At 30.1% G+C, this 57,671-nt stretch carries 47 protein-coding genes (1 of these 47 running past the window's edge); 20 read left to right on the top strand and 27 right to left on the bottom strand.

Features of this window, described 5'->3' with window-relative positions:
• Nucleotides 1-2,626 carry the 5' portion of a S8 family serine peptidase gene (locus tag AQ1685_RS00235; protein ID WP_095068732.1) on the bottom strand. 842 nt of this gene lie to the left of the window's left edge, so 2,626 of the gene's 3,468 nt are visible here — the first part of the coding sequence; its start codon is at nucleotides 2,624-2,626; the stop codon falls past the left edge of the window.
• Between the two features lie 188 nt (nucleotides 2,627-2,814).
• Here AQ1685_RS00235 and AQ1685_RS00230 point away from each other — a divergent pair, with 188 nt between their 5' ends.
• The 6 genes from AQ1685_RS00230 to AQ1685_RS00205 are packed head-to-tail and all read left to right on the top strand — an operon-like array spanning nucleotide 2,815 to nucleotide 9,541.
• A complete protein-coding gene (locus AQ1685_RS00230) occupies nucleotides 2,815-4,473 on the top strand; it encodes an ABC transporter ATP-binding protein (protein ID WP_095068731.1) in 1,659 nt (552 codons plus the stop codon).
• Nucleotides 4,474-4,532: 59 nt separating this feature from the next.
• Nucleotides 4,533-5,549, top strand: a complete 1,017-nt coding sequence (locus AQ1685_RS00225) for a sugar phosphate nucleotidyltransferase (protein ID WP_095068730.1) — start codon at nucleotides 4,533-4,535, stop codon at nucleotides 5,547-5,549.
• Between the two features lie 37 nt (nucleotides 5,550-5,586).
• Nucleotides 5,587-6,501 carry a tetratricopeptide repeat protein gene (locus AQ1685_RS00220; protein ID WP_157730031.1) on the top strand — a complete coding sequence of 305 codons (915 nt, stop codon included), beginning with the start codon at nucleotides 5,587-5,589 and terminating at the stop codon, nucleotides 6,499-6,501.
• A gap of 3 nt (nucleotides 6,502-6,504) precedes the next feature.
• The gene (locus tag AQ1685_RS00215) at nucleotides 6,505-7,278 is read left to right on the top strand and encodes a DUF4292 domain-containing protein (protein WP_095068728.1); all 774 of its coding nucleotides are present in this window, start codon (nucleotides 6,505-6,507) and stop codon (nucleotides 7,276-7,278) included.
• On the top strand, nucleotides 7,278-8,480 hold the full coding sequence (locus AQ1685_RS00210) for a murein hydrolase activator EnvC family protein (RefSeq protein ID WP_231970225.1): 1,203 nt from the start codon (nucleotides 7,278-7,280) through the stop codon (nucleotides 8,478-8,480). Before AQ1685_RS00215 ends, AQ1685_RS00210 begins: the two co-directional genes overlap by 1 nt.
• A 5-nt stretch (nucleotides 8,481-8,485) precedes the next feature.
• Nucleotides 8,486-9,541: an AI-2E family transporter gene (locus AQ1685_RS00205; RefSeq protein ID WP_157730030.1), complete on the top strand. Its 1,056-nt coding sequence runs from the start codon at nucleotides 8,486-8,488 to the stop codon at nucleotides 9,539-9,541.
• Here AQ1685_RS00205 and AQ1685_RS00200 read toward each other — a convergent pair.
• Both AQ1685_RS00200 and AQ1685_RS00195 read right to left on the bottom strand, forming a co-directional pair.
• Nucleotides 9,522-10,031 (bottom strand): acyl-CoA thioesterase, encoded by a 510-nt coding sequence (locus AQ1685_RS00200; RefSeq protein WP_095068725.1) that lies wholly within the window; start codon nucleotides 10,029-10,031, stop codon nucleotides 9,522-9,524. The two genes, AQ1685_RS00205 and AQ1685_RS00200, sit on opposite strands and share 20 nt — an antisense overlap.
• 70 nt (nucleotides 10,032-10,101) lie before the next feature.
• Complete coding sequence (locus tag AQ1685_RS00195; RefSeq protein WP_231970224.1) at nucleotides 10,102-11,016, bottom strand: HU domain-containing protein; 915 nt, start codon at nucleotides 11,014-11,016, stop codon at nucleotides 10,102-10,104.
• A gap of 106 nt (nucleotides 11,017-11,122) precedes the next feature.
• On the opposite strand from AQ1685_RS00195, the gene dprA reads away from it, so the two are divergent.
• On the top strand, nucleotides 11,123-12,220 hold the full coding sequence (dprA, locus tag AQ1685_RS00190) for a DNA-processing protein DprA (protein ID WP_095068723.1): 1,098 nt from the start codon (nucleotides 11,123-11,125) through the stop codon (nucleotides 12,218-12,220).
• A gap of 31 nt (nucleotides 12,221-12,251) precedes the next feature.
• Here the strand turns inward: dprA and AQ1685_RS00185 are convergent, their stop codons facing one another.
• A complete protein-coding gene (locus tag AQ1685_RS00185) occupies nucleotides 12,252-12,815 on the bottom strand; it encodes an adenylate kinase family protein (protein ID WP_095068722.1) in 564 nt (187 codons plus the stop codon).
• A 50-nt stretch (nucleotides 12,816-12,865) separates the two neighbouring features.
• On the bottom strand, nucleotides 12,866-13,933 hold the full coding sequence (locus AQ1685_RS00180; RefSeq protein WP_095068721.1) for an energy transducer TonB: 1,068 nt from the start codon (nucleotides 13,931-13,933) through the stop codon (nucleotides 12,866-12,868).
• An 84-nt stretch (nucleotides 13,934-14,017) separates the two neighbouring features.
• On the opposite strand from AQ1685_RS00180, the gene AQ1685_RS00175 reads away from it, so the two are divergent.
• Nucleotides 14,018-15,079, top strand: a complete 1,062-nt coding sequence (locus tag AQ1685_RS00175) for a hypothetical protein (protein ID WP_095068720.1) — start codon at nucleotides 14,018-14,020, stop codon at nucleotides 15,077-15,079.
• Nucleotides 15,080-15,086: 7 nt separating this feature from the next.
• Entirely contained in the window at nucleotides 15,087-15,674 is a 588-nt protein-coding gene (locus tag AQ1685_RS00170; protein WP_095068719.1) for an acyl carrier protein, read from the top strand.
• A 1-nt stretch (nucleotide 15,675) separates the two neighbouring features.
• Here AQ1685_RS00170 and AQ1685_RS00165 read toward each other — a convergent pair whose 3' ends face one another.
• From AQ1685_RS00165 to AQ1685_RS00120, 10 genes are all read right to left on the bottom strand, one after another.
• Nucleotides 15,676-16,536: a DMT family transporter gene (locus AQ1685_RS00165; protein ID WP_095068718.1), complete on the bottom strand. Its 861-nt coding sequence runs from the start codon at nucleotides 16,534-16,536 to the stop codon at nucleotides 15,676-15,678.
• A complete protein-coding gene (locus AQ1685_RS00160) occupies nucleotides 16,529-17,263 on the bottom strand; it encodes a protein phosphatase 2C domain-containing protein (RefSeq protein WP_095068717.1) in 735 nt (244 codons plus the stop codon). Before AQ1685_RS00160 ends, AQ1685_RS00165 begins: the two co-directional genes overlap by 8 nt.
• 32 nt (nucleotides 17,264-17,295) lie before the next feature.
• Complete coding sequence (locus AQ1685_RS00155) at nucleotides 17,296-18,651, bottom strand: TlpA family protein disulfide reductase (protein WP_157730029.1); 1,356 nt, start codon at nucleotides 18,649-18,651, stop codon at nucleotides 17,296-17,298.
• Nucleotides 18,652-18,737: 86 nt separating this feature from the next.
• Nucleotides 18,738-20,069 (bottom strand): TlpA family protein disulfide reductase, encoded by a 1,332-nt coding sequence (locus AQ1685_RS00150; RefSeq protein WP_095068715.1) that lies wholly within the window; start codon nucleotides 20,067-20,069, stop codon nucleotides 18,738-18,740.
• Nucleotides 20,070-20,225: 156 nt separating this feature from the next.
• Nucleotides 20,226-23,627: a transcription-repair coupling factor gene (gene mfd, locus AQ1685_RS00145; RefSeq protein WP_095068714.1), complete on the bottom strand. Its 3,402-nt coding sequence runs from the start codon at nucleotides 23,625-23,627 to the stop codon at nucleotides 20,226-20,228.
• A 203-nt stretch (nucleotides 23,628-23,830) separates the two neighbouring features.
• Nucleotides 23,831-24,823, bottom strand: a complete 993-nt coding sequence (locus tag AQ1685_RS00140; RefSeq protein WP_095068713.1) for a hypothetical protein — start codon at nucleotides 24,821-24,823, stop codon at nucleotides 23,831-23,833.
• A 952-nt stretch (nucleotides 24,824-25,775) separates the two neighbouring features.
• Entirely contained in the window at nucleotides 25,776-26,372 is a 597-nt protein-coding gene (locus tag AQ1685_RS00135; RefSeq protein ID WP_095068712.1) for a methyltransferase domain-containing protein, read from the bottom strand.
• A gap of 32 nt (nucleotides 26,373-26,404) precedes the next feature.
• Nucleotides 26,405-27,013, bottom strand: a complete 609-nt coding sequence (locus AQ1685_RS00130; protein ID WP_095068711.1) for a hypothetical protein — start codon at nucleotides 27,011-27,013, stop codon at nucleotides 26,405-26,407.
• Nucleotides 27,014-27,264: 251 nt separating this feature from the next.
• Complete coding sequence (locus tag AQ1685_RS00125) at nucleotides 27,265-27,828, bottom strand: hypothetical protein (RefSeq protein ID WP_095068710.1); 564 nt, start codon at nucleotides 27,826-27,828, stop codon at nucleotides 27,265-27,267.
• 197 nt (nucleotides 27,829-28,025) lie between these two features.
• Nucleotides 28,026-29,021, bottom strand: coding sequence for an alpha/beta hydrolase (locus AQ1685_RS00120; protein ID WP_095068709.1), 996 nt, complete (start codon nucleotides 29,019-29,021; stop codon nucleotides 28,026-28,028).
• Nucleotides 29,022-29,189: 168 nt separating this feature from the next.
• Between AQ1685_RS00120 and AQ1685_RS00115 the strand changes: the two genes are divergently transcribed.
• Nucleotides 29,190-29,624 (top strand): tellurite resistance TerB family protein, encoded by a 435-nt coding sequence (locus AQ1685_RS00115; RefSeq protein WP_095068708.1) that lies wholly within the window; start codon nucleotides 29,190-29,192, stop codon nucleotides 29,622-29,624.
• Here AQ1685_RS00115 and AQ1685_RS00110 read toward each other — a convergent pair.
• The 3 genes from AQ1685_RS00110 to AQ1685_RS00100 all read right to left on the bottom strand — a co-directional run bounded on the left by AQ1685_RS00110 (nucleotide 29,621) and on the right by AQ1685_RS00100 (nucleotide 36,479).
• On the bottom strand, nucleotides 29,621-31,492 hold the full coding sequence (locus AQ1685_RS00110) for a tetratricopeptide repeat protein (protein WP_095068707.1): 1,872 nt from the start codon (nucleotides 31,490-31,492) through the stop codon (nucleotides 29,621-29,623). The genes AQ1685_RS00115 and AQ1685_RS00110 overlap by 4 nt on opposite strands.
• Nucleotides 31,493-31,652: 160 nt before the next feature.
• The gene (locus tag AQ1685_RS00105; protein WP_095068706.1) at nucleotides 31,653-35,186 is read right to left on the bottom strand and encodes a T9SS type A sorting domain-containing protein; all 3,534 of its coding nucleotides are present in this window, start codon (nucleotides 35,184-35,186) and stop codon (nucleotides 31,653-31,655) included.
• Nucleotides 35,187-35,207: 21 nt separating this feature from the next.
• A complete protein-coding gene (locus AQ1685_RS00100; protein WP_157730028.1) occupies nucleotides 35,208-36,479 on the bottom strand; it encodes a hypothetical protein in 1,272 nt (423 codons plus the stop codon).
• Nucleotides 36,480-36,792: 313 nt separating this feature from the next.
• Here AQ1685_RS00100 and AQ1685_RS00095 point away from each other — a divergent pair, with 313 nt between their 5' ends.
• Nucleotides 36,793-37,392 carry a hypothetical protein gene (locus AQ1685_RS00095; protein WP_157730027.1) on the top strand — a complete coding sequence of 200 codons (600 nt, stop codon included), beginning with the start codon at nucleotides 36,793-36,795 and terminating at the stop codon, nucleotides 37,390-37,392.
• 10 nt (nucleotides 37,393-37,402) lie between these two features.
• A complete protein-coding gene (locus tag AQ1685_RS00090; protein WP_197697489.1) occupies nucleotides 37,403-37,756 on the top strand; it encodes a hypothetical protein in 354 nt (117 codons plus the stop codon).
• On the opposite strand, the gene AQ1685_RS00085 is transcribed toward AQ1685_RS00090, so the two are convergent.
• The 5 genes from AQ1685_RS00085 to AQ1685_RS00065 all read right to left on the bottom strand — a co-directional run bounded on the left by AQ1685_RS00085 (nucleotide 37,757) and on the right by AQ1685_RS00065 (nucleotide 42,994).
• The gene (locus tag AQ1685_RS00085; protein ID WP_095068703.1) at nucleotides 37,757-38,509 is read right to left on the bottom strand and encodes a DUF481 domain-containing protein; all 753 of its coding nucleotides are present in this window, start codon (nucleotides 38,507-38,509) and stop codon (nucleotides 37,757-37,759) included.
• 9 nt (nucleotides 38,510-38,518) lie between these two features.
• Nucleotides 38,519-39,475 carry an MBL fold metallo-hydrolase gene (locus AQ1685_RS00080; RefSeq protein WP_095068702.1) on the bottom strand — a complete coding sequence of 319 codons (957 nt, stop codon included), beginning with the start codon at nucleotides 39,473-39,475 and terminating at the stop codon, nucleotides 38,519-38,521.
• 110 nt (nucleotides 39,476-39,585) lie between these two features.
• The gene (gene gltX / locus AQ1685_RS00075) at nucleotides 39,586-41,109 is read right to left on the bottom strand and encodes a glutamate--tRNA ligase (protein ID WP_095068701.1); all 1,524 of its coding nucleotides are present in this window, start codon (nucleotides 41,107-41,109) and stop codon (nucleotides 39,586-39,588) included.
• Between the two features lie 109 nt (nucleotides 41,110-41,218).
• Nucleotides 41,219-42,052 carry a transporter family protein gene (locus tag AQ1685_RS00070; protein WP_095068700.1) on the bottom strand — a complete coding sequence of 278 codons (834 nt, stop codon included), beginning with the start codon at nucleotides 42,050-42,052 and terminating at the stop codon, nucleotides 41,219-41,221.
• 102 nt (nucleotides 42,053-42,154) lie between these two features.
• Nucleotides 42,155-42,994 (bottom strand): alpha/beta hydrolase, encoded by an 840-nt coding sequence (locus AQ1685_RS00065; protein ID WP_095068699.1) that lies wholly within the window; start codon nucleotides 42,992-42,994, stop codon nucleotides 42,155-42,157.
• Between the two features lie 227 nt (nucleotides 42,995-43,221).
• On the opposite strand from AQ1685_RS00065, the gene AQ1685_RS00060 reads away from it, so the two are divergent.
• The 4 genes from AQ1685_RS00060 (at nucleotide 43,222) to AQ1685_RS00045 (ending at nucleotide 49,892) form a co-directional block, all read left to right on the top strand.
• Nucleotides 43,222-46,548 carry a DUF4175 family protein gene (locus tag AQ1685_RS00060; protein WP_095068698.1) on the top strand — a complete coding sequence of 1,109 codons (3,327 nt, stop codon included), beginning with the start codon at nucleotides 43,222-43,224 and terminating at the stop codon, nucleotides 46,546-46,548.
• Between the two features lie 3 nt (nucleotides 46,549-46,551).
• Nucleotides 46,552-46,965, top strand: coding sequence for an rRNA maturation RNase YbeY (gene ybeY, locus AQ1685_RS00055; RefSeq protein WP_095068697.1), 414 nt, complete (start codon nucleotides 46,552-46,554; stop codon nucleotides 46,963-46,965).
• Nucleotides 46,966-47,026: 61 nt separating this feature from the next.
• Nucleotides 47,027-48,904 carry a tRNA uridine-5-carboxymethylaminomethyl(34) synthesis enzyme MnmG gene (gene mnmG / locus AQ1685_RS00050; protein WP_095068696.1) on the top strand — a complete coding sequence of 626 codons (1,878 nt, stop codon included), beginning with the start codon at nucleotides 47,027-47,029 and terminating at the stop codon, nucleotides 48,902-48,904.
• A gap of 139 nt (nucleotides 48,905-49,043) precedes the next feature.
• Nucleotides 49,044-49,892 carry a class I SAM-dependent methyltransferase gene (locus tag AQ1685_RS00045; protein WP_095074967.1) on the top strand — a complete coding sequence of 283 codons (849 nt, stop codon included), beginning with the start codon at nucleotides 49,044-49,046 and terminating at the stop codon, nucleotides 49,890-49,892.
• 138 nt (nucleotides 49,893-50,030) lie between these two features.
• On the opposite strand, the gene AQ1685_RS00040 is transcribed toward AQ1685_RS00045, so the two are convergent.
• On the bottom strand, nucleotides 50,031-50,429 hold the full coding sequence (locus AQ1685_RS00040) for a DoxX family protein (protein ID WP_095068695.1): 399 nt from the start codon (nucleotides 50,427-50,429) through the stop codon (nucleotides 50,031-50,033).
• 117 nt (nucleotides 50,430-50,546) lie between these two features.
• On the opposite strand from AQ1685_RS00040, the gene AQ1685_RS00035 reads away from it, so the two are divergent.
• The 4 genes from AQ1685_RS00035 to AQ1685_RS00020 all read left to right on the top strand — a co-directional run bounded on the left by AQ1685_RS00035 (nucleotide 50,547) and on the right by AQ1685_RS00020 (nucleotide 54,428).
• A complete protein-coding gene (locus AQ1685_RS00035) occupies nucleotides 50,547-51,494 on the top strand; it encodes an SPFH domain-containing protein (protein WP_095068694.1) in 948 nt (315 codons plus the stop codon).
• 152 nt (nucleotides 51,495-51,646) lie between these two features.
• Nucleotides 51,647-52,717 carry a serine hydrolase domain-containing protein gene (locus AQ1685_RS00030; RefSeq protein WP_157730026.1) on the top strand — a complete coding sequence of 357 codons (1,071 nt, stop codon included), beginning with the start codon at nucleotides 51,647-51,649 and terminating at the stop codon, nucleotides 52,715-52,717.
• Nucleotides 52,714-53,751 carry a sensor histidine kinase gene (locus tag AQ1685_RS00025; RefSeq protein ID WP_095068692.1) on the top strand — a complete coding sequence of 346 codons (1,038 nt, stop codon included), beginning with the start codon at nucleotides 52,714-52,716 and terminating at the stop codon, nucleotides 53,749-53,751. The genes AQ1685_RS00030 and AQ1685_RS00025 overlap by 4 nt, the downstream gene beginning before the upstream one ends.
• Nucleotides 53,748-54,428: a LytR/AlgR family response regulator transcription factor gene (locus AQ1685_RS00020; protein ID WP_095068691.1), complete on the top strand. Its 681-nt coding sequence runs from the start codon at nucleotides 53,748-53,750 to the stop codon at nucleotides 54,426-54,428. The genes AQ1685_RS00025 and AQ1685_RS00020 overlap by 4 nt, the downstream gene beginning before the upstream one ends.
• A gap of 45 nt (nucleotides 54,429-54,473) precedes the next feature.
• Here the strand turns inward: AQ1685_RS00020 and AQ1685_RS00015 are convergent, their stop codons facing one another.
• From AQ1685_RS00015 to rnr, 3 genes are all read right to left on the bottom strand, one after another.
• Nucleotides 54,474-54,656, bottom strand: coding sequence for a twin-arginine translocase TatA/TatE family subunit (locus tag AQ1685_RS00015; protein ID WP_095068690.1), 183 nt, complete (start codon nucleotides 54,654-54,656; stop codon nucleotides 54,474-54,476).
• 35 nt (nucleotides 54,657-54,691) lie between these two features.
• Entirely contained in the window at nucleotides 54,692-55,369 is a 678-nt protein-coding gene (locus AQ1685_RS00010; protein ID WP_095068689.1) for a head GIN domain-containing protein, read from the bottom strand.
• Nucleotides 55,370-55,439: 70 nt separating this feature from the next.
• Nucleotides 55,440-57,638: a ribonuclease R gene (gene rnr / locus AQ1685_RS00005; protein WP_095074966.1), complete on the bottom strand. Its 2,199-nt coding sequence runs from the start codon at nucleotides 57,636-57,638 to the stop codon at nucleotides 55,440-55,442.
• Nucleotides 57,639-57,671: the final 33 nt, after the last annotated feature.

Here is a 57,671-nt window from a genome sequence, read left to right as displayed (position 1 = left end):
TTAAGTTTGCTGAAGTTCCTGTAACTGTTCCTAAACTTGTAGAACCTTGGAAAACTTCATAACCTGTAACACCTACATTATCTGTAGAAGCCGACCAGCTTATAGTAGCTGTAGTTTGTGTAACGCTAGGAGCTTGAACGTTAGAAGGAGCTGAAGGTGCTTGTGTATCAGATCCTGCGTCTGTAGCAGTTAATCCTAAGTCATCAATAGCAACATCACTTCTCCATCCATTTCCTGTTCTACCTACTATTCTTAATTTAATTGTTGAACCTAAGTAACTAGCTAAATCTACAGAAACACTATTCCATTGATTTCCTTGGTTACCAGATTGCGTCCAAATATCAGTCCAAGAAGCACCATCGTTTGACGAAGCCTGAACTGTTAAACTTCCTATATCTGTTCCATACATATGGTTTTGGAAAGTAAACTCTGCTGCAGATTTACCTGATAAATCAAAACATCCACTTTCTAAAATTGCAGTAGCATTATTTCCTATTTGACCAGCACTTCCATTAGTAGAAGCTTCTAAGAACATATAGAAAGAACCATCAGCACCAGAACTTGGTCCAGTAGTATTAGATGGAGTTCCTCCGCTGTCTCTTAACCAGTTTCCATCATCTCCTCCAACTTGAGTCCAACCATCATTACTTTCAAAGCTTTCACTATAAGGTAAAGATTGACATGCAGCTGGTGCATTTGTTGTAAATGTAGTTGATGAACTATATGATGAATTTGTTCCATCAGGACATTTGCTACGAACTTGTACTTGATATTGAGTAGCTGAAGATAACCCTGATAAATCTAAAGAAGTTCCTGAAACCGCAGTTGTTGTCCAAGAAGAAGTTCCTGAAACTCTATATCTAACATCGTAAGTTGTCCCTGCAACAGCAGACCAATTTACTGTAGCTCCTGATTGAGAAACTCCATTTACATTTACTCCTGTAGGAGTAGTTGCATTACAAACTGCAGGAGTTCCAGTAACACCTGTTACAATTAAAGAAAAAGCTTGACTACCACCAGTTAAACTTCCTTTGTGTGTTACAGTAATCGTATAAGTTCCTGAAGCGTTTGCTACGTCTACTCTTTCGAATGGATCTACATTATTATCTCTTTTAGCACTAGATGTTGGTCCGGTTAACTCATATGGTAAAAACTCAGAACTTCCTTTAGAAACTCTAATATCTAAATCATTTACTAATACAGGTGTAGTAGAATTCACTGTAGTTACAGCAGTACCTGGTCTATCAGTCCAAGAAATTGAAGCCAATAAAGGACTAGTTCCGTCTGAATCTACAGTAATTGTATATGTTTGACCAGAAGTTAACGTTAATTCTTCAATCTTAGAAGCTGCTCCATTAGCAGTAATTGTTTCAGCAGCTCTTTTAGCATTTAAAAGTCCCCATCCGAAAACAGCATCTGGACCAGAAGCTCCAGCATCATCAGCAGTGTGAAGAGCTAAACCTTTTAAAGTTGCAGCTCTCATAAAATTACCATTAACATTATTATAATGCTGTTGTAATAATATCATTGAACCAGCTACGTTTGGAGAAGCCATAGACGTACCTGTAATAGAATTATAAGCAGTATTACTATTATGGTAAGTAGAATATACTCCTGTACCGTTACCAGTAATATCTGGCTTAATACGGAAATCATCTGTAGGACCTTCACTACTTGAACTATTTATAGATACTGAAATTAAATTTCCACTTGCATCTACATTTGCATCTTGAGCATTTGCCACTACTAAATTGTTCTTTGAAGTTGAGTGACCTGTTAATTTATCCCAACCAGAACCTCCTGTTGGATTTGAATTTGCTGTGTTATCGTTTCCGTCATTACCTGCAGCAACTACCATTAAATAATTTGGTGCATTAAACATAATTTGATCCCAAGCACGAGATTCATCTATGTAACCACCAAAGAAATATTGAGGTAATTGAACTTGACCAGTATTAGGATTTCTTGCTGCAAAACCGTATGAATGGTTAGAAACTAACATTCCATTTGCAGCAGCATTTGTTGCTTCTGATTGATCATTGTCCCAGAAATATCCAACAGCTTTAGCGTGAGGAGCCATACCTTTTGCATCTGCCTGTACACCAGAAGCAATAATTGTTCCTGTTACGTGAGCTGCATGAAAATTTAAATTTGTACTTCCATCACCGATAGAAAAACGGTTATTTCCTCCTGCTCCATCATATTCTTGGTGAGAAGCTCTAGCAATACCACCATCCCAAACGTGAGCAGTCATACCTTGTCCCATTAGGTTTAAGCCTAAAGAACCTCCATTATTTAAGTGATTTGTTCTAGTAGATCTAGCTGCATCTACATTAAAAGTAGTAAGGTAAACAGGTACATCGTCTACAATTCTTTGTAGTTGTAAAAATCTACCATCTTTAGTTGTGAAAGAAGTTTTCCAACCTTTTTGTTTCGCTATTCTAACAGCTTCCTTTCTTTGAGAGTTTTCTCTTGTTTCAATAGATTTCTCTATTGTTTGAAGTTTAGACAGATCGTACTGGCTTCTAATTTCATTAATTTGCTTTTCGTTTTGTGCATTAGATTGTAATCCAAAAGACAACAATCCAGCGAAAAGCAATAACTTTGGTAAGTAATTGTTTTTCATTTTTTGAAGGGTTATAAAGTATAAGGAATTTGAGTTAAAAAGACTTAACCAAAACCTTAAAATTTTGTTAATAGTGGGCCAAATATAATTTTTTTTTATTTTAATCCAAAAAAAACAAGGTTAATTATTTAAAATAGATAGAGTTATACCCAAAATTTTGACAATACAATATTTTTAAAAGCTTTTTTATGGTAATATTTAAGGATTTTTCAATTTCATTCAAAGGAATTAAAGTAATTAACAATCTTAACTTTAAAATTAAATCTAATTCTATTTTAGGAATTGTTGGTGAAAGTGGAAGTGGAAAATCGTTAACTTCTTTAGCATTAATTGGATTACTACCTAAAACTGCAAAAGTTTCAGGTAAAATTAACTTTTTAGATACTGAATTATTCTCATTATCTGAAAAAGAATTTCAAAAATACCGAGGAAAAGAAATTTCTATGATTTTTCAAGAACCTATGAGTTCTTTAAATCCCACAATAACATGTGGTAAACAAGTTGCAGAGATTTTATCAATACACACAAAATTATCTAAACAAGAAATAAGAGAAGAAGTTACTTCTTTATTCGAAAAAGTAAAATTACCAAGACCAAAACATATTTACGACAGCTTTCCGCATGAAATAAGTGGTGGTCAAAAACAAAGAGTAATGATTGCTATGGCAATTGCATGTAAACCTAAATTACTAATTGCTGATGAACCTACAACCGCTTTAGACGTTACTGTTCAAAAAGAAATTATCTTACTTTTAAAAAACTTACAACTAGAAACTCAAATGAGTATTCTTTTTATTTCACATGACTTGAATTTAGTTTCTGAGATTGCAGATGATGTTCTTGTTATGTATAAAGGAGAGATTGTAGAATATGGAAATACTACTTCAGTATTCAAAAACCCGAAAGAAAATTACACTAAAGCATTAATCAACTCTAAACCCAAAGAAAATGTACGTTTAAAAAAGTTGCCAACGGTAAAAGACTTTATCAACGAAACAGTGGAAAACAGTGTTTTTTCAAAGGAAGAAAGAAAAGTATATCATGAAAAAATTTACAGTACTACTCCTTTTTTAGAAGTTAAAAATCTTAAAAAAGAATTCATTTCAAAATCATTTTTATTTACAAAACCAAATGTTGTTAAAGCTGTAAATGATGTTTCTTTTTCTTTATACCAAGGTGAAACATTAGGTTTAGTAGGAGAATCTGGCTGTGGAAAATCCACTTTAGTTAGAACTATTTTACAATTAGAAAAAGCTACAAATGGTGAGATTTTTTATCAAGGAAAAGATATTACTAAACTCAACACAAAAGAATTAAAACTAATGAGAAAGGATATTCAAATTATCTTTCAAGATCCTTTTTCCTCATTAAATCCAAGAAAAACAGTCGGTGAAGCAATTTTAGAACCAATGACAGTTCATAAAATTCTATCTCATAAAAAAGAAAGAAAAGATTATGTTTTAGAGCTTTTTAAAAATGTTGGTTTAGATGTAACTCATTATGATAGATATCCACATGAATTTTCTGGTGGACAACGTCAAAGAATTGGAATCGCTAGAGCAATTGCCTTACAACCTAAATTATTAATTTGCGACGAATCTGTTTCCGCTTTAGATGTTTCTATTCAAGCTCAAATTTTAAATCTATTAAACGAGTTAAAATTGAAATACAATTTCACTTACATTTTTATATCTCATGACCTTTCGGTAGTAAAATATATGTCTGATCAACTTATTGTTATGAATGCTGGACAAATTGAAGAAATTGGAGATGCAGATGAAATTTACACTAATCCAAAAAAAGAATATACTAAGACGCTAATAAGTGCTATTCCTAAGGGAATTTAACCCTTACATCAAAAAAATTAATATAGTATATTGCGATAGTAAAAAACTAGAAGAATTAAATGAAGATTATTGTTCCTATGGCTGGTGTTGGCTCACGCTTACGCCCTCATACTCTTACCACTCCAAAACCTTTAACTGTTATTGCTGGAAAAACTATTGTACAACGTTTAGTTGAAGATATTAGCAAAGTAATTGATCAACAAATAGAAGAAATCGCTTTTGTTATCGGACCTGCTAAAAAAGGTTTTCCTTCTGATACTAAACAAAAACTAATCGAAATTGCTAATAATTTAGGAGCAAAAGGTTCGGTTTATGTTCAAGAAGAAGCTCTAGGAACTGCTCATGCTATTTATTGCGCTAAGGAATCTTTAAGCGGACCTTGTGTTGTGGCTTATGCTGACACTTTATTTAAAGCTGATTTTACTTTAGATACAAATGCTGATGGAGCTATTTGGGTAAAACAAGTTGAAGATCCAAGTGCTTTTGGTGTTGTAAAATTAGAGAACGGATTCATTACAGATTTTGTTGAAAAACCTAAAGAATTTGTTTCTGATTTAGCAATTATTGGAATCTATTACTTTAAAGACGGAGATAAAGTTAAAGAAGAGATTCAGTATTTGATTGATAATGATTTAAAAGAAAACAATGAATATCAATTAACAAATGTTTTAGAATCTTTAAAGCAACAAGGTGCTAAATTTATACCCGGTAAAGTAGATGCGTGGATGGACTGTGGTAAAAAAGATCCAACTGTTGATACTAACAAACAAGTACTAGGGTTTGAAGCTGCTGATGGAAATAATTTGGTTTCTGATGATGTTGTATTGGAAAATTCAGAAATTATTCAGCCTTGTTACGTAGGAAAAAATGTAGTATTGAAGAATACTAAAATCGGGCCTTATGTTTCTGTAGGTGAAAATAGTATTATTGAAAATGCTACCATAACAAATTCTTTAATTCAAACGAATGTACAAATAAGCAATGCCAGTTTTGATAATGCTATGATTGGTAATTTTGCTAAATTTAATGGAAAATTTACATCAATAAGTATAGGTGATTATACAGAACTTACATAAAAAAAAGATTAGAAAACAAAACAGAATAATATTTCAAATGCTTGAAATACTATTCTGTTTTCTGTTTTTCATTTCTCAAGCAGAAGCACAAGACAATGTAGTGCTTCAAGACTCTATTCCAGAAAATAAATTATTAGATTTTGAAAAGTTATTTTTCGACGCTATTACATCTAAAGCGATAAATAATCATCAAAAAGCAATTGAACAACTAGAAGAGTGTAATACAATTATTCCTAATGAAAAAGCTGTATTATTTGAACTTTCAAAAAACTATTTTCTATTAAAGAAAATTCCTGAAGCTGTAGCATATGCTAATCAGGCTTTAAAAGATGATCCAGAAAATATTTGGATTCAAGAGCATTTAGTAAAAGTACATCGAAAATCTGGGGAGTTTGAAAAGGCTATTGAAATTCAAGAAAAAATAGGAACAAAATTTCCAAAGAAAAAAAGAGAATTACCTTTTCTTTATTTAATGAATAACGAAAGATCAAAAGCTAAAAAGATTTTGAATGAACTTGCAGATGCTAAACTTTTAAATGGTCGCTTACGTAGATTAAAAAGTCAATTAGAAAAAAGAAGTACAAGAAAAACTACAGTAACTGTTTCTAATAAAAATCAAGGGCTACGAACTAAGTTCAACAAAGATAAAAGCTTTAAAAATCTAACCGATTTATTAGAAAAGCTGCAAAAAGAAAACAATAAAGAATTACTATCGTATAGTGAGCAAGGATTAGCATTATTTCCTGCCCAACCTTTAGTATATCTTATGAATGGTATTGCGTTAAATAATACTAAACAATACAAAAAAGCTATAGAAACACTTAAAAATGGTATTGATTTTGTTATTGATGACAGAAAAATGGAAAAAAAGTTCTATGTAGAGTTATTAAAAGCTTATAAAGGAACTGGAGATACCAAAAACATTAACAAATACCAGAAAAAAATTAAGTAATCAATGAAAAAAGTATACTTAATACTTACTACATTAATTATTGCAACTTTAAGTTCTTGTAAATCTACCAAAGAAACGACAAGCACTGCTACGTTAAAAAACTTATCGGCAAGAAGAGTAGTTAAAAAGCATTTAGCTTCAAATTTTGAAGGAAATACTATCGACGCAAAATTAAAGGTTAGATACAAGGATAAAAAAGAAGACATTGGTTTTTCAGTAAAAATGAAAATCAAAAAAGATGAAGTTATTTGGTTAAAGGGAACTAAAATTATTACTGTTTTTAAAGCTAAAATAACTCCAGAAAAAGTAAGTTTTTATTCGCCATACAAGAAAAATTATTTTGAAGGTGATTTTAGTATGCTAAAAGAACTTTTAGGTTTTGATGTTAATTTCGAACAACTTCAAAATATGTTACTAGGTCAAGCCGTTCTAGATATAACTGAGAATAAACAAAAGGTTGATATTGTGAATCGCTCTTATCAACTTTACCCTAAAAAACAACCTTTGTTATTTGATATTTTTTATCAAATACACCCCGATCACTATAAATTAAAAAAACAATATTTAGTTAATCAATTAAAAGAACAGCGATTAGATATTGATTATGCTGATTATATTAAAAAAGATAATTTATTATTTCCTAAAAGAACTATTATTACAGCTAAAGAGAAGAATAAATTTACCAACATTAATATAGAAGTTAGGTCTATTAACTTCAATACTAATTTAGAAATGCCATTCAGAATACCTTCTGGATATAAAGAAATCAAATTATAGTGAAAAAGCTTTTTTACATATCTATTTTAAGTTTTTTATGCATTACTTTTCCATCTCATGCGCAAGGGAGAAAAGAGCTTGAAAAACGCCGTAAAAAGATAAACAAGGACATAAAAAAGATCAATTCATTACTCTTTGAAACCAAAAAAGAAAAAACAAACGCTTTAGACGACTTAAAAGATTTAAGTCAGAAAATTACTGTTCGTGAACAACTTATTGAAACTATTCGATTAGAAACAGAAGAATTGAATAAAGAAATTAAACAAAACGAAAAGAAAATAGCCGTAAACAATACTGAACTTAAAACTTTAAAAGCCGATTATGCTGATATGGTTTTTAAATCATACAAGAGTAAATCGCAGCAAAGTAAAACCATGTTTTTGCTTTCTTCAGAAGATTTTTTACAAGCTTACAAAAGAATAAAATACATTGAGCAATACAAGAGTTTTAGGAAAAAACAAGCTCAAAAAATTATATTTAAAACTAAAGAAATAGAACGCTTAAATGATTCTTTAACTAAAAAAAAGAATCAGAAAAAAGTTTTAATTAATACAGAAACTAACCAGAAAAACAGAATAGAGAGCGAAAAGGAAGAGCAAGAAGAGTTAGTTAGTAAGATTAAAAATCAAGAAAGTAAATACAAGCGACAGCTAAATAAAAAAATCAAAGAAGAGAAAGCCGTTGCTAAAAGAATAGATCGAATAATTAGGGCAGCCATAGCAAAGGCAAATAGAGGAAAAAAAGGAAAAGCAAAAAAAGGAGAGCTTTTATTAACTAAAGCTGAAAAAACTTTAAAAGCAAATTTCGAGCAAAACAAAGGAAAACTCCCTTGGCCAATTAATGGTGTTGTTACTAGAAAATTTGGAAAACAACCCCATCCTACTTTTAAATCTATCACTATTAATGGTACTGGTTTACATATTAGAGGTAAACAAGGAGACGATGCTAAAAGTGTTTTTAATGGTAAAGTTTTAAGTATTACTAAAACCGATAAAGGGACAAAAAGTGTCATGATACAACATGGTGATTACATTACAACGTATTCTAATCTTAGAACAGTTTTTGTAAAAAACGACCAAAAAGTCACTACAGGAACTCCAATTGGTAAAGTATTTACCAATAGAGTTACAGGGAAAACAGAGTTACTCTTTGTACTATCTAAAAACACCCAAAAACTAGATCCTGCAAGGTGGATCAAATAAAACGAATGAATAAAGCATCTAATTTTATTATAGTTACCACAGCAATAATTGCTGTTTTAGTGATTGGAAAAGGAATTTTAATTCCCTTTATTTTTGCTGTTATTTTCTGGTTCTTTACCAGAGAAATCAGAAAACTTATATATAAAATCCCTTTTGCTGAAAAATTTATTCCAAAATGGATTAGCAACATTTTGGTGTTTTCTATAATTATTTTAGCCTTTGGTTTTATTTCAGAAATTGTAACCAACAGTGTAACAGATGTTACAGAATCGTACACAAAATACGAACCTAATATCGAGCGAATTATCACAGATTTAGGTAATTATTTAAATGTGGATATTTTAACATCTATAAAATCGGTTATTGGTGATTTTAATTATGGTTCTGTTTTAGGTGATATTGCAAATGGTGTAAGTGGTTTATTAGGTGATACGTTTATGATTATCATTTATGCTTTATTCTTGTTCCTTGAAGAACGTAGTTTTGTAAAAAAGCTATATATGATACTAAGTAGAGGCGATAATTATAGTAACATACAATCGATGTTAGATAAAATTGAAGATTCTATTTCTAATTATTTACGTTTAAAAACCTATGTAAGCCTTTTAACAGGTGTTTTAAGCTACTTTGTTTTACTTTTTGTTGGTGTAGATAGTGCGCCTTTTTGGGCCTTTCTAATCTTCTTATTAAACTACATTCCAACTGTAGGTTCATTAGTAGGAACACTCTTCCCTGCTATTTTTAGCTTATTACAATTTGGCGAGTTTACTCCGTTTATAATTATAGCCTTAGCTGTTGGAGCTATTCAAGTTGTTGTAGGAAATGTAATTGAACCTCGTTTATTTGGTAAATCTTTAAATTTAAGTCCGTTAGTAACTATTTTAGCCTTATCTGTTTGGGGAAAAATATGGGGAATTACAGGAATGGTATTATCAGTTCCTATTACTGTAATTATGATTATCGTATTCTCTCAGTTTGAAAAAACAAGATCTATAGCAATTATGCTCTCAGAAAATGGTGAAATAGATAAGATTACGAAATCTAATCAAACAAAGCTTTAAGTTCTGTAGCTTCCTTTGGTTGCATTTTTCCTGCTAAAATTAAACTTAATTGCTTTCTACGTAAAGCTCCATCAAAACGCTGTTGTTCTAATTCCGTTTCTGGTTTAATTTTAGGAATTGGTACAGGTTTACCTGTTTCATCTACGGCTACAAACGTATAAATCCCTTCATTTACTTTCGTTTTTTCACCAGATTGACGGTCTTCTATCCAAACATCAACAAAAACCTCCATAGACGATGTAAAAGCTCTAGAAACCTTCGCTTCTAAAGTAACTACACTTCCTACTGGAACGGACTTAGTAAATGCTACGTGATTTACAGAAGCTGTTACAACAATTCTTCTAGAATGACGACGAGCAGCAATACTACACGCTCTATCCATACGAGCTAATAGTTCTCCTCCGAAAAGATTATCTAAATAATTTGTTTCTCCTGGTAATACTAAATCTGTAAGTACTGTTCTTGATTGTTGTGGTGTTTTAGCCTCCATTTCTAAAATTTGCCGCAAAGATAGTTAAACCCTTAGAAAGGATTTAAATTTCGTCAAGAAAATGTAGATTTTACTTTATAAGAATCCAAGCATCTTTAGACGCTTTTTCACGAATTGTTTCAATTGCTTGTTTCGCAACTTCTTTAGAAGGATAACTTGCTACAGAAACCTGAGTAAGTCCCCATTGGTTTTTCCCAATAATTTTAGCATCACTATATCCTTTTTGCTTTAATTCCACTATTTTCTTTTTTGCATTCTTTTCTAACTGAAAAGCTCCTGCGATAATAAAAACAGTTTCTTTATTCTCTTTTGTGATATCTAAATTTATTGTTGGCAATTTATCATCGATAACAAAAGTAGCCTTCTGAATTTTCTCTTCAACTAAATTTTGTTCTGCTACTAAATTAGTGCGATTATTCTTATTCGTAAATTGCTGAATCGCAGCCGCACCAGCTAAAAGTATTGCAGCCGCTGCTGCGTATTTAGTAATTCTAAATGACTTTTTTGTAGTTTGTTCTTCTTCTGTTATTTGCTCCTCGTCAAAAGAAGTTACCGTTGGTAAAGGTATTACCTTTTCCTCTTTTTCAATTACAGGATAACTTACAGATGAGAAACCAAAAGAACTCGTAAGGAAGTTTGTAGTACTTTCTGGTTTAAAAACTAATTGATCTTCTTCATTTAAAACTAAAGTACCTACTTCATTAATTTCTAAAGCTCCAACTTTTAAAGCTGTTTTCCATTCAGTAACAGCTTCAGAAATTTTAGCTACAGCTTCTTCAAATGAAATATTTAAAATCGAAGCTACTTCATTTGCTAACAAACCATCGTTTTGTTGCAACTGAGCATTAAAAGAAATCTTCTTTGTAGGCGGATAAAAAACACCATCAACTAACTGAGTTGTAGTTGTATTTGTAACAAATCCTCCAAAGTTCGGAACGATCACACAATCGTAACGATATAATAATTCCTTTATGTAGCTTCTCATCATCATAAGTACAAAGTTAGCTTTTTTGTTGATTTAAAAAAAGTATATTTGTGTTTAGTAGGCTAGATTTTTTAAAATTTTGGTCTTCTAAATAAAGAAAAAGAAAATGCTAGAAAAAGAACTATTGGCTGTATTGCGTTTACAGTCAACACCAAAAGTTGGTGATATTTTATCAAAAAAATTGATACGCACGCTGGGATCTGCATCGCAAATTTTTAAAGAAAAAAAATCTGCTTTACTTAAAATCGATGGAATAGGAGAGTACATTGTTCAACATCTTCTCAACGAAAAAACACATCTATTGGCCGCCAAAGAACTTGAATATATTCTAAAACAGAATATTTCTTATTCGTATTGTTTCGATGCTGATTATCCTAAAAATCTTCAAAATTGTACAGATGCTCCATTACTATTTTTTTATGACGGAAGATTAAACTGGAAAACTGATCGTATTATTTCTATTGTTGGTACTCGAAATATGACAAACTACGGAAGAGAGTTTTGTAGAAATTTCATCGAAGATATTGCTAAGTATAATCCTTTGATTGTAAGCGGACTTGCTTATGGTGTAGATATTTGCGCACATCAGGCAGCCATTGATTGTGATTTACAAAACATTGCTGTTTTGGCTCACGGACTTAATGAGATTTATCCGAAAAAACACAAACAGTTTTTACCGAAAATCATGAATAATGGTGGAATTATTTCTGAGTTTTGGCATAACGAACAACCCATGCGTGAAAATTTTTTAAAACGGAATAGGATAGTAGCTGGAATGTCTAAAGCAACAATTATTATAGAATCTGCTGAACGGGGAGGAGCTTTAGTTACCGCAGATATTGCTAATTCCTATCATCGTGATGTTTTTGCAGTTCCAGGAAAAGTAACAGATTATTATAGTAAAGGTTGTAACAATTTAATAAAATCGAATCAAGCACATTTGTTAAGTTCCGCTGAAGATTTAGTAAAAATGCTGAATTGGGATGTACAAGAAAAACCTATTGTTAAACAGACAGAATTATTCGTTAACTTAAATGAATTAGAGCAAAAAGTATATGACTATTTATTAAAAAACGGTAAACAACTCTTAGATGTTATTGCATTAGACTGTGAAATTCCGGTATATAAACTATCATCATTATTACTTCAAATGGAATTAAGAGGAATTATAAAACCTTTACCAGGAAAGATGTTTGAAATATAAAAAGTCTCTTTTTCAAGAGACTTTTTTGTTGTTATATACTTGCTTTAATTCGTGCTGTAATTTCTTCTATTGAACCCATTCCGTCAAAAGTTGCTACTTCTAACTTTGTTTTCATGTAAGCGATCGCTGGCTTTGTGGTTTCTTCAAAAATTCGAATTCGTTTTAAATGCGTTTCTGGATCTTTATCGTCTTCTCGATTTGAAGTTTCTGCTCGTTTCTTAGCTCGAAGTAGTAATTCTTCTTTCGGAACTTCAATATCAATTACCTTTTCAATGCTTAATCCTTTTTCTGAAACTAAAGCTAACAGATCATCCATTTGTGGAATTGTTCTTGGGTAACCGTCTAAGATAATTCCTTCTTCAGATCGATTTTCATCTAAAATTTGACTGAATAATGTTTTCATGATTTGGTCTGGAACTAAATCTCCTTTCTTTTCATACTTGGATAATTCTTTACCGATTTCGGTTCCTTGTTCTTTTTCCAATCTACAACGATCACCTGTAGAAATGTGTTTGTAGTTTAAAAGATTCTTTAAAATTTCACACTGTGTTCCTTTTCCAGAATATGGTGGTCCTGTGATGATTAAAATTTTCATCTTTTTAATTTCTATTTCAATTGTTTATCTACAAATGTACTTATAATGTGTTACTCGACCATAAAAGTTATTGGAATTGTATAGCGAACACTTACATTTTTTCCATTGTGTTTTCCTGGAATAAATCGCGGTAGTTTTTCAAACAGTTTTTTGAGTTCTTCTTTTAGTGTAAGATGCGGTGCTCTAGTTTCAATATTAGTTACATTACCTGAACTATCAATTGTAATTTGAGCATACATTCTCTTTTTTCCTTTCGATAAATCTAAGTTTTCAGTAGTTGAAAAATCAAAGTTTTTTGTCACGAATTCATTCATCTTTCGTTCAAAATTCTTTTCCCATGTTTCATTTGCTCTTTTAACAACTCCTTTAAATCTTGGTTGTTTTTCTACAAAACGAAAAGAGTAAAATTCTTGAACCTTCTTTTCTTCAGTTATAAAGTTTCCCTCCACAGACTCAATTTCATCTTCTTCTTTTAAATTTTCAAGTAACTTGGAAACTTCGTCTATTCTTTCAACATAATTTTCTACAATAGGTACACCTCCTGTAGCCAAAACTTCTTCTTCAGCTATGTCTCCCATTATCTCAACAATTACTTCTCCATCTTCTACAATTTCTATTTCTTCAGGTTTAGGTAAACCTCCAACAACAGGTACTTCTTCACTAGTAATGGATTTCGTTTCACAAGAAGTTTTCATCTTAGAATCTTTCGGATTGAAAACTGTTAAAGAATCTATTGTTTTTTCAACTTGAGTAATGCTATCTATCAACATCACTTTTTCTATTTTTTGAGTTTTTTGTTCTGTTTTACAACTAAATAATGTAGTTCCCATCGCAATAAGTAAAGCTAGAAAAAATAGTTTTTGAAAAGATAAATTCGTATTAAAAACAGTATCTGGCAGTTGAATTACTATGGAATCTAATTGCTTTCTGTAGAAATGACCACAAACTCTTTTTCCTTTATTTTCTGTAAGATATGTTTGAATTTCTTTTGTTGTTTTTGTAGTAAAATCAACTACAGTTTTAGAGCAAGAAGCACAAAATCTTCCTTTTTCATTTGGAGTCATTTTTTGCCAGTTTTCATGGCAAGGTTCTGGAATAGTAATCTTGTAGTTTTTCATAGTCTTTTCGCTTTTCGTTTCGGTCGCAAATACTATTCCAAAAAATCTTCATTTAAAATACTTACATTTGAAAAAAACACCCCAATGGAGCATTCAGAAGAAAAATTAATGTCGAAGAAAAAACCTGCTTTTCCTATCAATCATTTTTTAAATGATTACTTGATAGAACACAGTAGAAATATTAAGATTCCAATTTTTTATGAAGATTTACTCCGTTTTCAAGGTTCTGTTGTTGTGTATGATAAGAACGATGAAGATACACTTTGGGTACGTGTTTATTTCTCTGAATTCGACCGACAAGAAATTGATTTGAGTTTAAAGAAAGTCTACAATATTTTACACTCCAACGGAAACGAAGACAATATTCAATATTTAAATATTGATGCAGTTGATTACTGTACTTTTGGAAACTCAAAACCTTTCCGTGTGAAAGTGAGAAACGTTTTAAATGATAATTATACCTATTTCTACGTAAAGAAAACAGATGCTTCACGTGTTTATGGTTTAGAACTAGAACATATTTTATCACCATACAACCTTAACTTTTTGGTGTATAAAGACACTTTGATTGAAGAACATATTGCTGGAATTCCTGGAGATACTTTTATTAAAGAAATTTTACCTAAATGTACTGAACCTCAAAAATCTCAAATTGCCAAAGAGTTTGTAAAATTCAACGAACGTTGTATGATTCGTTTGTTAGGTGATATGCGTTCGTACAATTATGTTATTGTTCCTACTCACGATTTTGATAGTGTAGTATATAAAATTAGAGCAATTGACTTTGATCAACAATGTTTCGAAGGGAAATTTAAAGTCTATTATCCGCAGTTTTTTAAAGAAAATTATCCGATGGTACAGCTGGTAGGGAATAAGCTTCAAGAAAACTCTATTGAGCAATATAAACTGGAAGAAAGATCGATTGTAGCTAAACGTATTTTATCTTCTGAAGATCGTTTAAATGAATTGATTTTCTGTATGAAAAATGATGAAATTTCTAATGATGCAAACATCGAACAGTTAAAAATGCAGATTCATGATTTTACGAAAGATATTTCTTTTAAAAAGAGTAAAAACATGGGGGAAGTTCTTGAAAGTGCTTTAGACTTTGTTAGACGAAATTACGAGGATGTAACTATGCGATAAGTTTTTTATGGGACTAGATAGTGTTGAACTTATTGTTAGTATAGAGAAAACGTTTAAAATTGATATTCCAGATCAGGAATGTGAGCAAATCTACACCGTTCAAGATTTAATAAATGCTGTAACTAAGCGAGTTTTACATCAAAATAATACAAGAAAGGAGCTTCTTTTTACACGCATTCAAAATGCGATTTTAAAAACTACTTCAAGTACTACAACTATTCATTTCAAAACCCCAATAATAGATGTTTTTAAACTTGATCATTTAGCTTTTCAATGGAAAGATTTAGAAAGATCTTTACAACTTACGCTACCAGAATTAGTTCCTTTAGATTTTAACGATAAATTAGATACGCATGTTAAAGTTTTAGGTTTGAAAATTTTCAAACGTAAATCTCCTGTAACAAAAGGTAATATCGAACAATTAATCGACTGGATAATTTCTTTGAATTATCGAAAAATCATTGATCTTACAGAACCAATTTCTGCATATGATATCCAACGAGTCGTTATTGGAATAGTAAGTGATTCTGTTGGTTTACCTGTAAATGAGATTGAACTTCATCATGTTATGACAAGAGATTTAGGTATTGATTAACTTACTTTTTCTTACTTCGAACACTTTCTATAACTACAGTCGCTAAAATTAAACTTCCACCGATTAATGTATTCATATTTGGAATTTCATGTAAGAAAATGAATGCTAGAATAATTCCGAAAATTGGCTGTACACTACTAATAATACTCGTAGTTGATGCTGTGAAAAACTGTAACGAATATACCATTAAACTGTGACCGATTGCTGTAGTTAAAAAAGCAAGTAACAACAAATATGGTAACTGACTTTGTACACCAGAAATATCCATAAAAAATAGTGTAGGGAAGAGGCAAACCGAAATAATTACGGTTTGATAAAACATTAAAACCACACCGTTATACTGACTAACATAACGTTTTAAAATTAAAATTCGAATGGCATAACACAATGCAGAAACTACACCAAAAGCCATACCTTGAACGGTTGTGTTTTCAAAAGTAAAATCTGGTGATAAAATATATAAACCGAGTAAAACTAAAACTCCAAGAACAATGTAAATCGGATTGAACTTCACTTTTAAAAAAACTGGTTCTAAGAAAGCAATAAGAACAGGAAATGTATACAAAGACAACATTCCTACTGCAACATTCGACAATTTTAATGCGTAAAAATAAGTAATCCAATGAATTCCCATAAAAACACCCGAGATAAGAAATGGTGAAAAATGACTTTTAGATTTTAACGATAATGGTTCTTTTTTAATTTGTAAAAACACAAACAAAATTACCATAGCAAAAGCCGCTCTGAAAAAGATAATTACCTCAGAAGGCATGGCAATGTATCGGCCTAAAACTCCTGATGTACTAATAAAAAAAGTAGCTAAAAGTAAGCCTAAAACTTTTTTAAAATGTGAATTATTCATTTATGTAACTTTCTATTTTAATAATTGCAATATCATCTGTAGGAACATAATCAAAGTTTCTTTCTAGAGTCTTAATTTTCGACTTTAATGTCATTGACTTTTCTTCATGTAAGAGAAAACTAATAATTTCATCTTCAGACTTATACGCTTTGCTATTTTTTAAGTTTTTAAAAGCAAAAATTCCATCTGTGGCTAAACTAAGCGTTTTAAAATTAGGAACCGTAATTTTTTGTGTTTGATTATGATACCAATCGAGGAAAGAATCTTTTAAATGATATGCTAAATAATTCGGTTTATCATTACTTTCAAAATCATAATGTTTTTGATTAACAGTAATTAAGCCATCTCCAGCTATTAAAATTTCTGCTGCCTTTGTTTCTGTATTTACAATAGCCAAAATTAGAGTAGAAAGTAGTTCATAGACATCTAAATCTAACAGGTTTTTAATTACTTTTAGTTCATTGAAGAATTGTTTAGAAATGCTGTACAGTTTATCCGATAAATTCGTCTTTTCTTTTGTGATAAAATCTTTGTGAAACTCTTTTTTACTGATATTTCTTAATAGTTTCCCAAATAAAATTGAGGCGAAAACAGATTCATTTCCAGATGAACAACCATCGAAAACAGCCACTAGTTTTTCATGATCTGCTGTATTTTCAATAAGTAAAAAGTCTTCGCAATGATTGGTGTGAAATTCACCTATTTGAAGTATATAATCTATGTGCATTCTCGGCAAAAATAGGGAATGCCTTTTAACTTCTATAATTTTACTTTAAGAATCTTATTTAAGGTTTTTCTTGTTTTTTTACTGTTGATTTTCAGTTTATCATCTAAAATTTTTCCTTTATCAGATAATAATACTACTGTAGGAAATGAAGAAATATTATAGGTTTTCACAAACTTTCCTTTGGATCCATTGAAAAATAAATGTGTGCCTTTTTTATTTGTTTTTTCAACAATACTTTTCCACTTTTCAAAATCTTCTTTTTTATCTACAGAAATATTGACAAAAACAATATTGTAATCGTGATAATCATCTTTAAGCTTATCTAACGTTTTAAAATCTCTAATACAGGTTTCACACCAAGAAGCCCAAATATTCATTAGAATGTAGTTCCCTTTGTATTCAGAAAGCTTTACATTTTCTTCATGTTTTGTTAAAAAATCGAATTTAGATAAGTTTTTTGAAGCTTCAACTAAACGAACCTCATCATACTTTACTCGTGCTTCAGTAATTAATTCTAATGTAGAAGAATTTGATTTTATAAGGCTAAAATAGTCTCTTGTGCGTTGCGGAGTATCTTTACTCATTAATTCGAACAAACTCTCTAAAACGCCTTGTTTTAAAGCATCAGTACGAATTGAAGAGACAATATCTCGCATCATTTTTAAATTCTCGGCATTTTCTAAATCTTTTCGCCATTTTAAAATACTTAACTCTGCATATGAATTGTATTTTTCGAAAAGATGATCGGTATCGAAATGAATATGACTTAATGGTTCTAAAAACCTTTTTGAAGGATAAATACTGTCTTTGAATTGATAGAAAGATTTAGCATCTTCAAATCTCAATAAGTCTAAGGAATAACCAAACTGAAGATTTTTCATTTCTTCATCAACAAAATCTTTATCTAAAGTTCCAGAGAATAAAATCCCATAGAGTCCTTTGTAATATCCATCTATCTTTCTGAGGTATGCGTTTTCATCACCTTCATAAAATTCACGATCGAAATACTTTGGTGTGCTTTCATTTCCATTTAAACGAGATGCTGTTTTTTCAGCTAAAAACTTATTAATTGAAGCTCCTTTTCCAGAAAACTCCATTGAATTTCGAAAATCTTCCGAGTCAAACTTTATGGTAAGTTCGTGTTCTGGTTTTATATACAGAACAACTTGCTCATCTTCCTTTTCTAAATAGTAATATCCTTCATCTAAACTAATCTTTTCTAGTTCGAAATTTAGTTCTTTAAGTGTGATGTTTCGCACTACTTCATTTGTCACTTTTCGGATAGAAAAAGTACTTCCAATAGTATCATTTTCAATATTAAAAAATATCTTTTGTCCAAATAAACTAGTAATACTACATAGTAATAAACAAGTAACTATTTTTTTCATAATCATTACGTTACACCGCTACAAATTAAATCATTTCTCTTTTTCTTAAGCAATAAATATGCCTAAATTATACTTAAAATCTGTGGTTATTTTAAAAGCTTATTTAAAAGCTGTTTTGTTTTTTCTTGAGATGGTTTACTTAAATGACTTTCTACAATTTTTCCTTCAGGTGAAATTAAAATTAAACGTGGAATAGAACTTACACCAAAATCACTCACAAACTCAGAATCGAAAGCATTGTCTGCAAACAACTGAACCCCATTTAATTCCTTTTCGTTTAACATCTTTTTCCAAAGGTCGTATTCTGTCTTTTCATCTACCGAAATTCCTACAAAAACGATGTTTTTATCTTGATATTGTGTTGCTAGCTTTTTTAAATGTGGTACTTCTTTTAAACATGGAGTACACCATGTTGCCCAAATATCAATAAACACATATTTCCCTTTAAAATCTTTTAAGGATACTTTGTTTCCATCTTTATCTTCAAAAGTAAATCCAGGAGCCTTTTTTCCTATTGCAGTAGATTTTACCTTATTGTATTTTTTTCTTGCCTTACTAACAAATTCTTGATTAGGAACATACTTTCTAATCAACTCATAATAAAACTTCGACTTTTCTGGTGTATCTGAAATTCGATATAACGCATCTACAATTACATCTACAAAAATTTGATTGGTTTTAATTTTTCTGAAAGAAGCTTCCATTTCCTTAAAACTCGTCGCTTTTTTTAATTCTTTCTTCCATTTACTAGATGCTAAATTCCTGTAAGATGGATAAATACTATAAAGTGTTGCGTCGTCGTAAAACACATCTTTTAATTCACTAGTAACATCAGAACTTAGTTTTGGTTCAGTTCCTGTTCTGTATTTTACCGCATGCGGATAATAAAAAATATCGTTCAGATAATTATATTTCAAATTTTCCAATTCGTGCTTTTTAAAATCCTCGTCATCTAATTGAGATACCAAACTTTGTAACTCTTTATGAATCGCTCTAACTTTAGATAAAAAGTTCTTTTCCCCACTATTGTAAAAACTTTCTGTGTCTTTCCAACGTTCTTTTAATAGTTTTTTCTTGGCTAGCAGATAGTTATTAACCTTAGCTCCTTTCCCTGAAAAACTGACTGTCTTATTAAAATCTTTTGCATCAAAATTTACTTCTAAATTAAATTCAGGTTTTAAATAGATATAAGTTGAATTACTGTTTTTTATAAGTAAAAAATAACCATCTAATCCTCCAAGATCTCCAGTATTAAACTTGGTTTCTTGAATCGGTATTTTTTTTATCGTTCTTTTATGAATATTTCTTAATGAAAGGGTTACATCTTTTGAAGCATTTTTTGCGTTTCCATAAATCGACTGACCAAATATTGGTGTTGTAAAAATTGTTACGATTAAAATTGCAACTATTTTTCTCATCTTCACTCTTTTATTTTTTGAATTTGACGACAAATGTACATATTCTTTTTTTTCAGGTATTTATAACAAATTTCAAGTACTGCGTTCGACTAAGTTTTTCGCTATACAAGGAATAAAAACAGGTACCTTCAAGTACCTCGGGTACCTGTTTATGTATTATACTTTCTGCAAGGTTTCTAACGCTTTTTTAACCGTGTCAATCTTAATAAATGTGATTAATAATCGTAAACCATTTTTAGTTTGCTTTTCTTTCATCACACAGCTTTTGGAGTTGTGCTTAACGTACATCAACATTTTCGTAAAAGCATCAGTATTGTAGAAATCACTTTGCTGATCAGATACAAAATATCCGATCATACGTTTTTGTTTAAGAATGATTTTCTCTAATCCTAATGATTTTGCTAACCATTTGATACGAACAGAATCTAACAAATCTTGAACTTGAGTTGGATATTCACCAAATCGATCAATTAAATTGGTTTCAAAAACTTGTAACGCTTCTTCCGATTCTAATTCGCCTAATTGTTTGTATAAATTCAAACGTTCTGTGATAGAATTCACGTAATCATCTGGGAATAAAATCTCAAAATCAGTATCGATTTGAACTTCTTTTACATATTCTTTCGGACCAGCATTTTCATCAACAGGATATAAATCTTTAAATTCATTTTCCTTCAGTTCTTCAATCGCTTCCTTCAGAATTTTCTGATAGGTATCGAAACCAATATCGTTAATAAATCCGCTTTGTTCACCTCCTAATAAATCTCCTGCTCCACGAATTTCTAAATCTTTCATGGCAATATTCAATCCGCTTCCTAATTCAGAAAACATTTCTAAAGCCTGAATTCGTTTACGCGCTTCTTCCGTCATCATGTGATACGGTGGCGTAATAAAATAACAGAATGCTTTTTTGTTGGAACGTCCTACACGACCACGCATTTGGTGTAAATCTGACAATCCGAAGTTATTAGCATTATTGATAAAAATCGTGTTGGCATTTGGTACATCCAATCCACTTTCAATAATTGTAGTAGACACTAGAACATCGAACTCTCCGTTCATAAAAGCCAGCATTAATTCCTCTAGCTTTTTCCCTTCCATTTGTCCATGTCCGATTCCAATTTTTGCTGAAGGAACCAAACGTTGTAACATTCCGGCAACTTCTTTAATATTCTCGATTCTATTATGAATAAAGAAAACCTGACCTCCACGTGAAATTTCGTAGGAAATCGCATCACGCATGATATCTTCTGACAAACGAACCACATTCGTTTCTACCGGATGACGGTTTGGTGGTGGTGTTTTTATGACTGATAAATCACGCGCAGCCATTAAACTGAATTGTAACGTACGCGGAATTGGCGTTGCTGTTAAGGTTAATGTATCTACATTTTCCTTAATGGTTTTTAATTTATCTTTTGCAGCAACTCCGAATTTCTGTTCTTCATCAATAATTAATAAACCTAAATCTTTAAACTGTACATTTTTGTTCGTTAATTGATGTGTTCCAATCACAATGTCTACAGATCCATCAGCAACACCTTCTAAAACGCCTTTTTTCTGTTTTGCGGTACGAAAACGGTTTAAGTAATCTATTTGTACAGGAAATTGTTTTAAACGCTCAGAAAACGTCTTAAAATGCTGAAACGCTAAAATTGTAGTAGGAACTAATACGGCAACTTGTTTTCCATTGTCTACAGCTTTAAAAGCGGCACGAATCGCAACTTCTGTTTTTCCGAAACCAACGTCACCACAAACTAAACGATCCATTGGTTGGTCTTTTTCCATATCGGCTTTTACATCTTGCGTTGCAGAAAACTGATCTGGTGTATCTTCATATAAAAAACTCGCTTCTAACTCGTGTTGCATGTGCGTATCTGGACCAAAAGCGTGTCCTTTTTCTAATTTACGCTTTGCATAAAGTTTTATTAGGTTAAAGGCGATTTCTTTAACTCGAGTTTTCGTTTTTTGCTTGATTTTCTTCCACGCATTCGATCCTAGTTTAAAAATCTTTGGTGATTTTCCATCTTTTCCGTTGAATTTAGAAATTTTGTGTAACGAGTGAATACTCACATACAAAATATCGCGATCGCCATAAATTAATTTAATCGCTTCTTGTTTCTTTCCTTCAACATCGATTTTTTGTAATCCTGCGAATTTTCCAACTCCATGATCGATATGTGTTACATAATCGCCTTTTTCTAAATTGGTTAATTCTTTTAGTGTAATCGATTGTTTTTTGGCGTAACCATTTTTCAGTCGGAACTTATGGTAACGTTCAAAAATTTGATGATCGGTATAGCAAACTATTTTCTGATCTTCATCGATAAATCCTTGATAAATAGGAAAAACTACGGTTTCGTAATGTACCTCAACATCGGCATCTTCAAAAATATCTTGGAAACGCTGCGCTTGTTTTTCATTGGCACAGAAAATATAGTTGGTATATCCTTTGGAATGATGAACGTTTAGATCTTCGATTAATAAATCGAACTGTTTATTAAACGATGGTTGTGAACGGACTGAGAATGAAATCTTACCGTCACCCTGAACTTGTTTCAGGGTCTCACCTGAGTGAGCAGCACTTTTATCTGAATGAGATGCTGAAACAAGTTCAGCATGACGCTTATCCAAATAAGCCACAGTAAAATCTTGCAATTGATTTTTAATCAATGTTCCGTCGCAGAACAATTCTGATGGTTTTGAATGTTTGATGTCTTCCGACAGTTTTTCAAATTCTACTTCCGCTTTGCGGAAAAATTTATCGAGATTTCCAGTAAGTAAATCCTGGTTTTTAATCAGCAATACCGTTTTTGGTGAAATATATTTTAAAAAGCTTTCTCGTGATTCTTGTAATGCCTTGTTTTCTACATTTGGCATAATACTCACTTTAGTGAGTTTTTCTTTCGACAGTTGTGTTTCTACATCAAATGTTCGGATACTGTCTACTTCATCTCCAAAAAATTCGATTCGATACGGTTCGTCATTTGAAAATGAAAACACATCTACAATTCCTCCACGCACTGAAAACTCACCAGGTTCGGTAACAAAATCTACACGATTGAAATTGTATTCGAACAAGACTTCATTGATAAAATCGAGAGATAAGTTTTCACCTTGGTTTACCTTGAGTGTGTTTTTTTCTAATTCTTTCTTCGTTACTACTTTTTCGAATAGGGCAGTAGGATAGGTAACAATTATCGCTGGTTTTTTACGTGAATTGATACGGTTCAGCACTTCCGATCGTAACAATACATTGGCGTTGTCAGTTTCTTCGATTTGATACGGACGACGATACGAACCGGGATAAAACAGTACGTTTTTTTCTCCCAATAATTGTTCAAGGTCGTTTAAATAGTATGCCGCTTCTTCTTTATCGTTACAAATAAATAGAAAAGGTTTATCGGCAGTTTTAAAAGTTTCGGATATCACAAAAGACAACGAAGAGCCGACCAAATTCGATAATTGAAAGTGGTTTTTTTCTTGTTGTAAGGCTTGTTGTACCAAAGCTACCTTTGTAGCATTTTGGTAGTAGTTTACAATGGTTTGCTTACTCAACGGTAAAAATTTTGAGCAAAGATACTTTAATTGAGTCTAAAGTAAAAAGTCCTAAGAATAAAGATAAAAGGTTAAATATGTATGCGGGTTGAAAAGTTTAAAACGTCATTCCAAGTTGGTATCTGAGCTTAGTCGAAGATAACAATGAAGGAATCTGTTTATCGATAACTTAGATTGCTTTTTTTATTAATGTTTAGATTTAATTATTGCAAAAAATAATCTACCATCTTACCTATAAATAGGCTTATAATTGTAACAACCATTGCTATAATAAATTGTGTTATAACACCTGTTTTGTTTTTATCATTGATCCTGTTGATTTCGTCTATTGAATTTCTGTCTCCTTTAGTGAGTTCAAACATAGAATGACCAATAAAACTTTTCAATTTACCAAATATTCTATTACTAACTAATTTGGATATAATTGATGATACAAATATTAAAATAATGGATATTGTAAGCATAAATAAGACATCATTGATTTTATTTGAATTCCAATCAACCACTTTAATAATTTGTCTTGAAAGTAAATTATAACTTAAGACGATTATTGAGATTGGTATAATAGCTTCTATAAATAAACCTATGTGTCTGCTATATTTTTCACCAAATCTTATTATTCTATTTTTTTGAATGTTATTTCTTAGTGAAGAATACCAATCTTCAACTATCATTAATAATTCATTAGCAATAATAGCATTAATGAAATCAACTTTACAAACACCATTTGAAGTTATTTCCATAAGCTCTTCATCATTATCACTTGTTAACATTAATTGAAAAATTTCATTAGGCCTTACAGGAGACCCTAATCTTACTTTAAGTGTATGTCTTTGAGGTAAATCGTGTTCAGGTAGTTTAATATTAATATCCCAATTTAACGATATACTTAACGTTTGATCAGAAATACCAAAATTTGTTCTCTCAAACTCTGCCCAGCTATTATAAGTACTGACCTTTTTACTTTTAAAAACTATAGTAATAGTAGTTATTGATGTTTGTAAATCTTCTGTTTTTAATTTTGTTATTATTGAACTATTTAGTTCAATTAAATCTTCATAATTTAACTTTTTATCGTCCTTGAGAAGCCTTATTTGTGAATCAGGTTTAGCATTAAGTAAATAATAAATTGATTTAAAATGATCTAAATCAACAGTCTTAACAAGATTTGTTTTTTGTTCTTGAATATTACTCATAGTGGTTAAATAAAAGTTAAATTTTTACCAAATAAAAAATGTTATAAAAACTGAAAATCTTGAAGTATTCCGTAATTATTAATATTTTAATTTAGGTATCAATAAAAAAAACGAAGGAATAGGAGGATAGTTCTATTTCTTTATCTTTTTTCAGTTGCTAAAGAAAATAAAATTTTTTAGGGTTGTTTACTTGTAGCATAGGGGAAAAACACCCTTTTTTGGTCAGTGATCGGTGATCAGTTAACAATGATCAATATTTTGTTGGTGTTATTTTGTTTTTTATCATTAATAATCAGATTATTAGAATCTAACTATGATGAGAAGCTGAAATGAATTGCTTCGGATTCCCTTCGATTTTCTTCGATATAACTCAGAATACGCTCAGGGAACACTTTCTATAAAAATAACGGTGCCTGAGGCTCTCGAAGGCACGCACAATTTTTATGCAATACTCGAAATATTATCAAAACCATATGAGAAGCTGAAATAAATTCAGCTTGACGAGAGAAATGTTCCACAGTAAACACTTCTATTTCAAACGTTATGAATAGAAAAAAATATTAAGAGAGTTTCATGATCATTTCAAAACACTACAAAATTATCAGCGATACTCGCTGTTAGCTCTGAAATATTACGAAGTTATAAGCGACATTCGCTAGTGATTTCAAAACTCTACGAAGCTATCAACGAACTTCGTTGACACTTATAAAACTCTGCAAAACTATTAGCGAACTTCGTTGATAAAATTGTTTCAAAACAGACGTCATTCCGAACTTGTTTCGGAATCTCATCAAGGAAAGTACAAATGAATTCAACGCTATGAGAAACTGAAAAAATGAAATAGATTGCTTCGGATTCCCTTCGATTTTCTTCGATATAACTCAGAATACGCTCAGGGAACACTCGTAAAAAATAAACATCGGTGCCTGAGGCTCTCGAAGGCACGTTATAATTACTTTTTAACCCGAAAAATCCCGAATAACTCTATGTCTTTTCTGGCTGGAACAGAGTTGTAACTTTTTTCAAAAGATAAGACTTCAAAATATTCAGAGAAATAACTCAAATATTCTTCTTTATCACCGCCAAATGGACGCTTTTCTAAATCTCCAGTTAGTGGAATATCAAACCATAAACCAACTAATTTTCCGTTTGGTTTTAATAACTCGTGCATCTTTTTTGCGTAGGCTTTTCGAGTTTCTGGAAGTGGAGGGAATGAACAAAAAAATGTTTGTTCAATAATTAAATCATATTGACCTTCAATCTCGAAAAAATCGGCTTCTAGAAGTTGGTTTTTAGGGAAATCAGGATTTCGTTCTGCAAATGCTTGTAAAGGTTCGTTGGCAATGTCTAAAACCTCAACATTTGAAAATCCGTTTTTATATAAATATTCTGCTTCATAAGAGTTTCCTGCTCCAGGAATTAGAATCTGTAAATCTTTGTTGGTTAATTGATCGAAATACGTTTGTAATGGGAGGGAAGCTGCGCCTAAATCCCAACCCGTTCTTTCTTCAATATAGCGTTGCGACCAGTAATCTTTTGTTGTACTCAAATTGTATATATTTAACTTAAAAATACAACTTTTTAGTGTTTTCTGTAGCCTACAAATTCTTTTCCTAATATTGGAAAAGGATATAATTTTACTAAGTCTTCTGTTACTTCTTTGATAGGATACGGAACTCTTCTCTTACCTTGAAAATATGATGAAATAAATAAAGTTTGATCTATTCGCTCTATTCTGTACTTTTTACCTTCTTTTATCTTTTGTAATTCTAAGATTTCTTTATCACTTAGTTCTTTATTGAAAATGAATTCTTCTTCACTATTTTCAACTTTTATTTTGTAAACAAAAGACTCTATCTCTTCAATTTTTAGGTGTGTTTTTGTAGGTACTAGCCTATCGAAATTACACTCAAAAGTAACTTCTATATCATTACTTGTGCCTTCAAAATATATTATGATTTGATTTTCATTTACTATTGTAAATTCATGAGCAATTTCATCTTTTGAGTTCAAAAAACATAAATTACCTAATTTAAGTTGTAATTCTGGCTTTTTTAGTGAAAAATCCCTATGAAAAATCACTTTTTCTTCTTCTATTTCAATGAGTTGAAAACCTGGAAAGCCCTTTTTCCCATTATTATGACTAATATCTCTTATCAACCATTTTCCTTGTAAATTCTTATTTTTCATTGTTGCAATATTCAAAAAATAAATGATTATCTGTAATATTAAATAATAACTAACGTCAATCTAAACCTGTTTCAGATTCCCATCATCAACATCTGGTTACTTAAACTATGAGATTCCAAAATAAATTCGGAATGACGTAAAAAAAGCAATATGACTAAAACGGATATTCAAAAAATTTTACAATAACTAAAAAAATACCGACAGTTTTCACCATCGGCATTTTTATATACTTAATTCTTAAATTCGGTAGCTTAATTTCCTAAGATTACGGTGTACACAACTTGGTCTACGTTCCAACCTCTTTCGTTGAAACATCCGTTTTGTGCATCTGCTTGAATAAAAGCTATTTTTAATGGCTCAACTTGACGCTCGATTTCTGCAATATGCGCATCAAATTGGAACTGATATCTATCTAAATTAATATCTGAATCACCATCGATGTAGTAAGAATAATCGAAAGTAAATTGCTGTGCTTGTGGAGGAAAAATTAATGTTCCTTGTGAAAAATTGATACAGTTAGAAGTATTTACATACTCTTCAATTTCTAAAGCAGTATCGCTACCACAACCAATATCACTATCTAAAGTACAGTTTACAATTCTTTGAGAAATTGCATTTGCTTGTATTTTTTTTCCTTCTTTTAATTCTTTAGCTAATTGTTGTACTTCTGGAGTATTTGAAACATCAATAACATTTACAAATTGCTGATTTTGATTACTTGTTGGTACTGTTTCTGTTGCTACAGTTTCTTCGTTTTGGCAGCTATTGAATAATACAACTGCCAAAGCCGCCATACATAATTTGAAAGTTTTCATGAACTTAATGATTTGAGGTTAATTTGCTGTGAATTTACCTAAAATCAATTCTGAAAAACCACCATTTCAAAATAGTGATAATTGTGTAATATTCATAAAGTTAGCTTAACAGATTACTAAAGTTTTATTACTAAAATTTTAATCTATCTTTAAAAATTGAGCATTATTTTTATTGGTTATGAACCTTTTTTAAATTACTATTCTATTTTAAGCTTTTGTTGTTCTACTATAAAATCGAATGATAATACTTCTAGTCTTTTTCCATTTACAGTTGCATTCCAAACGCTGTGTCCTTTTCCTTCTAGTGGATAAAATTCAAAAGGTACTCCAGAATTTTCATAATTATTTTTTAGTTTTTCCGCATCGCTAAATGAAACGATTAAGTCTTCGGTCCCATGCATAATAATTATCGGCGCATCTGTAGTATCGAATCGTTGTCTGTTATATAAATCATCTAAAATTTCAACAGTGATTCCGCTTCCCCAGAAATCTAAAACCGTATGTACTTTTGTAGGCTGATCTAAATTTGTTGTTGCCAACGTTGGATCTTTCTCTAGTGAGATTTCTTCAGTATAATCTTCCGCATTCGTTGCTCCTAACATTGTTGCGGTTACAGCTCCAGCAGAACCTCCACCAACTGTTATATAATCTGTATTTATATTGTAATTTGAAGCATTCGCATACAACCAACGTATCGCTGCTTTTGCATCTCTACTGGCTGGATATAAAGCAAAAAATTGATCTACCAAACTCGGATCTAAATTATTTTGTGCAAAAGGAACCCATGCATCTGGTACAGTTCCTAAATCTGCTTCTAATCTGTAATTTATAGAAAAAGCAACCCAACCTCTGGCTGCAAAATAATTTGCTAAATAAACCATAGAACCAACTTCTTTAGATCCAGATGAAAATCCTCCACCATGAATTAATACAATAGCTGGTCTGTTTTTATCTGAATTATTCGGTACGTAAGCATCTAATTTTAATTGTTTTGTACTGGTTGTTGTGCCATTTATGGTTGTATGACTTAATCCTTCTGCATAAACAATATCTTTTGTTACAATTACATCATACGTTTCTTCTTTTTTTACTGACGGAATTTCTTGATTTTGCTCAGTAATTGTTGCGCTGCTGTTTTCACTACAAGAGATTAACGTAATAAAAAAAGTAAGAATATAAATTTTGTACTTCATGATTAGGGTTTATTTATAGGACAAAAATGATTGCTAAAGGTTTAATTTGTTTCTCTTTCATTAAAGATATTGAAAATTTATCAGTGTAAAAAGTGACTTTTTCTCAATTTATTTTTCTAAAATCATGTAGGATTATTTAAATTTATAATAACAAAAAAATCAAAAAATATGTCTATATCAGATTTATATGCAAGTGGTCAACATAAACAAGAAATGGGACACTTTGCTAGTGTGGTTAAAATTGCATTAGTTGATAACACAGTTACAGAAGGTGAACAAAAATTATTAAATAGAGCTGCTAAAAAATTAAACATAAGTGAAGAAGAATATCAAAAAATCCTTAAAAACCCAGATGATTATCCTGTAAATCCACCAATTGGTTACGATGAAAGTATTGAGCGTTTATATCGTTTAACCAAAATGATTTTTGCTGATGGAAATGTTGATAAAGATGAAGTTGTACTGATGAGAAAAATAACAACTGCTTTAAGTTTTCCATTAGATAACATTGAAAAAGTTTGTGATGAAGCGCTGCATTTAGTTATGAATGATAATGATTTGGATGATTTTACAGCTGCTATTAAAAAAGTAAACGCTGTTTAAATATTTAAAACCATATCTAGAAGCATTGTATTCGACTCTATTTTCAGTTTTTTTCGAAGTCGATACCTTGCTTTTCTTACACCTTCTTGTGTAATATTTAAAATTCCTGCTATTTCTTTGGTTGATAAATTCATTTTTAACAAAGCCATCAATCTTAGTTCATTAGCAGTTACAGTTGGATATTTATTTTTAATGATACTATAAAAATCTTTATGTAGTTGTTCAAAATACTTTTTAAAATTATCCCAATCTTTATCTTCTGTCATATTAAAATTGATTGTTTGAATAAGTTTTTGGTAATTGTACTGAGTATTTTGATCTTCTGCATATTTAATGCTTTCTACTTCCTTTTTTAGTGTTTTTAATGCCTTGTTTTTATTCGCTAGATGTAGCGAGTTTGAAGTGAGTTCTTTATTTTTTTCTAATAATTCTTTGTCTTTTTTCAATAGTTCTCTATTCAAAAAGTATTTTTCTATGCAAGATTGCTGCTCTTTTCTTCGGAAAATAAATACGAAATAAGACAACAGAAAAGTTCCTAAAAAAAAGGCAATTATCAATAATACATGCCTCTGTTTTACTTGCTGATTTATTTTGGTAAGCTTTTTAATTTTTCTCTCTTTTTTATCAAACTCAAACTTTGCTTGTAATTCTCTTGCTTGTTTTTGTTTTTCAATTGCATTTATAGAGTCTTTAAGCAACGATATTCGCTTATAATAAGCAAACCCTTTAGCGGAGTCTTTTTTTTGCTCTGCGATAACTGCAAGCACTTCTACGGCATCTTTTTCTAAATCTAAACGCATCGCTTTTTTAGATAACAGTAATGCTTCCTTTGCATAATAGGTAGCAGTATCTAATTTATTCAACTTAAAAAAAGAATTTGCCAATCCAATACTAGTACAGGTTTTGTCTTTATAATCTGATTTAGAATAATTTTTAAAAGCTATTTTTTGAAAATCTATTGCTTTTTGATATTGTTCTTGTTCATAATACAAATCGCCTATAAGAGACTGTAAAGCATAGACTCTTTTGTTATGATTGATACTTCGTGCAATTTTTAATGCCTGATTATACAAATCTAATGCTTTATCGAACTGTTTAATTCCTTTGAAAGCAATTCCTTTATTTTTCAATAAAACTAGTAAGTGCATTTTATTGCCTCCTTGAATAATTTGTGGTAGTGCTTTCTCTAAAAACGCTAATGCTTTTACATATTCTTTTTGACGAATTAATACGTTACTAATTTGAATATTGGTACGCCCCAAACCTGAAATATTATTTCGACGTTCATATAGCGTACTTGCTTTAAATAAATGAGCTAAACTTTTTTCATCGTGCCGCATCAAAAGATAAGAAACTCCAGTATTTTCAATAGATTTTATGTATGAAACTGAGTCTTTTAGTTTTAAAAATAATCTCCCTGATTTTTTAAAACTTTCAATAGCCTCAAAATAATTACTTTGAAAATTTTGTACTGCTCCAATTTGGTGTAAAGCAGAGGCTTGTCCCCATAAATGATCTATTTGTTGATTGATAGACAGTGCTTTTTTAAAATATACTAACGCCGAATCGTATTCTTTTTCATAATAATGAACAATTCCCAAACAGTTATTCGATCCAGCAATTCCTCTAGGAGATTTGATTTTATTAGCAATTTGTAACGCTTTTTTTATAAACTTTTTTGCTTTCAAATGATTTGCACTTGCATATTGAATACCTAAATCATTATAAGCTTTTATTAAAGTAGTATCTGTAGTTTTCGTATTCACAATTTGCAGTAAACTATCTACTATTTGCTTATTTTGAGCTGTTACTTTTTTGAAGTAAAATATAATAAAAACAACACTAAAGCTTAGAGCCAATGTTTTCATTGTAAATAATCATTATCATGTTCATTTATGTTGGTAAAACTAGTGTTTTGCGCTTATTAAAAAAGGAAATCATTAAAAGGTAACAATAACATAAACTACCGTAAATACAAACTTCCCTAAAGAAATTAATTCAATAGGGAAGTTGTGGAACAATTAAAAATTAATAGTTCTTTTTAACTAGTTTGATTGTGTGATTTTTACCATTTTCAAACTGAATATTTAACATATAAATGCCTTCTAAATTTTGTAAATCGATACGAGCTTCTTTTGGCTCTCCTACATTTGTAGCCATATCTTTATGAGATAAAATAATACGTCCATTTAAATCTGTTACAGAAAATAAAATTTCTCCTTTTGCTAAGGTTTTGTAGTTGATATTAAAAACACTGTTACTTGGATTTGGATATGCTGAAACCGTAAATTCTTCTAAATTGTTGATAATACCTTCTTCTTTCTTTACTACAGTTGCTATTTGAGTTCTCTTATGTATTACAGAACTACGTTTAGCTTTATTTACAAAAGGGACAGAGTTTCTACAAAAATCTCCCATTTTACTTTCAAAACCATCTGTTTTTCTAGTAATAATATAGTTTTCTCCCCAGATAGGATTATCAATTCCAGGATAAGAAACAGCAAAGTTTTCATTTGATTTTTCTTCTGCAGTTTGATTTAAATCTGAAGTATTAACACTTACTTCATCATAAGAAAATTCAGTAATAGCATCGTACGATTGTCTTATCATTTCTCCATTTTGTTGTCCACTTTCACTAACACCAGAAAGCCCCATATAATCAATTTCCAAAGTCACAGAAATCCAATTTTTAAAGTTATTTGCTGAAATGATTTCAGTACCTATATTTTCTTCTAAGGTATCTTCATCAAGTAAATCAGTGATATCTAAAGTTGTAGGAATAGTATTATCTGTATTAGTACTATTTGAAATTAAAAAAGGTTTTGTTCGTACAGAGTTCATAGAATATCCCTCTTTGTTATAGGTTGTAACTACATAATTTGCCATAAAAAAACCATATTCTGTTCCTTGTACTTTATCCATATTCGTTGTTACATATGGTTTTTCTTTTAAACGGATATGAGCCCCAAATCTATTCTGCTCATTTTTTACAATACTTATGGCTGCTTTAGGAGTATATACTAAGTTAAAAACACCTAAAGGTTCGTTATAATACGGAAATGCTCCTTTAGTACCATTTCCAACTTCAATTGGAGCAAATTCAGTATTTTCCGAACCTGGAGTTGTAATTACAACATCTTTAAAAATATTAGATTCAATGGTAAGCGACCCTTTAGCAGCCAATTCTGCAAATACCAAACTAGGCTGTGGATCTGGAAACTGTAATGGAATTACTTTATCGGGTTCATCCTCTAAATTATCTAAACGTAATTTTACAGCATTAGCGGTCATTCCTCTTCCTCCTCCTTTTACAGCTGTTCCTAATGCGTCTAAACTTTCTCCGAGTACTTCAAGAGGACCTGAAAAAGGATCAGGAAAAACTTTTCCTGCTGCCTTTACAAGTTTTCCTGCGGCTGAAGTATAATCACCGGCAGACATTAATTTTGTTCCTTCATATTGTAAACGTAAAGCTTCACGTTCCCAATCTTGTACTTTTCTACCCGGTATCGTAAATTCAGTTTCATTACTCCAAGGTGTATTATTCCATTGGTTTAAACTGGTTAAACTAATATCTCCTAAACTTTGACTTTGCTCTCCAAAAGGCGCATCTAAAACCCCAGTTAAAAAAGTATCTGATTTATCCATCCATGCATCATAACCATCGGCTCCAGCAGGAATATTTCCGCCCAGAGTTTTTCCCACAATTTCCATTGTTCCACGGGTTACTTTATCTACTTTAATTTGTAAATTCGATTCAAAGAAACAGGTACACGGATCGTAATTAAACGTAAAATCTACATAGTAAAACTTCCCTTTATTTGTTCCGCTTAACTCAATGTATTTACTATATTCTGGAGCTCCTAAAAACGGATTATCTAAGGCTTTTCCTTGTAAATAACTTGCCCATAATCTTGGTTGATGATATTGACCAGAATACGTAGCTGTTCGTTTATCTGATATAGATACTTTTAAAAAATTAGCAATGGTTCCATTATAAACATATAAGAATACACGTAATTTTCCTGTGAAACGGTTATACAACACAAAATACGGTTCTCCTCGAAGTTCACTTTTTTGATTTCCTAATTTGTCATATCCAAAATCCATTTGAACAAATTCCCATCCATCAATAGAACTAAAATCTTCTCCACCTTGATAAGTACCATCTACAGAGAATTTAGAAGAAATAGGTCTTAAATTAAGTTCATTGGAATAAAAAGGACTTTTTACATTTACAGCAGTACGTATTCCTGCAGCATCATAAGCCATCAAATAGTATTCTTGTCTCCAATCGAAAGTATTTGTTGGTCTTCCTGAAGGAGCAAAAGAGAATTGAGGATCTGTAGTATGTTCGCTTGGAGTATTTACTGTTCCAAAATCAGTACCACTCACTAAAATTGCTTGTGGTTTATATGAAATATCAATACTACCTCTTCTAACTATTGCTAAAAACCTATTAAAGTTTCCATTATCATTATTCAATAAAACAGGAGTAGGAACACCATCTAACACGTATTTTTTATCTCCTTGTTTTGCCAATAACATTCCACTTTCATGTCCAAAATATATTGGTAAATCAGGTATAAATTCTGTAGCGACTTCTTTTCCTTTATTAAAAATATAAATAATACCGTTGTCTCTTTTTTCAATTCCAGAAGTAAGTAATCTTGACCCTGATGATTGTAATGCTTCTTTACTGTAAATACTCACATTATAATCTAACAAACCTAATTTAGCTGCAGCTTTACCATTAAAAACTACTTGAAACATATCCTCTAAACCACCTTCTATCAAAGTTGTTATATTACCTGAACCAATAATGGCTGTATTATCTTCAATAGGAGCTAGAAAATCATCTGCCGTAATTCTTGTAAATCTATTCTCAGAACCAGCAACTGTTATACTCTCAATAGTATGTGCATCAGAGCTATAAGTAGGCATAGCTATATACTGATTTTCAAAAGAGTTAAAAGTGTTAAATTCAAAAGTAAAAGATGTAGTATCTTCTGTTTGTAAGTTTTCTAAACTAATATTTTCATCCGTAGCCTTTAAATAATTATCAGCTTTAGCAGCACTTTGAATTATATAATGTTTCTCTTCCTGAGTATTGTATGGCATTACAAATTCAAAGAAGTAATTATCATCTATATATTCATTTTCTAAGATATTATTAGTAATTAAACCTATTGATAAATCACCCTCTTTTTCTTGTATGTATATCCAATCAGCACCGTTTTCTACACTTACTAAGGCAAAAGCTTCATGTTTAAAATCTTGAACAACCCACCATAACTGATTCTTTTTTATTTCGCTTGTATTTTGATTCTCTACAATTTCTATCCCTGATACTGATCTTGTTAAAAAAGAATTATCTTTCCCATCAGGAGATATTGTAACGAGTGCCTTTGTGGTTTGACTACCTTTAAGATTGGGCACTTGCAAAGACTCAAAACTAAAATCTAATACTGATGTTACTTTTGAAGCAACAGTTTGTGCATTAATTTGATTAAAAAAGTATCCGTAAATAATGCTAAAACTTATAATTAAAAGTTTTGTTTTCATGATATTTTATAAAGATTAGCTTTAATTTTGATTGACTTTTTCTTCTAGCTGCTGTAATTTTTCCTGTAATTGAAAAATTACTTTTTGCATCATTTTCAATCTGTCTTCTTGTTGTTTTATTTTTTCTTCTTGATTAATGGTGTGTAAGTACAATTCTTCAATTTTTTCAACAGAAATGGTTACTACTTTTTTAACATTTAATCCATTATTAACTACCTCTTTTTCAGAAGGCATTCCTGGAAGATGATGATTTTCATCTGTGTAATTTTTCACCTCTTTTAAAGGCATTAATTTGTAATCTTTTGCAAATACATAATCAGGAAAAGAAGAAGCGTCTGCTATAAAACCAGTAGCTTTTATTCTTCCTGCCACATGTACTTGTTCCGTAATGTTATTCGGATTTATAGCTCCAAAACCTACTTTACCATCTGTTTTTACATATAAAGCATCACTACCAAAAGCATTTTTCACTGAAAAATGAGAGCTTTCAATATTAGATAATCTAAAATCAACACCTTTATTTACAAGTACTTGTTGTGAGTTTAATACATTCGAAAAATTAATTTCATTCTGAATATCTAATGCTCCTAAAGAAGATATATTTCCCTTTACTTTGATTCCCTTTTCTAAATTCACTTCTTCAGTTAAATTTGTGCTTCCTGAAATGGTTAAATCTCCTGATACTTCTAAATTTGCATCATTAGTTAATGTTGTATTTCCTGAAATTTTTACATTTCCTAAAACATCTAACTTTGCCTGAGGATCTACTATTCCAATACCGATATTTCCATCAGGATTTATCTTGAATGCATCAATAGAAACTCCATTATTTTGTGCACGTAATTGCAATCCTATACTTGAATTTCCAGAATTATCTTTTGCTTCTAAAAAAGCAGTTCCAGATTGTCCAAATCCTTCCTGTGCAGAAAAATACAATCCGTTTTTCATAAAAGTATTTCCTTTGATATCTAAAGCTTGAGCGATAGTAAGATTCTGCTGAACAGTAGTATTTCCTTCAGCACCAATTCTTATAGCGTTTCTAATTTGACCTCTATACTGGCTACGAATTTGCATAGCAATGTTAGTATAATTCGATTTGTCTCTTGCTTGTACATATGCTGTTCCAGATTTTTTGTTTCCTTCTAAGGCATAAAAATATAAATGTCCTCTTGCAAAGATATCTCTTACTTTAATATTTCTAAATTCTTTGTCTTTCTGTGCATTTACTTTATTAGTAATTAAAAGACTGAACAGTGATAAAGAGAATACCAATAATTGTTTTGTAGTTTTCATAATTAACTTAGTTGTTGTTTTAATATTTTCAAACAAACGTATCGAAATACTTTCCTGAACAAGAAAAGTAGGGTAGGACAAAAGCGGGACACGCACTTTATTTTATTAAAAATGAAGAATTTTTGTTTTCTTCGATTTACTTTGACTTTAAAACTGTGTTTTTAAAATTTTATAGCAATTGAAATAATACATACTTTATGAAGTTATTATAACACCAATAAACTCAATACTAAATATTTAAAAAGTCAAAAATGCTTTACTAAATAAAATTTTAGTAGTTTAGTATTCTATTACTTATCCCCAAATTATGATTATGAGAAAACTTTTTTTCGTCGTAACAGTACTTTTTATTGCCAATATTTTTGCTCAAGGAGATTCTAATAAAAGAGATAAAAAATGGCAAATTGGAATTGGTTCTGCAATTGTTAAATTTTCTGATGAAGATGCTGCCTTTATTGGTGATAAAAACATGATACAAATTCCTAGATTAAATCTAACAATGCCTTTAGGAAATAACTTATCGTTAGATGGAGCCATGTCTTTTAATTCTTTTGGCGTAGGATTTATTGATAATTCAGTCAAATACTTTTCTTTGGACGGATCTGTTCGCTACAATTTTTATAATTTATCAGAAGATTTTGTTCCTTATGTTTTTGCCGGTGGAAGTTTGGTAGATTCTGAACGAAAAATGACACCTACGTTTAATATTGGAGCCGGACTTACCTATTGGATTTCAAATTCTTTCGGAATAAATACCCAATTGTATTATAAACATTCTTTAGAATCATTTGAAAGTATGCGATCTCATATCCAAATTACAGGTAGTTTAATTTATTCTTTTGATTTAGGAAATTTATTTTCAGGAAGAGCAACTTCTGCTGTTGGTGGTGCTTGTTATTTTAATCAACATTAACATATTAGTAATGAAAGGATTTACTTTAATTATTTGTTTGTGTTTTTCTTTACTTTTTTCTTTATCAAAAATAAAGAACAGAGAAACATTGAATCCAAAAATACAATCAGACATTTGTAGGTTTGATGGTAAAAAATTGTATGGTAAAATACGATTAGTTGAATATGCCTCTCAAGCAGATATTAAAGTAAAAATTGTGAATTCTTTTCCTGATTTAAAGGTAAAATTTGTAGAAAATTTTGCTAATGATTGTGGTGAATGGCAAATTGTTGAACATGGTGAAGATTTACGTGTATTTATTTCTGAAAATTTTGCCGATTTAAAAATAAAACCTGTGAATTCTTTTCCAGGTATGGTAAGATAATCAAAAACTATACATCAGTCCGTTTGTTAAACGATACTGTTCTTTTGGAATACCTAAAACCGGAAATTCGTCATATTGATATGTAAGTGTCGTGGCAAATCTTAAATTTTTAACGACTCTAAATGACATCGTTGTTTGACTAGATATTCTAAAGTCAGAAAATAAATCAAATCTCGGTTGAAAGTATGTAGTACTTGCAATCGAAATAGTATTTGTTGGAAATAAACTCATAGAAAAATATGAGCTACTTCTCCAGTCTCTGTTGGTTATCTTTTGATCAGATTCAATCACCTTTTCGTTTTCATACATAACCGCGTTTCCAAAATAAAGCTTGTATTTCTCCGATTTAGACAATTTAAAGCGTAAACCGACTCCTACTAGACCTCTGAATCGAATTGCAGCTATTTCGTTCTCCTGAGACTGTAAAAATGCTTCTAGAGCTGTTTTTTCGCTAAATCTATAGTTGTACCTTAAATGTTGAGAATTTTTGCTTACAAGCTTATTAGAATTCGCTTCTCTAAAGTCTAAATCATTAACGAACAACCACAAATGCTTATTTGTTCTGTATTGCACACGTATTCTATTAGAAAAACCAAAAATTGTATTTCTATTTTTTATCAAATGTAAATCTAATCGAGCAAATCCAGACCAACCAACAGTATCTGTTACTCTTCTTAGGTTTTCTACATTTATGACTTGAGAGAATACAGTAAAAGGGAATACTAGTATTAAAATTAAAATACGTTTCTTCATTTGTTTTTGCTAAACTGTTGTTGATGTAAAAGCTGTAAAAAACTCTTGCTGAAGTTGTTCTATTTGCACTGCTTTATATTTTCTTGAAAAATGTACTGGAATAGGATTTTTAATTCCAGCTTTTTTAACTATTTCTCCTGACTTTGCTGCATAACTATGAAAGTTTTTGATTGCCAATTCTTTATCTTCATTCAAGTAAAAAGATTCTATATAAACAGTTTCACAATCTTTAAAATGTTCTTGAATTTTTTGATGATTTTTTTCACTAGGAGCATGGTCCATAATAATTCCTAAACTATCTCCTAATTGTACTTCCAATAAATAAAAAAGAGCCTCAGCAGTATAACTTTTCTCTGCTATGATAATTTCTTTTTCTTTGTCATTATTTTCAAAAGCTTCTTTTAATTCTTTTACCCATTTTCCAGGTTTAAAATCACTTTTCTTAATATTGATTTTAATTTTTTCTTTTTCTTGAAATTTATAAGCTACTGTAGGAATTTTATGATCTAATAGCACGCATGAAACAGAAAAATCTTTGTCATCATAAATCTGCTTATTTGTGACTTCTTTTACTTTTTTTAGCTCCCAAATTGGTGGTTTTAATTCATAAACAATGTAGTAATTCGCTGATATCAATTCTCTTACTTCATACGTAATTGAGTTTTGATTAATAAGGTTCCACGTGTAACCTTGTAACTTCGATTGTACTTGGGTTGCAATACCTTTTGGGCCTAAAATAACTACATGTAACTCAGTACCAATCTGATGCCTAATTATAGTATCAAAATTGATAAAATGATCTATATGTGTGTGACTGATAAAAACAGCTTTAATATTTTGTATTTCTTTAACTGTTAATAAACTTGCTTCACCACAATCGCATAAATAATTCCAAGAATGATTGTCTTTTTGTACTAAAATAGAAATGTCTTCTTCTATAGTACTTTTTACTGTAGCTGTAAACATATTTTCTTTTTCTCTTATTCATTGCAAAGAAACAAAAAAGTACTGCTAAGAAAAGAAAAAAGCGCTATTAAGTACTATAATAACGCTTTTAAGTAATTATTTGTGATAAGCTATCCTAAATTAGCTATCGCATTTTGTATTCTTTTAATAGTTGTTTCCTTACCAACCATAGTCATGATTTCAAATAAATCTGGCCCAGCTAACTTACCAACTAAACTCAATCGTAGTGGTTGCATTACTTTACCAAAACCTATTTCTTTTGAAGTGATCCAACCTTTAATTTCAGTTTGTGCATTTTCAATGGTAAAATCTTCAATTCCTTCAATTACAGAAATTAATTCTGTCATTAAAGCTCCAGTAGTTTCTTTCCACTGTTTTTTAGCAGCTTTTGGATCATATTCTGTAGGATCTTGAAAAAAGAAACTCGATAAATCCCAAAAATCTTGTACAAAAACTGCACGTTCTTTAATTAAAGAAACAACCTTTTCTACAAAATCTTTATCAGTAGTAACTCCTTGATTATCAAGTATTGGTAAAAACAAATCAACTAACTCATTATCAGTTTTTTGTTGTAAATATTGTTGATTAAACCACTTTGTTTTATCGGGACTGAATTTCGCTCCAGATTTACTTACTCTAGCTAGATCGAAAGCTTGAATTAAAGCCTCTAATGAAAATAATTCTTGCTCAGTTCCAGGATTCCAACCTAATAAAGCCAACATATTTACGAAAGCATCAGAAAAATATCCATCTTCTCTATATCCACGTGTAACATTTCCAGTTTCTTCATTCGTATACTCTAGAGGAAATACAGGAAAGCCTAATTTATCTCCGTCTCGCTTACCTAATTTTCCTTTACCAACAGGTTTTAAAATTAAAGGTAAATGCGCAAATTTTGGTGATTCCCAACTAAATGCTGTGTACAATAATGAGTGTAGTGGGAGAGAAGGCAACCATTCTTCACCACGAATTACATGAGAAATCTCCATTAAATGGTCATCAACAATATTTGCTAAATGATAAGTTGGCATACCATCAGATTTAAATAAAATCTTATCATCTAATGTATTCGTATCAATTTTAATTGTTCCCCTAACTTCATCTTGTAAAATTAAAGTTTCGTCTTGAGGTGTTTTAAAACGTACTACATATTTTTCTCCTGCTGCTATTTTTTGCTGAACTTCTTCTTCAGAAAGTACTAAAGAGTTCACCAATCTTCCTTTTTCACGATTATGCCAATTGTAAATAAATGTTTTACCATTTGCTTCATGATCTTTACGATGTCCATCTAATTGATCTGCAGTATCAAAAGCATAATATGCCCAACCATTTGCTAATAATTCATCAGCATATTTTTTGTATAAATCTTTACGTTCAGATTGTCTGTATGGACCAAATTTTTCATTTTTTCCCGGGCCTTCATCAAAAGGAATTTCACACCATTCTAAGGCATCTACAATATACTGTTCTGCATTAGCTACATAACGTGTTTGATCAGTATCTTCAATACGTAAAACGAATGTTCCGTTATGTTTTTTTGCAAATAAATAATTGAATAATGCGGTTCTTACGCCACCCATATGTAATGGTCCTGTTGGACTTGGTGCGAAACGCACGCGAACGTTGTCAGACATTTTTTTAATTTTTTAACGTGGCAAAGATAGTTTTAAAAGACAAAGCAAAAAAGACAAAAAAAGAGAGTTTCTTTTGAAACTCTCTTTAAATTATTTATGTGATTTTTTATTATAATTTGTAATATAAACCGAACGATAGAGCTGGTGATTTAGCTACTCTTCGTCCGCTTAAAGCTCCACCAAAACCAAAATTAGCACCAAAATCTTCGTTGATTTCTCCAATAACTTTAAAACCAAAAGCCGCATAGCTTTGATCGTTTACATATAAACTTGTTGCTAAATTAGATAATGGTTGTACAACTTCTCCATTTTGAAATGAAGCAACACCATCTAAAAATCCTGCTAACCATAGCCAAGAACTCACTTTATATCCTGCTTCTCCTCCTAATTTAAATGCTGAACTGTAATCGTTTGTTCTGATATCTACACCTGTAAAAGCTTGAATATACCATTTATCAAAACCTCTACCAGCTGAAATAACAGGAGTAAATGTCCACGCATCATAACCAGTTCTTAAACCTGTAGCTGCATCGAAACTTCCGCTATTTGCTTCTACCATTAACTGACCAGAAATTAACCATTTTTTATTATAGAAGTTATGTCTAACTCCGAATTGTATATTTCCTAAAGTACTTTCTGAACCTTCAGCAGTTACAGGGAAAGGAGTTGGGTTTACTAAATCATTTGTAGCTACAAACTTAAAAGGTAAATTAGCTATGATTGTTGTCTTATCTGAAATTCCATATTCAGCATATAATTGAAGTGTGTTATCATTAATTTCTCTTTCTGTTTGAAAGTCTGGATTTCCAAAAATGTCAGAATATGTAGGAATTGTAGTAAAGGATAATTGTAAATATGTTTCTCCTTTTTTCTTAGTCCAAGGACTTTGTGCATAAGTACTAATTGATAAGCAAATAAGTAATAAATAGGTTAGTTTCTTCATGTTTTAAATGTTTTCACTGTTAGTTTAAATATAAGTCTTTTCCTTACAAAAAATACTTAGAAAATTTAAATTTTCTAAGCATTGTATATTTTACAAAAAACCTTAGTGATGTTTTAAGAAAAAATCTCTTGTTTGTAACCAAGTATCTAAAATTAATAAACTATCAGAGCTGTAATCGTGAGTTGCTAATGGATATAATGTATATTTATTTTCTACACCTAATTCATTTAATCTGTCTCTTAGATTAATTCCCTGATTTCTATCAACTAGTTCATCCATACCAGCATGAAATTGTATTGTTGGTGGTACACTGGCTGTTACTTGGAAAAGAGGACTATTTTTTTCAAAAAACTCTGTTGTTGGATTTATTCCAGAAGAAGCTACAATTTGCCCTAAAAACGTTGATGAATTATTATTAGATAAATCTGTTGGTCCTACAATACTTGCTACAGCATTAACTTGGTTTTCTGTATCAAGACTGTAACTCCACAGCATTGCTAAATGAGCTCCAGCACTCACACCAACAAAAGCTAATTCATTTGATATTTGATATTTACTTCTATTAGATTTTAAATGATTAACTACAGAGGTTATATCGTCTGTTTGTGTTGGAAATGGAGATACTCCTTGCTTAGCTAATCTGTAATTCATATTAACTATGGCATAATCTTTAAGCTCACCTGTGATAACATCTTTTATAAAATTCACATCTTCTTTTGATCCAGAAACCCAACTACCACCGTGGAGTAAAATAATTACCTTAGTTTCTAAACTTCTACCTTCTGGTAAATAGATGTCAAATACTTGCCTTGCATCGGAACCATAAGAAACATTTAATTTTGATTGAGCAGCGATTACTTCTATAACTTCATTTTCTTCATCTGAACAACTAACAAAAAAAGTAAAAACTGTAAGTAATAAGATTAGTTTATAAAATTTCATATTCGTTAAAATAATTTGTTTCTCTAATATACTTAGTTTTTAAACCAAAGAGGGTTAACATAGTACTATTGATAAGGCAGAGATTAGTAGATGAGAAAAAAGCTATCCATTTAAGATAGTTTTTAAAATTTATTTAACAAATTCTGATCATAAATTATCTTTTTAACTTTTTAAATACTGTTTTTGAACACGAAATTTGATTACTTTTATGTGTTAATATTAGTTTTATGAGTAATTTCAATCAGATTGAGCAAAAACTTCAGCAGTTTAGTAGAAAATTTTATACAAATGAGTTAATAAAAGGAAGTATATTGTTTTTAACATTAGGACTTTTATATCTTTTATTTACACTATTTATAGAGTATTTTTTCTGGTTAAAACCTAACGCAAGGACGCTTTTATTTTGGTTATTTATAGCCGTAGAGCTTTTCTTACTCATTCGTTTTATTTGTTTTCCTATTTTCAAGCTTTTCGGATTGAAAAAGGGAATTACTCAAGAGGAGGCTTCTCGAGTTATCGGTAATCATTTTCCTGAAGTAAAAGACAAATTACTTAATTTTCTTCAGCTTAAAAATGAAGCAAATTCATCAGAATTACTTTTAGCAAGTATTGACCAAAAAGCAAATGAATTGCAACCTATTCCTTTTTCAAATGCTATAAATTTCTCTGTAAACGTAAAATATTTGAAATATTTGGTAATACCTGTAGTTTTATGGTTACTTACTTTTATTACTGGTATTGGAGATAAACTTAATGACAGTTTAAATAGGGTAGTGAATCATAGTATAGCTTACAATCCACCCGCTCCTTTTTTATTCGAACTTACTTCAAAAAACTTAGAAGTGATTAAAGGTGATCCATTAACAGTTTATGTCCAAACTAAAGGACAAGTTATTCCAGAAGAGGCTAAAATTAACTTCAATAATGAATCTTACTACTTAGACAATAATGGTTCTGGACTTTTTTCTTACACCTTTGAATCCGTAAATCAAAACATTCAATTTTTTATTGAAGCCAATAACATTAAGTCTACTAATTATCAAGTAAATATTATTAGGACTCCTTCAATAAAAAACATCAGTATGCAAATCAATTATCCGAGGTATATTGGTAAAAAAAATGAACAACTTTCTAATGCAACAAACATCACTGTTCCACAAGGAACATTTATAACTTGGAAAGTTTTAACTTCTGATACAGATAGCGTTAATTACACTACAAATAATAAAACTAAACTTTTTAAAACAGAAAAAAAGGATGAATTTTCTTATCAAAAGAGAATTTTAGAAGACACTAATTATTTAATTAGTACTTCTAACAGTAAGCTTAAAAATTATGAGAGATTAAATTTTTCTATAAATACTATTACTGATGAATTTCCTACAATTGAAGTTAAATCTAATATAGATAGTGTTTCAAGAGGACCAGTTTATTTTGCTGGAGAAATTTCTGATGATTATGGATTCAAAAAACTAGAAATGGTTTACTATGATATTGATAATCCTGAAAACAAAAATTCTAAAGAAATAAAAATTTCTAAAGAAAACGTTCAAAGCTTTTTCGCTAAGTTTCCTAATGATTTGAAATTAGTAGAAGGTATAGATTATGAATTATTCTTTAGGGTCTTTGATAATGATGCTATACAGGGAAACAAAAAGGCAATGAGTAAAAAGTTTTCATATAGAAAGAAAACAACAGAAGAATTGGATAATGAATTACTGAATGAGCAACAAAATTATTTAGAAAACATTCAAAATTCTCTACAAAAACAACAAGATAGTAAGCAAGAGTTAGAAAAAGTTCAGTTTGATCTTCAAAATAAGAAGAATATGAACTGGAATGATCAGAAAAAAATTGAAAACATAATTAAGCGTCAAGAACAGTATCAAAACATGATGCAACGCCAAACAAAAAAACTTCAGGAAAACTTTACTGAAAAGGAAGAAAAAAACGAAAGTTTGCAAAAGAAAAAAGAAAACCTACAAAAAAGAATAGAAGAACTTAAAAAGGCACAGAAACAAAAAAAGCTATTAGATCAACTAAAGAAAATGGCTGAAAAGCTAAATAAAGAAGACTTAATAAAAAAATCAAAACAGCTTGCTCAACAAAACAAACAACAGGAAAAAAGTTTGGAAAGAGTTTTAGAATTAGCGAAGCAATATTATGTAGAACAAAAAATGAATAAAATTGCTGAAAAACTGGATGAGTTGGCTAAAAAACAACAGGAATTAAGTAACAAAGAAAACACAGAAGAAGAGCAAAAGAAATTAAAGGAAGAATTTGAGCAACAAAAAAAGGAATTGGATGATTTAAAAAAGGAAAACGAAAAATTAAAAAGACCAATGAATATTCCTTCTGTTGAAAATTTAAAGAAAGAGGCGCAAGAACAGTTAAATAAAGCAGAGGAAAATCAAAAGAATAATCAAAGTCAAAAAGCAAAGGAAAATCAAAAGAAAGCTGCTCAAAAAATGAAAGAAATGAGTCAGAAAATGCAACAATCTATGCAAATGATGAGTAGTGAAATGGCTGAAGAAAACATGGAAGACCTTAGAAGCATATTAGAAAATTTAGTTACATTTTCTTTCGATCAGGAAACTTTAATGAATGATTTTTCTAAAATAAACTCTGGTCATCCTAATTTTGGAAAGAACCTAAAGAAACAAAATCAATTAAAAACATACTTTGAACATATTGATGATAGCTTATTTGTTTTATCACTTCGTGTACCTGAAATTAGTTCTAAAATTCAAGATCATTTAGCCGATGCTCATTATAATTTAGATCAGTCACTTGAAAATTTTGCTGATACACGATTTAGAAATGGAATTTCGAATCAGAGATATGTAATGACGTCTGCGAACGAACTTGCAAATATGTTAAGTAATACTTTAGACGCTATGCAAAATCCTAATCCTGGAAGCGGTAGTGGAAAAGGAAAGAAGGGTAGTTCTTTTAGTCTTCCTGATATCATTCAAAAGCAAGAGGATTTAATGAAGAAAATGAAAGAAGGAATGAAAAAAGACGGGAAAAACGGAAAACCAAAAGAAGGTGAAAATGGTGAACCTAAGGATGGGAAAGGACAAAAAAACGGAAAACAAAAAGGAGAAGGTGAGCCAAGTGACAGTGATGATTTAAATGGTGAACTATATGAAATATACAAACAGCAAAGCAAATTAAGACAACAATTGCAAGATGCGATAAAAGAAGGTAAAGATGGAAATGGACAAGGAAAGAAAGCTTTGAAAGAAATGGAGCAACTAGAAAATGAACTTCTAGAAAAAGGATTTAATCAAGGTACATTACAAAGAATGCAACGTTTAAATTATCAACTTTTAAAGCTAGATAAAGCCACTTTCGAACAAGGTAGAGAAAAGAAAAGAAAGTCAAACACTAATTTAATTCAGTACAACAGAAATAGAATTAAAGAGCTTGAATTTAAAAAGCAATATTATAATCAGACTGAAATTTTAAACAGACAATCGTTACCTTTACAGCAAAATTACAAGAAGAAAGTTCAAGAATATTTCAACAACAAGAACACTTCTAAAAAATAAAAAATGATAGCTTTTAACTACGAAACCGACTTTGAACTTACGGATGAAAAGAGAACATCTGAATGGATTATTAAATGTATAGAAAAAGAAAATCACGAATTAGGAGAGGTAAATTACATCTTTTGTGATGATACTTATTTACATAAAATAAACGTAGAATTTCTACAACATGATACATTTACAGATATTATTAGTTTCGATTATTCTTTAGGTAAACTTGTAAGTGGAGATATATTTATTTCTATAGAAAGAGTAAAAGAAAATGCTTCTAATTTTAAAGTTTCCTTTCAAGAAGAATTACACCGAGTCATTATTCATGGAATACTTCACTATATGGGTTTTAAAGATAAAACAGATAGTGAAAAACAAATCATGAGAGACAAAGAAAATACTTGTTTAAAAGTCTTAAATTTGTAGTCCGTTCCACGTGGAACGGACTTTTTTATTTTAAAGAATATCCAATACAGAATATATAAAGATGAGTTTATTCACAACAACATACGATGTTATTGTAGTAGGAGGAGGACATGCTGGTAGTGAAGCTGCAGCGGCAAGTGCAAACATGGGAGCACACACTCTTCTAATTACGATGAATTTACAAAACATTGCTCAAATGAGCTGTAATCCTGCTATGGGTGGAATAGCAAAAGGACAAATAGTTAGAGAGATTGATGCGTTAGGGGGTTATAGCGGAATTGTTACAGATAAAACTGCTATACAATTTAAAATGCTTAACAAATCCAAAGGACCTGCAATGTGGAGCCCAAGAGCTCAGTCTGACAGAATGCAGTTTGCGGAATGTTGGAGAAATATGCTTGAACAAACTGAAAATTTAGACTTTTATCAGGATTCTGTGAATGGTTTAATCTTCGATGAAAACAAAATAATTGGAGTAAAAACAAATCTTGGTTTAGAAATAAAAGCCAAAACTGTTATTGTAACAGCAGGTACATTTTTGAATGGTTTAATTCATATTGGAGAAAAAACATTTGGTGGTGGTAGAGCAGGAGAAGGAGCTTCAACCGGAATAACAGAAGACTTAGTAGCTAAAGGTTTTGAATCTGGAAGAATGAAAACAGGAACACCACCAAGAGTAGATGGACGTTCTTTAGACTATTCTAAAATGACCGAACAACCTGGTGATGATAATCCTGAAAAGTTCTCTTATTTACCAATTACATCTGTTTTGAAAGAACAGAGATCTTGTTATTTAACTTATACAAATCAAACAACTCATGATTTACTTAGAGAAGGGTTTGATAGATCTCCAATGTTTAATGGAAGAATTAAATCAACCGGACCTAGATATTGCCCGTCTGTAGAAGATAAAATAAATCGTTTTGCTGATAAGGAAAGACATCAAGTTTTTGTAGAACCAGAAGGATGGAATACTGTGGAAATATATGTAAATGGATTCTCTACATCTTTACCAGAAGACATTCAGGATAAAGCAATACGTTCTATTCCTGGATTTGAAAATGTGAAATTTTTCAGATATGGATACGCAATAGAATACGACTATTTTCCACCAACACAATTAACACATTCACTTGAAACAAAACTTATTGAAAACTTATTTTTTGCAGGACAAATTAATGGTACTACTGGATATGAAGAAGCAGCTGCACAAGGATTAATGGCAGGTGTAAATGCAGCCTTAAAAACACAAAATAAAGCACCTTTTATTTTAAAAAGGAGTGAAGCATACATAGGAGTTTTAATTGATGATTTGATCACAAAAGGAACTGAAGAACCGTATAGAATGTTTACTTCTCGTGCTGAATATAGAACTCTACTTCGTCAAGATAATGCTGATTTAAGATTAACTAAAAAATCTTTCAAACTTGGTTTAGCTTCAGAAGAAAGATTAGAAAGAGTTACTAACAAAGAAAAGAAAACAGAAGAAACTATAGAATTCTTAAAAAAGCTAAGTGTAACAAAAGAAGATATAAATCCTATACTTGAGAAGAAAAATCTAGCAGCTATAAATCAATCTATGAAACTATATAAAATAGCAGCCAGACCTCAACTTAATTTCAATGACTTTTTATCTATAGAGAAATTAAATAATTTCATAGAAGAAAACTCAATAGATAAAGAAATCATTGAACAAGTTGAAATTCATTTAAAGTATTCTGGTTATATCGAAAAAGAGAAGAGCAACGCTGATAAATTAAACAGATTAGAAAACGTTCCAATCCCTTCAAGTTTTGATTACACTAAAGTAAAATCATTATCATACGAAGCAAGAGAAAAACTTCTAAAAATAAAACCAACTAGTATTTCACAAGCAAGTCGAATTAGTGGAGTTTCTCCAAGTGATGTCTCCGTATTATTAGTTTATATGGGTAGATAATTTAAAACGTTCCATGTGGAACGTTTTTTTTTATTCTCTAAAATTTAAATCAAAAAAGCGAATGTTCCTTGTGGAACATTTTTTAAATTTACCTTTTTAAAACGAAAAGTTTCACGTGGAACTTAAAATAAAAAATAACTTGAACTACAATAAAAATACTTCCCTTTATATAGATTGTAAAGATCATTCAGTAAGTAAAGAAAAATTTAAATTATTAAGAAACGAAGAATACGATTTGTTAATTACAAGCCCAGTACCAAATAATTTAAGTTCTTATTACGAGAGTGAAGAATACATTTCACATACAGACAGTAGTGAAGGAATAATTAATAAGATTTATCAAAGCGTAAGAAAGTATACGATATCAAAAAAAATAAAACTGATAAATAATTATGGTAATAAAAATAAGTCAATATTAGACATAGGATGTGGTACTGGAGATTTCATAAAAGAATGTAAAAACAAAAATTGGGAAGTTGTAGGTATTGAACCAAATTCTAAAGCAAGAGATATAGGACGAACTAAAAACTTAGTTATATTAAATTCAATTGATGAATTACGTGAACAGAAATTTGATGTAATAACAATGTGGCATGTTTTAGAACATGTAACGAATTTAGATGAAACTATTAACAAAATTAAAAACATGTTAACAAAGAATGGAACTTTAATTATTGCTGTACCTAATTATAAAAGTTATGATGCTACTTATTATAAATCTTTTTGGGCTGCTTATGATGTTCCAAGACATATTTGGCATTTTTCAAAAAATAGCATCTCAAGAATCTTTGATAAATTCAAAATGGAAGTTGTAGATATAAAACCAATGTTATTTGATTCATTCTATGTTTCTATGTTATCTGAAAAATATAAAAGAGGAAGAAATAACTTTTTAAATGCTTTTTTTGTTGGATTATGTTCTAATATAAAGGGTATATCAACAAAAGAATATTCATCTCATATCTACATCTTAAAAAACAAGAAATAATTATTTAAATATAGTTTTAAACAAACTTTGTATATAATCTATAAAATCATATTAGTAAAAAATAAAAACGCTTTAAATCTTATTATTTAAAGCGTTTACTATAATTAAAAATTATATTTATTTTTTTTATTATAAGTTTTACTTACTTAGTAAATACACTCCAAAAATTGCAATTATAAAGTAAACTGCTAACGTCATAGCACCTGCGTAATCTTTTGCTAATCTTTGTCCGACTAAAAGAAAAATTAAACTTAATGCAGAAAGTACTGCTCCAATTAAAGCTATTTCTTTTGCACCTGTTGTTGATAAGTGAAAAATTCCAACGAACATTAAAGCACCTGCTAAAAGCTCCATAATTAAGATAATTGCTAATAAAATAGGTACTGAATTTTTTAAGGGTGAATTTTTAAAGTGTTCTTTGATAAAAGACGAATTTCCTTTCCAATCTGTAACCTTATCTATACCCGATTGTAAAAAAGTAACAATAAGAAATAAAAGCAATAAAATTTCTGTTATATGTTTCTGAATAAGTTCCATAAAATAAGTTTGTTTAGGATAAAATTACTACATATTGTAACAATTAAAAAAAATTGCGTCATATAAGTAACTTAAATAGCTATATTTATAAATAAATCAACTTAAAAAAATTTAACTATGTTATTGTTTATTAATCCATTATTACCAATCATAATATTTTTATCTATAATATTATTGATATCTGCATTCTTTATAGTAAAACAACAAACTGCTGCTATAATTGAACGATTTGGTAAGTTTCACAGTATCCGACAGTCTGGTTTACATTTAAAAATACCGTTAGTAGATCGTATTGCCGGTAAATTAAGCTTAAAAATTCAACAATTAGATGTAATTGTAGAAACAAAAACTTTAGATGATGTATTTGTACGTTTAAAGGTTTCTGTTCAATACAAAGTAATAAAAGATAAAGTTTACGATGCTTTCTATAAGTTAGATTATCCACACGATCAAATTACAAGTTATGTATTTGATGTTGTTCGTGCTGAAGTTCCTAAAATGAAGTTAGATGATGTATTTGTTAAGAAAGATGATATTGCAATTGCAGTAAAATCTGAATTAAATGATGCAATGATGGAGTATGGATATGACATTATTAAAACGTTAGTAACAGATATTGATCCTGATGCTCAAGTAAAAGCTGCAATGAATAGAATTAATGCTTCTGAAAGAGAAAAAATTGCTGCTCAATATGAAGGAGATGCACAACGTATTTTAATTGTTGAGAAAGCAAAAGCAGAGGCAGAAAGTAAAAGATTACAAGGTCAAGGTATTGCTGACCAAAGAAGAGAGATTGCACGTGGTTTAGAAGAGTCTGTAGAAGTTTTAAATAAAGTAGGTATTAACAGTCAAGAAGCTTCTGCATTAATCGTTGTAACGCAACATTACGATACATTACAATCGATAGGAGAGGAGACTAATAGTAATTTAATCTTATTACCAAACTCACCACAGGCAGGTAGTGACATGTTAAATAACATGGTTGCATCTTTTACAGCAAGTAACCAAATTGGTGAAGCTATGAAAAGAGCTAAAAACAAGAAAAAAGATGGTTCTGAAGATTAATGATACATCAATAAATACTAAATAAATTAAAAGCCAGTAGTAAAACTACTGGCTTTTTTACGTTTATCAAGTAAATATATACGTTCATCAAACAAAATAGTTAGGTATGTAAATCCTTTATTTCTTTGTTATCATATAATAAAATAATGGAAATGAAATACTTTAAAAACACTTGTATTATCTTAGGTTTAATAAGCTTTTTTAATCTTAAAGCTCAAAAGAATAGCAAAGATTATACTTCAGATATTGAAACTTTTATAAAACAGTTTCCTACAAATACAGAGTTATCTGTGTTAATTATAGATAAAGATAATTCTGAGTTCATAGGTATTAAAAAACAAGATGACACTGTAAATAGTATTGATAATAAAGAAAGTATTTTTGAAATAGGATCTATTACAAAAGTATTTACCAATATACTATTATCTAGTTCAATACAACATGGTAAAACTACTTTAAATGAAACATTACAAAGTAACTTTGATTTTACTATTGATAAAGGCGATAGTATTACTTTACAGCATTTATCAAATCATAGCTCTGGATTTCCAGTTTTACCTTCTAATATGTATAAACAAATGAAAAAAAATCCAGCAAATCCATACAAAGAATATACAAATGATGATTTAGAAAAGTATTTGAGTGGGAAAATTGACTATGGATTTAAAGCTGGTGAAAAGAGTGTGTATTCTAATTTAGGAATGGGATTATTAGGATATATATTAACCAAAAAAGCAAAGAAAACTTATCATCAATTACTAAATGAAACTATTCTTAATCCTTTACAAATGAATAGTACTTCAACTAATGTAAAAGATAAAACTAAATTGGTAAAAGGTCTAAATCCTGATGGTAGTTTTGCAAGTAATTGGGATTTTACAGATGCTTTGGTTGGAGCAGGTGGAATAAAATCTACAACTGAAGATATGGAAAAATTCATCCGTAAAAACTTCGAAAATGATCCAATGTATACATTACCATTAAAAGAAACATTTACTGTAAATAAAGTAGCTAAAATTGGTTTAGGCTGGCAAATTATAGAGAGTAAAAATAAAAAGTTTTACTGGCATAATGGAGGAACTGGTGGATATAGATCTTGTTTAGTATTTCATAAAGAAACTAAAAAGGCAGTTTTGATATTATCGAATATTTCAGCTTTTCATGGTAAATCTTCGAGTTTAGATAATTTATGCTTTTCTTTATTTAAGAAACTAATGAAATGATAAAAAAGAGAATCTTTATAATCCTTTTACACTTAACTTTCTGGTTATTAAGTTATCTATATATAACTTCTGGTAATTTAAGTTGGAATGGATTTGGAAAAGAAGAAGGATTATTAAAAAAAGCATACCTGTATGGTATGTTTTTTAATGCTTTATTATTTTATATTCAAGTGTTTTGGTTGGTTCCTAAGTATTATGTGAAAAACAAAAAAGCAATGTTTTGGGGATTTTCTATAGCACTATTCTTTTTAATAACTTATGTGGAAACTTATTTAGATGTTGCTTTAGCAGTAAAGTATCGTGTGTATAGTTTTGAACCAATTGCAGCTGGAATAATATGGTTTTATCATAATTCAATATTTCATTTCATATATTTTATAGTTGGGTTTTATTACCGTTTTCAACAAGAATACATCAAATCTGAGAGAGTAAAACAAGAATTACTAATAGAGAATCATAATGCTGAATTAAAATACCTAAAAGCTCAATTAAATCCACATTTTTTATTCAATGGAATTAATAGTATTTATCATTTAATTGGAAAAAATAACGCCAATGCTAAAAGCACATTACTTAAGTTTTCTAATTTATTACGTTATCAACTTTATGAGAGTAATACAAACAAAATAGAGCTATATAAAGAGATAAATTACATAGAAGAATACATTAGTATAGAAAGAATAAGAAAAGGAGAGGATATCGTTTTAAATTTAAATATAGATATTGAAAAAGAAGATAATTTAATTATGCCTTTGTTATTAATTCCATTTATAGAAAATGCTTTTAAACATATTAGCAATCATAATGAAGCAAAAAATAATATTATATCAATCTCAATTGTAGAAAGAAATCATCTTTTAAAACTAATTGTTAATAACTCTAAGGATTCTTTTCATCATCAGGGAAAGAGTGGGGGAATAGGCTTAAAAAATGTAAGAAAGAGATTAAATTTACTCTATAAAGATAAATATGATTTAAATATTAAATCTACAGAAAATACACATGAAGTTGAACTTATAATGCATTTAAATTGAGAAAAATAAATTGTTTAATTGTTGATGATGAGCCATTAGCCAGAGAAGGAATTAAAGAGTACTGTGATCAAATTCCTATGGTAAAAGTTATTGCTTTGTGTAAAAATGCAATTATAGCTAATGAATATTTACAATCGTATGAAATTGACTTAATTTTCTTAGATATTAACATGCCATTATTAACAGGATTAGAATGGTTAAAGACACTTAAAAACTCACCACTTGTAGTAATTACCAGTGCATATTCTGAACATGCATTAGAAAGCTATGATTTTGAAGTTATAGATTATTTAGTAAAACCGATTCCTTTCAACAGATTTTTACAGGCTGTTAATAAAGCTGAACGTTTGTTAGTCAAAGAAGGTGATAACAATACGATTTTTATTAAGACATCTAATGCAATAAAAAGAGTTGCAACTAGTGATATTCTATTTGTAGAATCTATGCAGAATTATGTGAAAGTAATTACAGAAAGAGAAACAATTATTACACATATTACTTTAAAACAAATGTATGAACAATTGCCTAAAAACAAGTTTATACAAACACATAAATCTTATATCGTATCAAAAAATAAAGTTGAAGAAATTAATGGTAATTTAATTGTAATACGTAATTGTAAAATACCTATAAGTGTTCGACTAAAAAAAGAAGTACTACAAAGTTTAATGCAATAAAAAAGCCCACAAAATTGTGAGCTTTATATATATAATTTGTTAAAATTATTTCTCTTCGATTCTATCGTCTTCTTCTTTAGTAGCATCTTTAAATTCCTTGATTCCAGAACCTAATCCTCTCATTAATTCAGGAATTTTCTTTCCTCCAAATAATAATAGTACTACAACTACTATTAATGCTATAGATGCTCCTCCTGGAATTGCTAAAAAAGTTGTTAATGTATTCATCATCCAAAATTTATATTGCAAAGATATAAAAAACTTTAGTTACTTCTTTCAATAGTTCCACCAATTACTTTCTTTTCTTCTATAACTTCTGGCTTTCCTTGATAAAGTATTGTTCCACCAAAGCTTACTTTAGCATTTAAAGTTTCTCCTGAATGTACTTCAGCTTTTGCACCAGAGCCGGCAGTTACAGTACAAACATTGCTAACTTTTAAATTGTAACCATGATAAGTTGCTCCTAAGTCTAGTTTTACTGTCTGATTTTTTGCTTCTCCTGAAAGTTTTACAACTCCACCAGAAGAACTCTTTACAGTTAAATGTTTAATATTAACAACTAAATTCATAAATGCTCCTTCTTGAGCTTTAATTTCAACATGATTCTGATTAATTTCCTTGCATGTTAATGTAACTCCTTCATTTGCATCAATAACGCTAATATCTTTATTAAAATATAATTTGGCTTTTACTTTTCCATCTGCAGTTGTTTCTGGAAAACGAAGTAAAATTTTTAATTTATTTCCTTGTTGCTTGATTTTAACTTTTTCTGCTTTCTCTCCTGTAACATGTACTTCTTGTTTATCAGATTTAATTAATTCTATATCGATACCATTGTACACTTTAAGAATCTCAAAATCTTTAAGTTGCTTCGTAATTGTGGTTTGAGCAAAAGTAAAAATAGAAAGAAAACAAAGCTTAAAAAATAATATTTGTTTCATTATTAGGTGATTATATAACTACAAATTAAACTAAAAATTTGTATGATTAGTATTTTGAAAAAGTTAAAGTTTAATGCGATATTAGGTCAAAATCTAAATGTTTTCTTTCAAGATCTGTATGTTTCACTTTAACTACAACTTCATCTCCTAATTGAATTACAGCTTGAGTTGCCTGACCTACAACCGCATACTGTTTTTCATCAAAAATGTAATAATCATCTTTTATATCTCTAATACGAACCATTCCTTCGCATTTATTAGCTATAATTTCAACATAAATTCCCCATTCTGTAACACCAGAAACAACACCTTCGAACTCGACATCTTTATGATCTTGCATATACTTCACTTGCATATACTTAATAGATTCACGTTCTGCTTTGGCTGCGAGTTCTTCCATTTTTGAAGAATGTTTACAACGTTCTTCATAACCTTCTACTTTTGGTGAAGTACCTCCATCTAAATAATGTTGTAATAATCTGTGTGTCATTACATCTGGATATCTTCGGATTGGTGAAGTAAAATGACTATAATATTCGAAAGCTAAACCGTAATGTCCAATATTTTGTGTTGTATAAACCGCTTTACTCATTGAACGTATTGCTAAAGTTTCCACCATATTAGCTTCTCCTTTTCCTTGAACTTCTTTTAAAAGTTTATTTAAAGATTGAGAAGTTGTTTCTCTTGTTTGCGTATCAATTTTATATCCGAATTTAGATACAATATTTTGTAAAGAAGCTAACTTTTCAACATCTGGCTCGTCGTGAACACGATAAATGAATGTATCATTACTTGGTTTGCCACCTTTAGCTTTCCCTATAAATTCTGCTACTTTTCTGTTAGCTAATAACATAAATTCTTCAATTAATTTATTAGCATCTTTTCCTTCTTTAAAGAATACACCAACCGGATTCGCATTTTCATCTAAGTGGAATTTTACTTCTACTTTATCAAAAGATATTGCTCCAGATTTCATTCGCTTACTACGCATTTTCTTAGCTAATTCATCTAATTTTAAAATAGCATTAGAAATATTCTCATCTACAGTATATGCTGAACCTGATAATGAAACCTCAACAGGAACCACATTCGTTTTACTTTCTATAATAGCTTGAGCTTCTTCATAGGCAAAACGTTTATCAGAATAAATAACTGTTCTTCCGAACCACTGATTTATAATCTGCGCTTTTTCATTCATCTCAAATACAGCTGAAAAAGTCAGTTTTTCTTCATTCGGACGTAAAGAACAAACTCCGTTAGATAACATTTCTGGTAACATAGGTACCACACGATCAACTAAATATACAGATGTTGCTCTATCGTAAGCTTCGTCATCTAAAATTGTTTTTGGTTGTACATAATGAGAAACATCAGCAATATGAATTCCAATTTCATAATTACCGTTTTCTAGAACTGTAAACGATAAAGCATCATCAAAATCTTTTGCGTCTTTCGGATCTATTGTAAACGTAAGATAGTTTCTCATATCTCTACGTTTAGCAACTTCCTCATTTGTAATAGCTACAGGTAACTTTTCTGCATCTTCTTCTACCTCTTTTGGGAACTCATAAGGTAATCCGTATTCTAATAATATCGAATGAATTTCAGTATCATGATCTCCAGGCTTTCCTAAGATTTGGGTAATTTTTCCAAAGGGATTTTTAGAATTTTCTGGCCAATCTGTAATTTTAGCAACTACTTTATCGCCATTATCGGCACCATTTAGCTTTCCTTTGGATACAAATATATCTGCATACATTTTAGAATTATCTGGTAAAACAAAACCAAAGTTTTTGCTCATTTGTAAGGTTCCCACAAACTCTTGTCGAGCTCTTTCAATGATTTCAACAACATCAGCTTCTAGTTTAGATGTTTTTCTTTTGTTATACACATAAACCCTAACAATATCGTCTTGTAAAGCTTTATTAATATTTACTGAAGGAACAAAAATATCGTCTTCAAAATCGTCACAAATAAAATAACCGTTACCATTACTTGTAAGATCCATCGTACCAATATGATACTTACGATCTGCATTAATTTTATACTTTCCTTTTTCTACTTCTACAATTTTATCTGTAGCAGCCAGTTCGTGAAGTTTCTTTATAATTTGATTTCTTCCGTCTGTATCACTTATAGCTATTTTGCTTGCAATCTGCTTGTAATTAAAAGCCTTGTTACTATCTTCATTTAAGATTTTAAAAATCTTTCTCGTTAAATCCTTTATCACCTTACCTTTCTTCTTGTAAATTTTCTTCTTTTTAGGCATATAATTAATTAAATTTTTTACAGAACCAAAGTA

The organism is Tenacibaculum jejuense, assembly GCF_900198195.1.
In the GTDB taxonomy this organism is placed as follows: domain Bacteria; phylum Bacteroidota; class Bacteroidia; order Flavobacteriales; family Flavobacteriaceae; genus Polaribacter; species Polaribacter jejuensis.
Note: the sequence above shows the minus strand (reverse complement) of the source record. Positions and strands in the feature narration are given on the sequence as shown.

Excerpts from the sequence above, each read along its gene's own strand:
- AQ1685_RS00040 (WP_095068695.1), bottom strand. The coding sequence starts at position 50,429 with ATGGAACTTATTCAGAAACATATAACAGAAATTTTATTGCTTTTATTT.
- AQ1685_RS00065 (WP_095068699.1), bottom strand. The coding sequence starts at position 42,994 with ATGAAATTTTATAAACTAATCTTATTACTTACAGTTTTTACTTTTTTT.
- AQ1685_RS00095 (WP_157730027.1), top strand. The coding sequence starts at position 36,793 with ATGAGAAAACTTTTTTTCGTCGTAACAGTACTTTTTATTGCCAATATT.
- AQ1685_RS00120 (WP_095068709.1), bottom strand. The coding sequence starts at position 29,021 with ATGAAGTACAAAATTTATATTCTTACTTTTTTTATTACGTTAATCTCT.
- AQ1685_RS00085 (WP_095068703.1), bottom strand. The coding sequence starts at position 38,509 with ATGAAGAAACGTATTTTAATTTTAATACTAGTATTCCCTTTTACTGTA.
- AQ1685_RS00230 (WP_095068731.1), top strand. The coding sequence starts at position 2,815 with ATGGTAATATTTAAGGATTTTTCAATTTCATTCAAAGGAATTAAAGTA.
- AQ1685_RS00220 (WP_157730031.1), top strand. The coding sequence starts at position 5,587 with ATGCTTGAAATACTATTCTGTTTTCTGTTTTTCATTTCTCAAGCAGAA.
- AQ1685_RS00010 (WP_095068689.1), bottom strand. The coding sequence starts at position 55,369 with ATGAAACAAATATTATTTTTTAAGCTTTGTTTTCTTTCTATTTTTACT.
- gltX (WP_095068701.1), bottom strand. The coding sequence starts at position 41,109 with ATGTCTGACAACGTTCGCGTGCGTTTCGCACCAAGTCCAACAGGACCA.
- AQ1685_RS00125 (WP_095068710.1), bottom strand. The coding sequence starts at position 27,828 with ATGAAAACTTTCAAATTATGTATGGCGGCTTTGGCAGTTGTATTATTC.
- AQ1685_RS00180 (WP_095068721.1), bottom strand. The coding sequence starts at position 13,933 with ATGAAAAACTACAAGATTACTATTCCAGAACCTTGCCATGAAAACTGG.
- AQ1685_RS00035 (WP_095068694.1), top strand. The coding sequence starts at position 50,547 with ATGTTATTGTTTATTAATCCATTATTACCAATCATAATATTTTTATCT.
- AQ1685_RS00090 (WP_197697489.1), top strand. The coding sequence starts at position 37,403 with ATGAAAGGATTTACTTTAATTATTTGTTTGTGTTTTTCTTTACTTTTT.
- AQ1685_RS00140 (WP_095068713.1), bottom strand. The coding sequence starts at position 24,823 with ATGAGTAATATTCAAGAACAAAAAACAAATCTTGTTAAGACTGTTGAT.
- AQ1685_RS00195 (WP_231970224.1), bottom strand. The coding sequence starts at position 11,016 with ATGAGAAGCTACATAAAGGAATTATTATATCGTTACGATTGTGTGATC.
- AQ1685_RS00170 (WP_095068719.1), top strand. The coding sequence starts at position 15,087 with ATGGGACTAGATAGTGTTGAACTTATTGTTAGTATAGAGAAAACGTTT.
- AQ1685_RS00025 (WP_095068692.1), top strand. The coding sequence starts at position 52,714 with ATGATAAAAAAGAGAATCTTTATAATCCTTTTACACTTAACTTTCTGG.
- AQ1685_RS00215 (WP_095068728.1), top strand. The coding sequence starts at position 6,505 with ATGAAAAAAGTATACTTAATACTTACTACATTAATTATTGCAACTTTA.
- AQ1685_RS00150 (WP_095068715.1), bottom strand. The coding sequence starts at position 20,069 with ATGAGAAAAATAGTTGCAATTTTAATCGTAACAATTTTTACAACACCA.
- AQ1685_RS00060 (WP_095068698.1), top strand. The coding sequence starts at position 43,222 with ATGAGTAATTTCAATCAGATTGAGCAAAAACTTCAGCAGTTTAGTAGA.
- AQ1685_RS00105 (WP_095068706.1), bottom strand. The coding sequence starts at position 35,186 with ATGAAAACAAAACTTTTAATTATAAGTTTTAGCATTATTTACGGATAC.
- AQ1685_RS00115 (WP_095068708.1), top strand. The coding sequence starts at position 29,190 with ATGTCTATATCAGATTTATATGCAAGTGGTCAACATAAACAAGAAATG.
- AQ1685_RS00070 (WP_095068700.1), bottom strand. The coding sequence starts at position 42,052 with ATGAAGAAACTAACCTATTTATTACTTATTTGCTTATCAATTAGTACT.
- AQ1685_RS00160 (WP_095068717.1), bottom strand. The coding sequence starts at position 17,263 with ATGCACATAGATTATATACTTCAAATAGGTGAATTTCACACCAATCAT.
- AQ1685_RS00100 (WP_157730028.1), bottom strand. The coding sequence starts at position 36,479 with ATGAAAACTACAAAACAATTATTGGTATTCTCTTTATCACTGTTCAGT.
- mnmG (WP_095068696.1), top strand. The coding sequence starts at position 47,027 with ATGAGTTTATTCACAACAACATACGATGTTATTGTAGTAGGAGGAGGA.
- dprA (WP_095068723.1), top strand. The coding sequence starts at position 11,123 with ATGCTAGAAAAAGAACTATTGGCTGTATTGCGTTTACAGTCAACACCA.
- AQ1685_RS00110 (WP_095068707.1), bottom strand. The coding sequence starts at position 31,492 with ATGAAAACATTGGCTCTAAGCTTTAGTGTTGTTTTTATTATATTTTAC.
- AQ1685_RS00080 (WP_095068702.1), bottom strand. The coding sequence starts at position 39,475 with ATGTTTACAGCTACAGTAAAAAGTACTATAGAAGAAGACATTTCTATT.
- AQ1685_RS00200 (WP_095068725.1), bottom strand. The coding sequence starts at position 10,031 with ATGGAGGCTAAAACACCACAACAATCAAGAACAGTACTTACAGATTTA.
- AQ1685_RS00130 (WP_095068711.1), bottom strand. The coding sequence starts at position 27,013 with ATGAAAAATAAGAATTTACAAGGAAAATGGTTGATAAGAGATATTAGT.
- AQ1685_RS00015 (WP_095068690.1), bottom strand. The coding sequence starts at position 54,656 with ATGAATACATTAACAACTTTTTTAGCAATTCCAGGAGGAGCATCTATA.
- AQ1685_RS00175 (WP_095068720.1), top strand. The coding sequence starts at position 14,018 with ATGGAGCATTCAGAAGAAAAATTAATGTCGAAGAAAAAACCTGCTTTT.
- AQ1685_RS00030 (WP_157730026.1), top strand. The coding sequence starts at position 51,647 with ATGAAATACTTTAAAAACACTTGTATTATCTTAGGTTTAATAAGCTTT.
- AQ1685_RS00205 (WP_157730030.1), top strand. The coding sequence starts at position 8,486 with ATGAATAAAGCATCTAATTTTATTATAGTTACCACAGCAATAATTGCT.
- AQ1685_RS00225 (WP_095068730.1), top strand. The coding sequence starts at position 4,533 with ATGAAGATTATTGTTCCTATGGCTGGTGTTGGCTCACGCTTACGCCCT.
- ybeY (WP_095068697.1), top strand. The coding sequence starts at position 46,552 with ATGATAGCTTTTAACTACGAAACCGACTTTGAACTTACGGATGAAAAG.
- AQ1685_RS00165 (WP_095068718.1), bottom strand. The coding sequence starts at position 16,536 with ATGAATAATTCACATTTTAAAAAAGTTTTAGGCTTACTTTTAGCTACT.
- AQ1685_RS00185 (WP_095068722.1), bottom strand. The coding sequence starts at position 12,815 with ATGAAAATTTTAATCATCACAGGACCACCATATTCTGGAAAAGGAACA.
- rnr (WP_095074966.1), bottom strand. The coding sequence starts at position 57,638 with ATGCCTAAAAAGAAGAAAATTTACAAGAAGAAAGGTAAGGTGATAAAG.
- AQ1685_RS00155 (WP_157730029.1), bottom strand. The coding sequence starts at position 18,651 with ATGAAAAAAATAGTTACTTGTTTATTACTATGTAGTATTACTAGTTTA.